Origin of the sequence: Laspinema palackyanum D2c, assembly GCF_025370875.1 — a bacterium.
Classification (GTDB): Bacteria; Cyanobacteriota; Cyanobacteriia; order Cyanobacteriales; family Laspinemataceae; genus Laspinema; species Laspinema palackyanum.
On record NZ_JAMXFD010000013.1, the window covers coordinates 115,343 to 173,013 of the forward strand.

General features: G+C 48.1%; 52 protein-coding genes and 2 tRNA genes (2 of these 54 running past the window's edge). 33 read left to right on the forward strand and 21 right to left on the reverse strand.

What is annotated here, in order from left to right:
- The 4 genes from NG795_RS16270 to fcmC all read left to right on the forward strand — a co-directional run.
- A protein-coding gene (locus NG795_RS16270; protein WP_367289701.1) for an RNA-guided endonuclease InsQ/TnpB family protein crosses the window boundary here: on the forward strand, nt 1–420 show its 3' portion. Its footprint begins 753 nt before the window's first position; the window shows 420 of its 1,173 coding nt (coding positions 754–1,173); its start codon lies off the left edge, out of view; it ends in the stop codon at nt 418–420.
- A 117-nt stretch (nt 421–537) separates the two neighbouring features.
- The gene (locus NG795_RS16275; RefSeq protein WP_367289702.1) at nt 538–942 is read left to right on the forward strand and encodes a RidA family protein; all 405 of its coding nucleotides are present in this window, start codon (nt 538–540) and stop codon (nt 940–942) included.
- Nucleotides 943–1,029: 87 nt separating this feature from the next.
- Nucleotides 1,030–2,166, forward strand: a complete 1,137-nt coding sequence (gene fcmB, locus NG795_RS16280; protein WP_367289703.1) for a filament morphology actin-like protein FcmB — start codon at nt 1,030–1,032, stop codon at nt 2,164–2,166.
- A complete protein-coding gene (gene fcmC / locus NG795_RS16285) occupies nt 2,166–2,663 on the forward strand; it encodes a filament morphology membrane protein FcmC (protein WP_367289704.1) in 498 nt (165 codons plus the stop codon). The genes fcmB and fcmC overlap by 1 nt, the downstream gene beginning before the upstream one ends.
- A gap of 130 nt (nt 2,664–2,793) precedes the next feature.
- Here the strand turns inward: fcmC and NG795_RS16290 are convergent, their stop codons facing one another.
- Both NG795_RS16290 and NG795_RS16295 read right to left on the reverse strand, forming a co-directional pair.
- Nucleotides 2,794–2,970, reverse strand: a complete 177-nt coding sequence (locus NG795_RS16290) for a HepT-like ribonuclease domain-containing protein (RefSeq protein ID WP_367289705.1) — start codon at nt 2,968–2,970, stop codon at nt 2,794–2,796.
- On the reverse strand, nt 2,967–3,122 hold the full coding sequence (locus tag NG795_RS16295; protein WP_367289706.1) for a hypothetical protein: 156 nt from the start codon (nt 3,120–3,122) through the stop codon (nt 2,967–2,969). Before NG795_RS16295 ends, NG795_RS16290 begins: the two co-directional genes overlap by 4 nt.
- Nucleotides 3,123–3,531: 409 nt before the next feature.
- Between NG795_RS16295 and NG795_RS16300 the strand changes: the two genes are divergently transcribed.
- Both NG795_RS16300 and NG795_RS16305 read left to right on the forward strand, forming a co-directional pair.
- On the forward strand, nt 3,532–4,884 hold the full coding sequence (locus tag NG795_RS16300; protein WP_436836058.1) for a DUF3370 domain-containing protein: 1,353 nt from the start codon (nt 3,532–3,534) through the stop codon (nt 4,882–4,884).
- 253 nt (nt 4,885–5,137) lie between these two features.
- Nucleotides 5,138–5,323 carry a hypothetical protein gene (locus NG795_RS16305; protein ID WP_015146670.1) on the forward strand — a complete coding sequence of 62 codons (186 nt, stop codon included), beginning with the start codon at nt 5,138–5,140 and terminating at the stop codon, nt 5,321–5,323.
- A 360-nt stretch (nt 5,324–5,683) separates the two neighbouring features.
- Here NG795_RS16305 and NG795_RS16310 read toward each other — a convergent pair.
- The 3 genes from NG795_RS16310 to NG795_RS16320 all read right to left on the reverse strand — a co-directional run bounded on the left by NG795_RS16310 (nt 5,684) and on the right by NG795_RS16320 (nt 7,398).
- A tRNA-Lys gene (locus NG795_RS16310) sits at nt 5,684–5,755 on the reverse strand.
- A 55-nt stretch (nt 5,756–5,810) separates the two neighbouring features.
- Complete coding sequence (locus tag NG795_RS16315) at nt 5,811–6,623, reverse strand: alpha/beta fold hydrolase (RefSeq protein ID WP_367289708.1); 813 nt, start codon at nt 6,621–6,623, stop codon at nt 5,811–5,813.
- Nucleotides 6,624–6,672: 49 nt separating this feature from the next.
- Nucleotides 6,673–7,398 carry a lysophospholipid acyltransferase family protein gene (locus NG795_RS16320; RefSeq protein ID WP_367289709.1) on the reverse strand — a complete coding sequence of 242 codons (726 nt, stop codon included), beginning with the start codon at nt 7,396–7,398 and terminating at the stop codon, nt 6,673–6,675.
- Nucleotides 7,399–8,062: 664 nt separating this feature from the next.
- Between NG795_RS16320 and metG the strand changes: the two genes are divergently transcribed.
- The 3 genes from metG to lptC all read left to right on the forward strand — a co-directional run bounded on the left by metG (nt 8,063) and on the right by lptC (nt 11,704).
- The gene (metG, locus tag NG795_RS16325; RefSeq protein WP_367289710.1) at nt 8,063–9,670 is read left to right on the forward strand and encodes a methionine--tRNA ligase; all 1,608 of its coding nucleotides are present in this window, start codon (nt 8,063–8,065) and stop codon (nt 9,668–9,670) included.
- 243 nt (nt 9,671–9,913) lie between these two features.
- The gene (locus tag NG795_RS16330) at nt 9,914–10,525 is read left to right on the forward strand and encodes a LabA-like NYN domain-containing protein (protein ID WP_015146666.1); all 612 of its coding nucleotides are present in this window, start codon (nt 9,914–9,916) and stop codon (nt 10,523–10,525) included.
- A 39-nt stretch (nt 10,526–10,564) separates the two neighbouring features.
- On the forward strand, nt 10,565–11,704 hold the full coding sequence (gene lptC, locus NG795_RS16335) for an LPS export ABC transporter periplasmic protein LptC (protein ID WP_367289711.1): 1,140 nt from the start codon (nt 10,565–10,567) through the stop codon (nt 11,702–11,704).
- A gap of 296 nt (nt 11,705–12,000) precedes the next feature.
- On the opposite strand, the gene NG795_RS16340 is transcribed toward lptC, so the two are convergent.
- Nucleotides 12,001–12,201 carry a hypothetical protein gene (locus tag NG795_RS16340; protein ID WP_367289712.1) on the reverse strand — a complete coding sequence of 67 codons (201 nt, stop codon included), beginning with the start codon at nt 12,199–12,201 and terminating at the stop codon, nt 12,001–12,003.
- A gap of 825 nt (nt 12,202–13,026) precedes the next feature.
- Between NG795_RS16340 and NG795_RS16345 the strand changes: the two genes are divergently transcribed.
- From NG795_RS16345 to NG795_RS16360, 4 genes are all read left to right on the forward strand, one after another.
- A complete protein-coding gene (locus NG795_RS16345; protein ID WP_367289713.1) occupies nt 13,027–15,531 on the forward strand; it encodes an MASE1 domain-containing protein in 2,505 nt (834 codons plus the stop codon).
- A 392-nt stretch (nt 15,532–15,923) separates the two neighbouring features.
- Nucleotides 15,924–17,315: a malic enzyme-like NAD(P)-binding protein gene (locus tag NG795_RS16350; RefSeq protein ID WP_367289714.1), complete on the forward strand. Its 1,392-nt coding sequence runs from the start codon at nt 15,924–15,926 to the stop codon at nt 17,313–17,315.
- Nucleotides 17,316–17,622: 307 nt separating this feature from the next.
- Nucleotides 17,623–19,095, forward strand: coding sequence for a 9,9'-di-cis-zeta-carotene desaturase (gene zds, locus NG795_RS16355; RefSeq protein WP_367289715.1), 1,473 nt, complete (start codon nt 17,623–17,625; stop codon nt 19,093–19,095).
- 107 nt (nt 19,096–19,202) lie between these two features.
- The gene (locus NG795_RS16360; RefSeq protein ID WP_367289716.1) at nt 19,203–19,652 is read left to right on the forward strand and encodes an SRPBCC family protein; all 450 of its coding nucleotides are present in this window, start codon (nt 19,203–19,205) and stop codon (nt 19,650–19,652) included.
- A gap of 7 nt (nt 19,653–19,659) precedes the next feature.
- Here the strand turns inward: NG795_RS16360 and NG795_RS16365 are convergent, their stop codons facing one another.
- The 4 genes from NG795_RS16365 to NG795_RS16380 form a co-directional block, all read right to left on the reverse strand.
- Complete coding sequence (locus NG795_RS16365; RefSeq protein ID WP_367289717.1) at nt 19,660–21,492, reverse strand: CBS domain-containing protein; 1,833 nt, start codon at nt 21,490–21,492, stop codon at nt 19,660–19,662.
- 295 nt (nt 21,493–21,787) lie between these two features.
- Nucleotides 21,788–22,027, reverse strand: a complete 240-nt coding sequence (locus tag NG795_RS16370; RefSeq protein ID WP_367289718.1) for a 2Fe-2S iron-sulfur cluster-binding protein — start codon at nt 22,025–22,027, stop codon at nt 21,788–21,790.
- Nucleotides 22,028–22,126: 99 nt separating this feature from the next.
- Nucleotides 22,127–23,608: a cobyric acid synthase CobQ gene (gene cobQ / locus NG795_RS16375; RefSeq protein ID WP_367289719.1), complete on the reverse strand. Its 1,482-nt coding sequence runs from the start codon at nt 23,606–23,608 to the stop codon at nt 22,127–22,129.
- A 27-nt stretch (nt 23,609–23,635) separates the two neighbouring features.
- Nucleotides 23,636–24,049 carry an Npun_F0494 family protein gene (locus NG795_RS16380; RefSeq protein WP_367289720.1) on the reverse strand — a complete coding sequence of 138 codons (414 nt, stop codon included), beginning with the start codon at nt 24,047–24,049 and terminating at the stop codon, nt 23,636–23,638.
- Between the two features lie 498 nt (nt 24,050–24,547).
- Between NG795_RS16380 and NG795_RS16385 the strand changes: the two genes are divergently transcribed.
- The 3 genes from NG795_RS16385 (at nt 24,548) to NG795_RS16395 (ending at nt 28,585) form a co-directional block, all read left to right on the forward strand.
- Nucleotides 24,548–24,988, forward strand: a complete 441-nt coding sequence (locus NG795_RS16385) for a peroxiredoxin (protein WP_367289721.1) — start codon at nt 24,548–24,550, stop codon at nt 24,986–24,988.
- 513 nt (nt 24,989–25,501) lie between these two features.
- Nucleotides 25,502–27,865, forward strand: coding sequence for a C39 family peptidase (locus NG795_RS16390; RefSeq protein ID WP_367289722.1), 2,364 nt, complete (start codon nt 25,502–25,504; stop codon nt 27,863–27,865).
- A 246-nt stretch (nt 27,866–28,111) separates the two neighbouring features.
- Nucleotides 28,112–28,585, forward strand: coding sequence for a Tic20 family protein (locus NG795_RS16395; RefSeq protein WP_367289723.1), 474 nt, complete (start codon nt 28,112–28,114; stop codon nt 28,583–28,585).
- A gap of 55 nt (nt 28,586–28,640) precedes the next feature.
- Here NG795_RS16395 and NG795_RS16400 read toward each other — a convergent pair whose 3' ends face one another.
- Nucleotides 28,641–29,432: a fumarylacetoacetate hydrolase family protein gene (locus tag NG795_RS16400; protein WP_367289724.1), complete on the reverse strand. Its 792-nt coding sequence runs from the start codon at nt 29,430–29,432 to the stop codon at nt 28,641–28,643.
- A gap of 522 nt (nt 29,433–29,954) precedes the next feature.
- On the opposite strand from NG795_RS16400, the gene rpsF reads away from it, so the two are divergent.
- The 5 genes from rpsF to NG795_RS16425 all read left to right on the forward strand — a co-directional run bounded on the left by rpsF (nt 29,955) and on the right by NG795_RS16425 (nt 34,309).
- Complete coding sequence (gene rpsF / locus NG795_RS16405; RefSeq protein ID WP_367289725.1) at nt 29,955–30,284, forward strand: 30S ribosomal protein S6; 330 nt, start codon at nt 29,955–29,957, stop codon at nt 30,282–30,284.
- Between the two features lie 211 nt (nt 30,285–30,495).
- Nucleotides 30,496–30,879, forward strand: a complete 384-nt coding sequence (rplU, locus tag NG795_RS16410) for a 50S ribosomal protein L21 (RefSeq protein WP_254563386.1) — start codon at nt 30,496–30,498, stop codon at nt 30,877–30,879.
- Between the two features lie 142 nt (nt 30,880–31,021).
- Nucleotides 31,022–31,309, forward strand: coding sequence for a 50S ribosomal protein L27 (gene rpmA, locus NG795_RS16415; protein WP_015146648.1), 288 nt, complete (start codon nt 31,022–31,024; stop codon nt 31,307–31,309).
- Between the two features lie 581 nt (nt 31,310–31,890).
- Nucleotides 31,891–32,880, forward strand: coding sequence for a porphobilinogen synthase (hemB, locus tag NG795_RS16420; protein ID WP_367289726.1), 990 nt, complete (start codon nt 31,891–31,893; stop codon nt 32,878–32,880).
- Nucleotides 32,881–33,835: 955 nt separating this feature from the next.
- The gene (locus NG795_RS16425) at nt 33,836–34,309 is read left to right on the forward strand and encodes a GNAT family N-acetyltransferase (RefSeq protein ID WP_367289727.1); all 474 of its coding nucleotides are present in this window, start codon (nt 33,836–33,838) and stop codon (nt 34,307–34,309) included.
- On the opposite strand, the gene NG795_RS16430 is transcribed toward NG795_RS16425, so the two are convergent.
- From NG795_RS16430 to NG795_RS16455, 6 genes are all read right to left on the reverse strand, one after another.
- Nucleotides 34,254–35,318, reverse strand: coding sequence for a sensor histidine kinase (locus NG795_RS16430; protein WP_367289728.1), 1,065 nt, complete (start codon nt 35,316–35,318; stop codon nt 34,254–34,256). The genes NG795_RS16425 and NG795_RS16430 overlap by 56 nt on opposite strands.
- Nucleotides 35,315–35,926: an L-threonylcarbamoyladenylate synthase gene (locus tag NG795_RS16435; protein WP_367289729.1), complete on the reverse strand. Its 612-nt coding sequence runs from the start codon at nt 35,924–35,926 to the stop codon at nt 35,315–35,317. The genes NG795_RS16430 and NG795_RS16435 overlap by 4 nt, the downstream gene beginning before the upstream one ends.
- A gap of 23 nt (nt 35,927–35,949) precedes the next feature.
- The gene (prmC, locus tag NG795_RS16440; RefSeq protein WP_367289730.1) at nt 35,950–36,879 is read right to left on the reverse strand and encodes a peptide chain release factor N(5)-glutamine methyltransferase; all 930 of its coding nucleotides are present in this window, start codon (nt 36,877–36,879) and stop codon (nt 35,950–35,952) included.
- Between the two features lie 84 nt (nt 36,880–36,963).
- Entirely contained in the window at nt 36,964–37,740 is a 777-nt protein-coding gene (locus NG795_RS16445; protein WP_367289731.1) for a Tic22 family protein, read from the reverse strand.
- Nucleotides 37,741–38,439: 699 nt separating this feature from the next.
- A tRNA-Pro gene (locus NG795_RS16450) sits at nt 38,440–38,513 on the reverse strand.
- A 313-nt stretch (nt 38,514–38,826) separates the two neighbouring features.
- Entirely contained in the window at nt 38,827–39,045 is a 219-nt protein-coding gene (locus NG795_RS16455) for a hypothetical protein (RefSeq protein WP_367289732.1), read from the reverse strand.
- Nucleotides 39,046–39,813: 768 nt separating this feature from the next.
- On the opposite strand from NG795_RS16455, the gene NG795_RS16460 reads away from it, so the two are divergent.
- Together NG795_RS16460 and NG795_RS16465 are read left to right on the forward strand one after the other, a co-directional pair.
- Complete coding sequence (locus NG795_RS16460; protein ID WP_367289733.1) at nt 39,814–40,626, forward strand: carbon-nitrogen hydrolase family protein; 813 nt, start codon at nt 39,814–39,816, stop codon at nt 40,624–40,626.
- A gap of 286 nt (nt 40,627–40,912) precedes the next feature.
- Nucleotides 40,913–42,352, forward strand: a complete 1,440-nt coding sequence (locus tag NG795_RS16465; RefSeq protein ID WP_367289734.1) for a cation:proton antiporter — start codon at nt 40,913–40,915, stop codon at nt 42,350–42,352.
- A 296-nt stretch (nt 42,353–42,648) separates the two neighbouring features.
- Here the strand turns inward: NG795_RS16465 and NG795_RS16470 are convergent, their stop codons facing one another.
- On the reverse strand, nt 42,649–43,035 hold the full coding sequence (locus tag NG795_RS16470) for a BON domain-containing protein (protein WP_367289735.1): 387 nt from the start codon (nt 43,033–43,035) through the stop codon (nt 42,649–42,651).
- 560 nt (nt 43,036–43,595) lie between these two features.
- On the opposite strand from NG795_RS16470, the gene ilvN reads away from it, so the two are divergent.
- The 4 genes from ilvN (at nt 43,596) to NG795_RS16490 (ending at nt 48,611) form a co-directional block, all read left to right on the forward strand.
- On the forward strand, nt 43,596–44,126 hold the full coding sequence (ilvN, locus tag NG795_RS16475; RefSeq protein ID WP_015146637.1) for an acetolactate synthase small subunit: 531 nt from the start codon (nt 43,596–43,598) through the stop codon (nt 44,124–44,126).
- An 880-nt stretch (nt 44,127–45,006) separates the two neighbouring features.
- A complete protein-coding gene (locus NG795_RS16480) occupies nt 45,007–45,456 on the forward strand; it encodes a tellurite resistance TerB family protein (RefSeq protein ID WP_367289736.1) in 450 nt (149 codons plus the stop codon).
- Nucleotides 45,457–45,984: 528 nt separating this feature from the next.
- Nucleotides 45,985–47,430 (forward strand): hypothetical protein, encoded by a 1,446-nt coding sequence (locus NG795_RS16485; RefSeq protein WP_367289737.1) that lies wholly within the window; start codon nt 45,985–45,987, stop codon nt 47,428–47,430.
- A complete protein-coding gene (locus NG795_RS16490; RefSeq protein WP_367289738.1) occupies nt 47,427–48,611 on the forward strand; it encodes an ARPP-2 domain-containing protein in 1,185 nt (394 codons plus the stop codon). The genes NG795_RS16485 and NG795_RS16490 overlap by 4 nt, the downstream gene beginning before the upstream one ends.
- A 60-nt stretch (nt 48,612–48,671) precedes the next feature.
- On the opposite strand, the gene NG795_RS16495 is transcribed toward NG795_RS16490, so the two are convergent.
- Nucleotides 48,672–52,115: a pentapeptide repeat-containing protein gene (locus NG795_RS16495; RefSeq protein ID WP_367289739.1), complete on the reverse strand. Its 3,444-nt coding sequence runs from the start codon at nt 52,113–52,115 to the stop codon at nt 48,672–48,674.
- A gap of 288 nt (nt 52,116–52,403) precedes the next feature.
- On the opposite strand from NG795_RS16495, the gene NG795_RS16500 reads away from it, so the two are divergent.
- The 4 genes from NG795_RS16500 (at nt 52,404) to NG795_RS16515 (ending at nt 53,873) form a co-directional block, all read left to right on the forward strand.
- Nucleotides 52,404–52,538: a hypothetical protein gene (locus NG795_RS16500; protein ID WP_367289740.1), complete on the forward strand. Its 135-nt coding sequence runs from the start codon at nt 52,404–52,406 to the stop codon at nt 52,536–52,538.
- Nucleotides 52,535–53,416: a hypothetical protein gene (locus NG795_RS16505; protein ID WP_367289741.1), complete on the forward strand. Its 882-nt coding sequence runs from the start codon at nt 52,535–52,537 to the stop codon at nt 53,414–53,416. The genes NG795_RS16500 and NG795_RS16505 overlap by 4 nt, the downstream gene beginning before the upstream one ends.
- 55 nt (nt 53,417–53,471) lie before the next feature.
- Nucleotides 53,472–53,609, forward strand: coding sequence for a hypothetical protein (locus NG795_RS16510; protein ID WP_367289742.1), 138 nt, complete (start codon nt 53,472–53,474; stop codon nt 53,607–53,609).
- 87 nt (nt 53,610–53,696) lie between these two features.
- A complete protein-coding gene (locus NG795_RS16515; RefSeq protein ID WP_367289743.1) occupies nt 53,697–53,873 on the forward strand; it encodes a hypothetical protein in 177 nt (58 codons plus the stop codon).
- A 537-nt stretch (nt 53,874–54,410) separates the two neighbouring features.
- On the opposite strand, the gene NG795_RS16520 is transcribed toward NG795_RS16515, so the two are convergent.
- A complete protein-coding gene (locus NG795_RS16520) occupies nt 54,411–55,283 on the reverse strand; it encodes a vWA domain-containing protein (RefSeq protein WP_367289744.1) in 873 nt (290 codons plus the stop codon).
- A gap of 60 nt (nt 55,284–55,343) precedes the next feature.
- Nucleotides 55,344–56,972, reverse strand: coding sequence for an ABC transporter substrate-binding protein (locus NG795_RS16525; RefSeq protein WP_367289745.1), 1,629 nt, complete (start codon nt 56,970–56,972; stop codon nt 55,344–55,346).
- Between the two features lie 233 nt (nt 56,973–57,205).
- Here NG795_RS16525 and NG795_RS16530 point away from each other — a divergent pair, with 233 nt between their 5' ends.
- Nucleotides 57,206–57,529, forward strand: coding sequence for a hypothetical protein (locus NG795_RS16530; RefSeq protein WP_367289746.1), 324 nt, complete (start codon nt 57,206–57,208; stop codon nt 57,527–57,529).
- 89 nt (nt 57,530–57,618) lie between these two features.
- Nucleotides 57,619–57,671 carry the beginning of a GIY-YIG nuclease family protein gene (locus NG795_RS16535; RefSeq protein ID WP_367289747.1) on the forward strand. The gene runs 481 nt beyond the window's last position, so only the first 53 of its 534 coding nucleotides appear in the window; its start codon is at nt 57,619–57,621; its stop codon lies beyond the right edge, outside the window.

The following is a 57,671-nucleotide window of genomic DNA, read 5'->3' on the forward strand; positions in this document are numbered from 1 at the left end:
AGGATAGTCAACGAAAACCAAGTCATAGTGGTAGAAAATCTAGCAGTTAGGAACCTGGTCAGAAACCACTGTCTGGCTAAAGCAATCAGCCAAGTGGGATGGGGCCAGTTCTGTACCCTGCTGAAGTACAAAGCAGAGCAAGAAGGGAAAGTTTACCTAGAAGTAGACCGATTCTTTCCTAGCTCCAAAACCTGCAATGTTTGCCTCAATCAAGTCAGAAGCTTGACCCTTGGTGTCAGGACTTGGCAGTGTGAAAAGTGCCAAACGAAGCATGATAGAGATATAAACGCTGCCAAGAATATCCGAGATGAAGGACTGCGGATTTTATCCTCTGGAACGGGGGAGATCGCCTATCGTCCAGGTGTAAGACGAGATAGTAGAGGACGCAAGAAATCTACTGTCTCGCAATCTGCTGGGTAGGAAGCCCGCACTGTACCGTAAGGTCAGCGTCGGGTAGTTCACAAATGTGTTTTCCATTTCAATTCACAAGCCAGCTAAACCGTCCGGGTATCACCCGTTCTTGAAAATCTAATCTCAATGACTAAAACAATCATTCAGACAGACCAAGCACCCGCACCCGTTGGACCTTACAATCAGGCGATCGTCGCCACGGGTCAGTTCGTCTTTGTTGCGGGTCAAATCTGCCTAGACCCCAATACCGGGACCCTAGTCGGGGAAGGTGATGTGGTCAAACAGACTATCCAAGTGATGGCAAATCTAAATGCTATCCTCACCGCTGCCGGTGCCACCTTTGACGATGTGGTAAAAACCACGGTTTTTTTGGCAGATATGAATGATTTTGCTGCGATGAATGCCGTTTATGCTAAATATTTCGATGAAGCCACTGCACCGGCCCGCGCAACAGTCCAAGTATCACGTTTACCTAAAGATGTACTCGTTGAGATTGACTGTATCGCGGTGATTGAAGGAAATCCTAGATAGTCTTAAGATTTTAAAACAGCAAAATCCTGATATCTTAGGGGTTTGGTGGCAAGATACTGGTAAATTTAGGGGAGGTTATAAAATTTAATGACGATCCAACAGCCTACAAATACGGTAGTTACTAGCAAAGCGTCTAGTAATTCCTTTAGAACTTCCATTCTGAGCGTTGATTTGGGCCGCACAGCAACAAAAGCTTGTGTCAGCCGCGATCCCAACCAAGTGGTATTTATTCCGTCTAATGTGGCCCAAGTCCCTGTAGAAAAAGTGCGCGGTGGGGAATTTGAATCTCGGCCTACGGATCCATTATTGGATATGTGGTTGGAGTATCAAGGGCGCGGTTATGCGATCGGTCAGTTGGCGGCTGACTTTGGCGCAAGTCTCGGGGTTGGCGAACGGAAAGTGGAAAATGCCCTGGTGAAAGTCCTCGCCAGCGCCGCTTACTTTGGACTCAAAGATGATTTAGTGGTTGTCCTGGGTCTGCCTTATCATTCTCAAGAAGAGTTTGAGCGGGAAAAAGAGGAAATTACCAGTTTGCTGACTTCGCCTCATGTGATGAGCTATCGCGGTGAGCAAGTGACCCTGAATATCACCAAAGTTTGGGTGATGCCGGAAGGATATGGCAGCTTAATCTGGTGTGAAGCTCAGGAGAAGGTGGATAAAAAAGGGGTGTCCCCGGAATTTGCTAAGACATCGGTGGCGATCGTTGATATCGGACATCAAACTGCTGACTTTTTAATGGTAGATAATTTCCGGTTCGCACGCGGAGCATCCAAGAGCGAACCCTTTGCCATGAGCGAGTTTTACAAGCGCGTTGGCACCGAAGTGGAAAAAGCATATAGCCAATCCCCGATTAGCGTCGATAGTCAATCTTTGTCTTTAATCGATGCCGTGAATAAACCCAGGGGTCAACGGTTCTTCCGTCCTCGTGGCGCATCCAAACCGACGAATTTGGATGATTTTCTGCCCAACTTGCGAGAATTATTTGCCCGCGAACTGTCGGATTTGTTGATTAAGTGGTTACCGGAACGGGTCACTGACGTGATTTTGACCGGCGGTGGCGGGGAATTTTTCTCCGATGCTCTCAAACCGTTAGTTGAACAAGCCGGTTTGAAAGTTCATCTGGCCCAACCGTCCCGTCCGGCGAATGCTGTGGGACAATATTTGTATGGAGAGGCTCAACTTGCCTCCTCTTCGTACACTCGCTCCTCTAAGGCTGGAAGTTAATGGTTTTTTGGTTAAGCAAGACAAAGAAACGGGTCGGATTTACCGATGAGGTAGCCGACCAAACCTTGTTAGCGGTTGTGCAGAAAGAGTTACAAAACCAACCGCACAAGAGTTTCGGCGACTTGTGTAAAGAAGCCCTATGGCATTATTTGTATGTACCCGAATCGGTGAAACCGACGCGGAAATCAAGTGATGCCTCGGACACCATTGCGGAGTTACAAGGGCAATTGAGGTCCTTAGAGGAACGGGTAGCGGCGAGGGAGGCGAGTCGGTTGGATGCAATGGAAAAGCAGTTGCAACAATTGAGCTTGCAGGTGGGACAGTTGGCGATCGCCCTCAATAATCAACGGGGAAATTATCAACCGCCTCAACAACCCTATCTGGAACCCATCCCGGAACCCCAACGGGAACCGGAACCGGAACCGGAACCCGTCGCCCCCCCCAAACCCGTGGACCCCTTACTCCAACGACTCAGTTCCTTCATTGATGATTTCTAAGTCGGAACCAATGGGTTAGAAAAAATCAGGATATTATCTGCAAGCATCAGGAGTCAAAAGTTTTTAAAACCTTTGACTCCTGACTTTTTTTAGGAAGATTATATCAAGAATTTGAAGAGATTCGGTATAGTCAAGGGAACTCAAAAGATAGGCTATTTGCTGCTTCTCCAATAATTTGCAGATGATGAACTATCCAAACTTGAATGAGTTCTTGTTCATCAAATGCTTGCCGTCCTTGATTCGCATAACGTTCAATTGCTGATATCGCCTCCCAAATATCTTGTAGCCGTTCAGTTTCTCGTCTCATAGCTTGATAGCCTCAAGCAAAATGCGATCGCGAATCCGATCTTTCAACATATCCACCGTCACAATATCCACCTGGCGATTTAATAGCTGTTCCAAATCCAGCAATAACCCCCCTGGAAACCAAGGGGTGATTTTTTCTAAATCATAGTCCACTAAAAAATCAATATCGCTACTACTAAAATTTTATGTTCCTGAAGCCAGCAAAAAATCCAAGCAAACTTGGCTTGAACTTTAGGTTATTGTTTCAGCAACCAATCGGATACCGGCGAACTTCAGCCTGACCCCGAATAAAACTCAATTTGTCATTGCACGACTGGCTTAGTTTACTTTTTATAACATAAATGTTCTCATAGCCGAACAAGAGTGTCCAGAGGGTCGGTTCAGAAAAATTAGCCAGACTTTAGAAACCGGGTTTAAATCCCCAATTAGGGACAGTAAGCCTAGTTTTTTTAAACAAACCCGATCGCGAAACCCTAGAACGATGCTCAATGCGCCTGTGTACCACAGTTCTCCCCTACAATAGAAAACCGATCGCATCCCCCTTAATATTCACCCCATGCAGATTCTCGCCCTCTTGTCAAGCATTTTAATTGCTCAAGCTCAACCGGCACCGGAACCCCAGGAAATTGTCCAACCCCAAGAAGTTCGTCCCTTACCCGGTGGACTGGATAATGTGCCGATGTTTAATAGCAATAGTCCCGAAAAAATCGGCAGCGAAGGCATTTTACTCTCCACCTTTCCGCCCGATCGCAAAGCATTTCCCTCCGCCCATCTCAACTTCCCTTTTCAAGGTCGCTTTGATATCTTTGCTCATCATGTGTTTGGGGACCGAGAACTCGATGATTTAACCCCCATGTATGTGGGAATTCTTGTCCATAATCCCACCAATGAACCCGTTACCCTGAATATCCTCCAGGGAGCAAGTTATCTCTCCCAACCCGATGCGCCGTTTGTTCAATTGCCGCCCCTTGTTCCGAATCCTTTGGGGGAAGTTTTCGCGGGACCTGGAGGGCGCGTCACCAGTGAAATTCTGCGGGGACAGCGCCAAGATATCTGGCCCGCGCAACTGGTGATTCCGCCCCAGTCGAGTCAAATGTTGAAGAATCTGCCGATTCCGGTCCGAACTTTAGAACCGCCCCTGAATGGTCGTTCGACCTTACTGCGGTTGTCCAGTAGTGGGCGAGTTTATGTGGCAAGTTTGGCGATGTATGCGCGGCAGGATGCCAGTGGGAATGAGCGCGCACCGACTCTGGAGGAATGGCAACAGCTTTTAGAAACCGCAGATGTGGCAACGCCGCGCGATCGCACTCCCACTCCCCCAGACCAAACCGAGGGCCAAAGAATCTACGGTCGAGTTTCCGGTGTGTCTCAGGGGTCTACCTGGATGGGTCAATTGGTCGATCGCCCCACGATTCAAGGGTTGAGTATTCCAGGGTCAGGAGAAAGCTTTTCCTATGCGATCGGCACCTTACCCGGGGGACGATTGGGCACCGATCAATCCCAAAGTGCACCGATGTTGGTCCGTTACCCAGATACGGCCTATTCTGCTCATGGGAACTATGCCCTAGAATACCGTTTACGTTTACCCCTGATTAATGAAACGAATGCCACAGAAACCGTGACGGTGAGTTTACAGACTGCGTTGAAAGAAGAGACTTTAACGCAACAAGGGTTACGGTTTTTAGAACCCCCAGGACCCCAGGTATTTTTCCGAGGAACAGTGCGAGTTCGCTATACCAATGATGTGGGAGTGCCGACCACGCGCTATTGGCATTTGGTGCAGCGTCGGGGACAAATTGGGGAAGCGTTGGCGACATTGGAAATGCCACCGGGTGATCGCCGTCTGGTGGAGGTGGATTTGATTTATCCCCCGGATGCTACCCCACCCCAAGTCCTCACGATTCAGTCTCGCTGAGTCGGGGATCAACGCTTTGGTCTCTGATTCAGGGTGATTAATCATGCACTAAATTGGTGAATTTTAGAATCAAAAGAGGTGGCGGCGATCGCGCCTCTTTTGCCCTGGACAGGTTGAGTTAACTTGTGATATAAATCACGGTATATCCCGATGGATATCACAGCCTATTTTTCTTTAGATCACTGGATATTCCCTAGTTTTAGTTGATACTTAGAGTATCACTTTTATATTGGTCGTGATACCAGTTCACGCTATGCTTTATCAATCCAGAATTTCAGACGTATTTTTTCAAGCCTGGAAAGCCGGTTACATTACCCGGTATGAACACACTCAACTGATTAATGTGGGATTAGTAACCCGACTGAATGAAGAAGACCGGGCCGCCCTCCATCGCCTATCTCATGCTATTAAGCGGGGATGGCTGGAAGTGATTGATTAAGTCTTAAATGGCTTATTTCAATGGGGTATTTTATAATCCTTTAGGAGTGACCAAGGCCTTTTGGTTTCTCCGGTTTTAGTAAAACCCGTTCTTCCGATTTTTGGTTGATTTATTGAAGGTCAAACTCTGCTGTTTATTGATGCAATTTTTGACCGATTTAGGTCAAGTTGCGGAAATGAACTGGCAAAATGGATTAAAAAACCGGCACCCGTAAGGATGCCGGTTTTTTACAAGCGGTTTCAAGCAATTGTAGGGTGGGCATTGCCCACGGAACAGCTATGTGGGCAATGCCCACCCTACTCCTTGATATCCACCCGTTCCAGGTTTGGAGACCATCCGGGTGAATCGGGCGATTAAAAATGGGTCACCGGGGGCTCGAACCCCGAACCAACGGATTAAGAGTCCGATGCTCTACCATTGAGCTAGTGACCCAGATTAATCACAATAACATAGTTTTAGGGGTGAAGTCAAGAGGCCAATTCCCATCTCAGGCGACTGCACTGATGGGTTTGGGACGGGTTAAAAAATCATGGTCTTTGAGGAGTTTGTAAAGATTGACATCGGTTTCGAGTAAACAAGCATGACCGCTATCGGGTAATAAGACTTGTTTGGCGTTGGGAATTGAATAGGTTAAGCGGGTCGCTTCGGCAGCGGAGGGTAACAGCCGATCGCCGGTACTGGCGATCGCCAAAACAGGGTGACGGATGCGACTTAACTCATGAGAGTCCATTTCAAACTCTCGGAGTAAATTGACTCGCCAAGTGCTAGTCGGTTGAGGGACGGATTGCATCGCCGCTAACAAATCATTGCGTTCGGAACGGGCGATGCGACCGAGGGCGGCTAAAAAGGGTAATAAACCCATGACCGATAAGGCGTAGATGGGGGGGGGTAACCATCCGGTCAGGTGGGAGCCAAAATGTAGCCAAGCTTGGCCCATAAAACAAGAGGCGGGATTGACTAATATGAGGCGATCGAACAGTTCTGGGGCATGGAGGGCAATTTTCAGGGCCAAGCAACCGCCAAAGGACTCGCCACAGAGATAAACCATATCCGGGCGACTGCGACGAAATTGCGATCGCAATAAACCCACGACTTTTTCCGTTAATTGGTCCCAAGAGGATAAATCATGGGCAGGCATGGCTAGACATTGGATATTAAAAGCGTTAGAGAGACCTTTATTAAGTTGCGATCGCAGGAGTTGTCCGGTCCCATCCATGCCCGGTAAATAAACGAACAACGGTAAGTCAGGTTGGAAAGTCGAGGGGTTTGAAAAATGAAACCGCTCGTTAAAATTGTGCATCAGTGAACCCATATCTTTCTTCCGTAAAATTCTGCGTTTTCAACCCCGGTTAGTAACAGCCTTGGCGGAGTAAACCGGCAATTTCTTCCCGGCAGCGATCGGTAATTTCATTCACCAACCGTTTTCCCGATTTACCAGGATAGCCCTGTTTTTGTGCCGGAGTCATCCAATAGGGGCGACCGATGAGGAGATTAACGCGACGATAAATCACCATTGGGTGAAATCCGTCTTGTTGGAAATGAGGTTCAGTGGGGTCAAAGAGACTCAACATCCGAACGGGGAGACCGGAAAGCACTTGTTCTTCCATTGAGGCGATCGCCACCGGCACGATCGCCAATTCCGGCACCTTGGCACTCAGGGCTAAATGGGCGAACCCGCGATGAAACTCCCCAACTTCTGACGGAGGGGTTAACCGGACCATTGGGGTTGCGCCTTCGGGAAAGACTCCGATCGCCGCTTGTTGTTGTAGCAGCTTGCTCCCTTGACGAAAAAAGCGATGCTGTTGGGGCCCGTATGACTCTAAGACCAAGCAGCCCAACTCGGTCACAAATTCTCGTAACAGGGGGACTTGGCCCATATAATGATGGCAGGCAAAGTGGATCGAGCGTCCTGTTCCGGCCATCAATAAGGGGGCATCCATAAAGCTGCGATGATTGCTCACGATCAGCGCTGCACCTTCAGCAGGAATGCGATCCCGGTAGTAGATGAAGGTGCGGGTGCCAAAGGCGGTGAGAAACCCGTGGGAAATTTGCAGTGGCCTATCTTGTAAGGACATTTTTACAGGCGCGATCGATGAACAGCCTTGGGAAATTTCACAACTTCCCAGCAGCTTTACCTTTCGTAAGAGGTTTTGTAAACAATTATAAAGTAAAAATCAGTTTGATTGGTTTCCAGGCCGCCAGTATTCGGAGCCTGAACCACCCATTCTGGGTTCTGAACTAACCCTCGGTGTTAGAGTGGAGAGGAAACAAAACGCTCAGGGTTTGGGGTGAGGACGCCTTGGGAAATGTCTCCGGTGGCTCAACAGGGTGGGACTGGAGAACGAGGTCATTGCCGGGGGTCAAGCTAGTTGGGTCCGGTGTTCTAAAACTTGAGTGAAAGACGTTAGCACCCTAGGGGTTGGCGGGATCAATCTTTCTCCTTTTTTGATAAAAAAAGGAGGAGACGGTGGTAGTTCAAAACCGCCGATCGCCACAGAACCTATTGCCGAATCGTCCTCCGTGGGGGTGTCGTTCCTGGATAATCTATAGAAAATCTTAAAAAATCTCAGCAAGAAAGGGAAACAATTTTTATAAAATCTTTATATCTTAGAGGCATACCTCCCTGGAAAACCCAGGAATCCTAGTAAAAATTTTGTGAAATGTCGAGTAGAATGGAAGTTTGCCGTCCCTCATGTTACCATCGAAATAAAAGAATGGGGGTCGTTTTTAACCGAATCCATGAACTCTACCAAGACCAGTAAAAACACATTTGCTATTACAACACCGCTTTACTATGTGAACGATTTGCCTCACATTGGCAGCGCCTATACCACGATTGCCGCCGATGTTGTGGCGAGGTTTGAGCGACTTCGGGGGAAATCAGTCCTGCTGATTACCGGAACCGATGAACATGGGCAAAAAATAGAGCGGACCGCAGAAGCATTGGGGCGATCGCCCCAAGAACACTGCGATACAATTGCTGCCGGATTTGACCAATTATGGCAAAAACTGAACATTGCCTACGACAGGTTTAGCCGGACCACCAATCCCCGTCATGGAGCGATCGTCAAGGAATTTTTCCAGCGCGTCTGGGACAATGATGACATTTATTTAAGCCAGCAAACGGGTTGGTACTGTGTCGCTTGCGAAGAATTTAAAGACAAACGGGAGTTGCTAGAAGACAATCACTGTCCGATGCATCCCAACCGGCAAGTGGAATGGCGGGATGAGCAGAATTACTTTTTTCGCCTTTCTAAATACCAACCCCAACTAGAGGCCCTTTATCAAGAGCGTCCTGATTTTATTCGGCCCGAAATTCGACGCAACGAAGTTTTGAGTTTTGTCCAACAAGGACTGCAAGATTTCTCCATTTCTCGGGTGAATGTAGCTTGGGGATTTCCTGTGCCGGTGGATCCAAAACAGACCCTCTATGTGTGGTTTGATGCCCTGTTAGGATATGTGACGGCCCTGCTAGACCCGGATCAAGAACCGACCCTGGAGAATGCCTTATCCCAATGGGCACCAATTAATCTGCACTTGATTGGTAAAGATATTTTGCGCTTTCATGCCGTGTATTGGCCTGCCATGCTCATGTCCGCAGGGGTTCCCGTTTCCGGGGGAGTGTTTGGACATGGGTTTTTAACGAAAGACGGTCAGAAAATTAGCAAAACTTTGGGTAATATTATCGACCCAGTGGATTTAGTGGAACGGTATGGATCCGATGCACTGCGTTACTACTTTCTGAAAGAAATTGAATTTGGACGGGACGGGGATTTTAACGAAACTCGATTTATTAATATTCTCAATGCCGATCTGGCCAACGACTTGGGGAATTTATTAAATAGGACCCTGGGCATGGTGAAAAAATATTGTCAAGGTCAGGTGCCGAAGGTGAATCCCGAGGAAATTGGCGATAAGAATGGTTTAAAAGCAGCGGGGGTAACTTTAGGCGATCGCGTTACCCGTGCTTATGAGGGCTTGCAATTTAGCCAAGGGTGTGAAGAGATTCTGTCCTTGGTGCGAGGCTGTAATAAGTACATTGACGAACAGGCACCCTGGAAACTCTATAAGCAGGGGGAACAGGAGGCCGTTGAGCAAGTGCTCTATGCTGTTTTAGAATCAGTCAGACTCTCGGCGTACTTACTCTCTGCGATCATTCCGAATATCAGCACTGCGATTTATCAGCAACTGGGATATTCGATTGATTTTAATGACCAAACCTCGATCATGAGTGCACTGAACTTTCCGACTCATTCGAGTTGGGGGATTCTCAGCAGCGATCGCGTGCTCAAAGAAGCCAAACCCGTCTTTGCTCGCCTGGAGTTGAGCAATCCGGCGTCTTCATAGGTGGGCGATCGGCAATGTTGATCCAAAAACAGCGAGTAGAATTATCGAGTATTGGGGGTGGGGTTACAGAGGGGTCCCCACCCCATTGCCAAAGCAAGGATGATCGGGGCGTTAGGGCACCGTTCCGGTATATCATCAATGGCCTGATGTTCACCTGATTCCGGTGACAACCGGGCGATTCCCTCTATCATAGATAATATGAAAAATCAATTTTCCGATAAAAAAAACTGAGGAATAACAACCATGTTGCATCATCATCCAGAAAACAACAACATATTTACCCCCGAACAGGTTTTAGAAAATCGCGGTCGAGTTGCCATTTTTATTGATGGCTCCAATTTGTTTTATGCCGCTTTGCAGTTGGGAATCGAAATTGACTATACCAAGCTGCTGTGTCGCTTAACAGCCGGTTCCCGACTCCTGCGTTCTTTTTTCTATACCGGCGTCGATCGCACCAATGAAAAACAACAGGGATTTTTATTATGGATGCGTCGCAATGGTTATCGGGTGATCTCGAAAGATTTAGTTCAACTTCCTGATGGCTCTAAAAAAGCCAACTTGGATGTAGAAATCGCCGTAGATATGATGGCATTAGTCGGCTCTTATGACACCGCCGTGTTAGTCAGTGGGGATGGAGACCTGGCTTATTCCGTAGATGCGGTCAGCTATCGCGGGGTGAGAGTGGAAGTCGTGAGCCTCCGTTCCATGACCAGCGATAGTTTAATTAACGTCGCCGATCGCTATATTGACCTAGAATCCATCAAGGAAGATATCCAAAAAACTCCAAGACAACCGAACTATACCTACCGACCCCTTTCCAGTATTGGCATGATGGATGATGTGGAAGACCGCTAAATCCTTGTGGATTCAGACATCAACACTACCTATTTAAAAGTGAAAAATTCGGGTTTTTTCCTTTTGCTTTTATATGCCTTAGTAGGACTGGGTTTACCCAGTTGTGCCTTTTTTAAAAAGGGCAATACTCCAGTTGTCACCGAGCCAGACGAAGGCCAGGAGCAAGCGTTAACATTTAACGATGTCACCCTGGAACAGGCCAATGCTGAGGGGGAAATCGTATGGAAGGTGCGATCGCCCTCGGCTCGGTATAATGATGAACAGAAAATTACCTATTTAGAGACACCAACCGGAGAACTGTTCCAGGAAGGTCAACTGGTTTATAAAATCCAGTCCAAACAAGGCCAGGTGCATGGTGACGGCTCGAAAATTGTGCTCCAGGACGAGATTGTTGCCACCGCACTCCAAAATCAAGCCGTAATCCGTGCTCAGGAATTAGAATGGTTACCCGCAGAAGATTTGCTGCTCGTTCGCAATAACGTCCAAGGCACCCATCCGGATCTGGAAATTACAGCCAATGAAGCAAGGCTAAAAAGCAAAGCCCAGCGCATGGAACTCGTGGGGAGTGTCGTTGCCACAACGCAGAAAAATCCCGCCTTACAGATGCGTTCTGAGTCGGTGGTGTGGCAGATGGAGACGGACCAAATCATCAGCGATCGCCCGGTGCAAATCGACCGTTATTTGTGTGAAAAGCCCCAAGATTGTCCCGCCAGTGATAAAGCCATTGGCGATCGCGGTGAACTGAACCTGGAAACCAATGTGGTGACCCTGGAACAACAAGTCCAGATTACCTTGAGTGAACCCCCACTCACCATCAACAGCGACTTGATGCGCTGGAATATTGACGCTCAAAAGGTCACCAGTGAACGTCGAGTTACTATCGTCCATCCGAAGCAAACCTTGACCTTAATGGGCGATCGCGGCACCCTGGAACTGGCATCTTCCATCATCTCTTTATTCGGGAATGTCTCCGGGGTCCGCCAGGTCCCCTCAACCGAGTTTAAAGCCGATCGCATGACTTGGGTGATTCCCACTGAAGAGTTCCAAGCCGAAGGCAACGTCTTTTATCGCCAAGCGAACCCCCCGTTTACCGTCACTGGACCCAAGGCCGTGGGCAAACTTCAGCAGCAAACTATTGTGGTGACCGGGGGCGATGTGGTCACAGATGTACTTCCTTAACCCATCGATCCCGTACAGGTTATCAACCGGGTTTCTTGAAAAATCTCTGCTTGGGAATAACTTTCTATGGGCCAGAAATCTGGTTTCTGATCCCTGAGATCTAAAACTTTACCCAGTCCGAGGATACATACTCCGAGCCAAATCCCATGAGGGGTGAGGGGTGAGATCCCCAGTAAAACTGATCCCCGGTGACCCAAACGGGTCCTTCTCTATTTAGATTTTATATTTTGTTTTCAACCTGAGCAGATGCCCTGAAAAAAGCAGAAACAGAAAAACCGGAAATGGGTCAAGGCCATTTAGTCCGTTAATTTTAACCATCCTCGGCGGACAGCGTAAATGAGACGATTAATTGAGCTTTGTTCTTCTTCGCTGAGACTCTCTTGTAAGAGGAGCGCTCTAAGATATTGTCGGTGTTCCTGGGTGAGTCGTCCTGACCAATAAATTTGAAAGAAGAGTTCGGAAAGATTACCCGGATGAATTAAGGAGAGAGTATTCATAATTGAAGAGGTTAAATTGGGGAGGGTCTATTCTAAGATGACCCTTTTTTAGGGCTTTGACTGCGATCGCATCCCTGATGATTAAGTGATATCGATCGGTCTATTGGGTGATTTGCATCCGATGCTCCCAGGGAACAGATTCGGAGCAAAACTATCAGCGGGGATTTTCTGCCCCCCTCAAGTCGGCTCAATTTTTTCAGGAGCAGAGATTAGAGGGAGAATTTGAGAGAAGGTAAAATTTTAATAATTAAATTTTAGCGGAGAAATTCAGGCCAAATATTGAGCCATCGCCGGTTAACGATGAACCCGAGAACCCTTAAAAAGTAAAAAGGCACAGTGCCCAAAGTAACGAAGTGATGGAAGATTAGCATCAGGTTGGCCTGGACCAAAAGAGAGCCGCGATCGGGACCCTATTAAAGCCTGGGAGTAAAGGGCAGAATGAGTCAGTCAAATCGAGGATTCACCCGGAGTCGAGAAGAGGGGAAATTTTCTGGGAGGGAGAATTCAAGTTTGTTAACCTGAATATAGCGAGTCTCAATGAATTGAACAATTCCCCAACGGAGTGGGAGCATCTTGCACCGGATCAACAGTAGAGAGCAAGATGCTCCCACGGATCAATTATCGAGTCAGACTGCGGCAAGAAGTGCTATAGAATGATCGGAATTCTATTACCTAAATCGGCTATCATAACCTTGAAGGGGGCGGTTTAAACCCGGCGATGCACTTTACTATCCGCCCACTCCAGTCTGGCGGCTTTCATCGCTAGTTCTCGTCAGTTAGCGTTTGTTTTTTCAACTCCCCACTCACCCCTTGAATCGAAAACTTATGATTCCGACCCAGGGACGGTTCTGGCAATACTTGACCCGCATAGGCATACTGGCTGCAAGTTACTTGATCGCGGCTATGTTAGCGATATGGATTCCAGGATTGGATCAAAATCTATTACCGTTTGGGCCACCTGCGGGAGTTGCCTTGGCTGGACTGGTGTTATATGGGATGAAAATTTGGCCCGGGGTGGCACTGGGGGCGTTTTTATATGCACAATACCAGGGAGTACCCTATTGGGTAGCGGGTGTTGGGGCGATCGCCTGCGTGGTTCAAGCCATAGTAGGGACGCGCCTGCTGCGACAAGTTGAGTTTGATCCGGCCCTGGAACGGCTGCGGGATGTGGGGTCATTCATCGGGATCGGCGCAATCCTCTCGACCCTAATTCACGCCAGTTTGTCTGTCTTGCTCGTTACAATCGCCGGACTGCAAACCTGGCCCGAGGCAGCGGCCAAGTGGGAAATATGGTGGTTAGAAGATGCAATGGGAGTGTTGTTAATTGCCCCAATCCTCTTGACCTGGAGCCGATTCCGCCCGAGCACTATCAAATCTAGGCGGTGGGTATTAGTTGCCAAAATCCTAGAAATCATCCTCCTCTCAATCTTGCTGCTGAGCATCAGTTGGGTGGTGTTTTGTTCGCGAACTCGGGTTTATATCGCAGACTATCCCCTAGAATATTTACCCTTTCCCCTGGTGATGTGGGTGGCCCTGCGCTTTGAATTGCGCGGGACGGTCCTGGCGAACCTGTTAGTGGCGAGTATGGCAATTTGGGGGATAGCCCGAAAAAGTGGACCCTTTCTCAAACACGCCATTAACCCCGAACAAGCCATTTTCTCCCTGCAAATCTTTATGGGAGTGGTGGCTGCCACAGCCCTGATCTTTGCCGCAGTCATGGCTAGAAGGCGACAGGCGGAAGAGTTACTCCGCCAAGGGGAAGAAAGGCTGAATAATGCTCAACGGATTGCCCAGGTGGGCAACTGGGATTTAGACCGCGATCGCAAAGCACTCCATTGGTCCGATGAAATTTATCGGATTCTGGGAGAAGAACCGGAGAGCTTCGAGGCAAGTCACGAACAGTTTCTGAAATATGTGCATCCGAGCGATCGCACCGAAGTCCGCAAAGCCTTTAAAAAAGCCATCACTCAGAATCAACCCTACTCCCTGGAATATCGACTCTTGCGCGGGGATGGGGAAGATCGCATCGTTCATGAACAGTGCGAAATTAGTCCGTTTCGGATTACAGCTACAGTTCAAGATATCACCCCTCGGATTCGGGCCGAAGCCGCCTTACGCGCCAGTGAGGAACGATTCTCGAAAGCCTTTCAAGCCAGCCCCCTGGGAATCAGCATCAGTACCCGGGCTCAAGGGCGGTTTGTGGATGTGAATCACAGTTTTTTGCACCTGCTGGGTTATGCTCCCGCAGAAGTGATCGGCAAAACCTGGGAAGAACTCGATGTCTGGATACATCAAGGAGATTACTTCAATCAAATGCTTAGTAAAATCGAGCAATTTGGCTCAATCCGCGACCTTGAACTCCAGTTTCGCACCAAATCCGGAGAAATTCGCGATGCCCTGCTATCCATTGAACCAATTGATCTAGAAGGAGAACCCTGTCTGCTGACAATGGTCAGTGACAACACCGAACGCAAACGCGCCGACGAATTCCGCAAGGCCAAAGAAGCCGCAGAAGCAGCGAACCTCGCTAAAAGCGCCTTTCTCGCCAATATGAGTCATGAACTGCGAACCCCCCTGAATGCCATCATCGGCTACAGCGAAATTCTCCAGGAAGATGCCGAAGATTTGGGTCAAGCCGATTTCATTCCCGACCTGCAAAAAATTCACGGGGCCGGAAAACAATTACTCTCCTTAATTAGTGATATTCTCGACCTCTCCAAAATTGAAGCCGGTCGCATGAGTTTGGAATTAGAAACCTTTGCCATTGATACGCTCATTTGGGAAGTGGTCACGACCATTCAACCTCTAATTGATAAAAATGGCAATCAGTTGGCGATTCAATGTCCGGAAGATATCGGACACTTTCATGCTGATATCACCAAGGTGCGGCAAATGCTTCTCAATTTAATGAGCAATGCGGCTAAATTTACGAAACAAGGCCAGATTGAACTACGAGTGAGGCGCACCCTAGAAAAACCATTAAAAGGGAAAAATCCCTCTCTAAAATCCCATTCCCCTTATGAAGTGGAAGGTCAAGAGTGGATTTTTTTCCGCGTCAAAGATACCGGAATTGGGATGACTCGGGAACAGTTGGAGCAAGTTTTTAAACCATTTACCCAAGCCGATGCCTCGACGACTCGCAAATATGGAGGGACGGGTTTGGGTTTGACCATTACCCAGAAATTCTGTCAAATGATGGGGGGAGATATTAAGGTCGAAAGTGAGTTAGGTCAGGGTTCCCAATTTACCCTGTGGCTACCGGCGACGGTCGTTGCTCCGGTTGTATCCCAGGAAGATGAAGAAGCGAGGGCTGGGGGGGATGCTCCGTGAGCGGTGTGACGCAGGAGACGGGTTGATTCGGGAAGCGGCGGCCGATAAAATTTGCCGTGAAGAACGCCTGAGCCTGAGAACGTATCAATGACAGGTTCTGACTCATTTTTCCTGGCGGATTTTTTTTAGGGATGGCACCCGCGATTAACCTGAAAAATCCCCTCAAAAATTTAACATTTATTATTGCTCCTTAGAAATAATTAATATTTTATCTTAAAACCTGAAAAAATATGAGATTTGGGAATTATCAAAATTAGCCCATAATTTAGGGTTTTGCTGACGTAATCAAGGAGCAAATCAGGGTAAAATATTAGCCTTGATGGAAAAACCACAGCAGGCGCGACGGAGCGTCTAATAGGTTTGGTGAATTGTTGGAGGACAACAGCAGTAAGATGGTAGCATTAACACCCAATTCTAGCTTTAGTGTAACGATTCGCTTGCAACTTCTCAACCGAGCCGGAACCCTGGCGACTGTGACCCAGGCGATCGCCTCCGTTGGAGGGAATCTCGGCCAAATCGACTTGATCGAACAAACCCGCGCTCATACAACTCGGGATATTACCGTCGATGCTTCTAGTACCGAACACGCCGAAGAGATTGTCCAAAAAATCAAGGGCATCTCCGACATTAAAGTGCTCAACGTTTATGATCGCACCTTTAACCTGCATCGCGGCGGAAAAATTAGTATCGAAAATAAAATTGCCCTCAAAACTCAAGCCGATTTAGCGATGGCATACACCCCCGGCGTGGGGCGAATTTGTATGGAAATCGCCAACAATCCCGAACAACTCTACAATCTGACCATCAAGCAAAATACCGTGGCGATCGTCACTGATGGTTCAGCAGTTTTAGGCTTAGGCAATCTCGGTCCCGGAGGCGCACTCCCGGTCATGGAAGGTAAGGCGATGTTATTTAAAGCCTTTGCGGGAATTGATGCGTTTCCCATCTGTTTGAACACCCAAGATAGTGACGAAATTGTAGAAACCGTCAAACGAATTGCTACGGTATTTGGCGGGGTTAATTTAGAAGATATTAGTTCCCCTCGCTGTTTCGAGATTGAAGCGCGATTGCGCCGGGAATTGGATATTCCGGTGTTTCATGATGACCAACATGGAACGGCGATCGTTACCTTAGCTGCCTCTATCAATGCCTTGAAAGTGGTGGGTAAAGCGATGGAAGATATCCGGATTGTCATGAATGGGGCCGGGGCCGCTGGGGTGGCGATCGCCCGTTTATTACGCCAATCTGGTGCACGCTATATGACCTTATGTGATTCCAAAGGCATCCTCAGTCACGATCGCACCGATTTAAACGATGAAAAACGCGAATTTGCTGTAGAAAAAGGCGGCAGTTTAGCCGATGCGATTAAAGGAACGGATATGTTTATTGGCGTCAGTGCCCCCGGGGTACTAACTCCGGAAATGGTGCGTTCAATGGCACCGGATCCGATTGTCTTTGCAATGGCAAATCCCATCCCGGAAATTCAACCGGAATTAATCATGGATGATGTCGCCGTCATTGCCACGGGGCGCAGCGATTATCCGAACCAAATTAACAACGTTTTGGCATTTCCCGGCATCTTCCGGGGGGCGCTGGATTGTCGGGCCCATACGATTACGGAAACCATGTATTTGGAAGCAGCCAAGGCGATCGCCTCCTTAGTCAAACCCTCGGATCTCAGCCGGGAAAATATCATTCCCTCCGTGTTCGACGATCGCGTCGTTACCGCCGTCTCTGCCGCCGTCCAACAGGCAGCGCGTCAAGAAGGTTCAGCCCGCCATTAAGTCATAGGGAATGTGGTTTTTCAAATAAAAACCCGCAGGCTGAAGCCTGGGGCTATACGGACGAAGCCCGCCTGCGCGGGCTAAGAGACTTTTAAAAACCCGCACCCTTCAGGGTGCGGGTTTTTATGGACCTTGCCATCATACCCAATCCGGTTGGTAAAAGTCGGTTTTCGCTTTTAGCCTGCGTAGGCAGGCTTCGTCTGTATAGCCCCAGGCTTCAGCCTGTGGGTTTTGATAGAGTTTGACTTGAACTCAGATGGTGCGCCTTATATTACAATCTGTAAAGAACCATTACAGGATAGGCAGAATGCGGGTAGCGATCGCAGGGGCGGGACTAGCCGGAATGTCCACCGCCATTGAGTTAGTTGATGCGGGTCACGAAGTGGAAATCTTCGAGTCTCGTCCCTTTGTCGGCGGGAAAGTCGGCAGTTGGGTAGATGCCGAAGGCAACCATGTGGAAATGGGGTTGCACGTCTTTTTCGGCTGCTATTACAACCTTTTCGACTTAATGAAAAAAGTAGGGGCAATCGATAATTTGCGCCTAAAAGACCATACTCATATCTTTGTCAACGAGGGTGGCAAAACCGGGGAACTAGATTTTCGGTTTATTACCGGCGCACCCTTCAACGGTTTAAAAGCCTTTTTCACCACCTCTCAACTCTCCGTACAAGATAAACTCACCAATGCGATCGCCCTGGGGACTAGCCCAATTGTCCGGGGTTTAGTGGACTTCGATGGGGCGATGAACACCATTCGTAAGCTCGATCGCATCAGTTTCGCCGACTGGTTCCGCAAACATGGCGGTTCTAATGGCAGTCTCAAGCGGATGTGGAACCCGATCGCCTACGCCTTGGGTTTTATCGATACGGAAAACATTTCCGCCCGCTGTATGCTGACCATTTTCCAGTTTTTTGCCGCCAAAACGGAAGCGTCAGTCCTGCGGATGTTAGAAGGGTCCCCGGATACCTACCTCCATCAGCCCATCATTCAATATTTAGAAGCTAGAGGAACTAAAATCCATACGCGACGCCGGGTCCGGGAGATTCTCTTTTCTGAAGAGAGTGGAGAAACGGAAGTCACGGGATTGATTGTGGCGCAAGGGGAAACGGAAGAAACCATCACTGCCGATGCTTATGTTTTTGCCTGTGATGTCCCTGGCATTCAGAAAGTCTTACCCCCGGCATGGCGCAAATGGCCGGAGTTCGATAATATCTACAAACTCGACGCGGTGCCCGTTGCCACGGTGCAATTGCGCTTTGATGGCTGGGTGACGGAAATGCATGATGCGAGTAAGCGTCAGCAGTTGGAGGAAGCGGCAGGCATTGACAATCTGCTTTATACCCCAGATGCCGACTTTTCTTGTTTTGCAGATTTAGCCTTGACTTCGCCCTCGGATTATTATCGGAAAGGGGAAGGGTCGTTGATGCAATTGGTATTGACGCCTGGAGATCCGTTTATCAAGCAGAGTAACGAGGCGATCGCCCATCATGTGCTCAATCAAGTGCATGAACTGTTCCCCTCGTCCCGCGAGTTGAATATGACCTGGTACAGTGTGGTCAAGTTGGCGCAATCCCTCTATCGGGAAGCGCCAGGAATGGACCCCTATCGCCCAGCCCAACAGACTCCCGTGGGGAATTTCTTCCTAGCTGGAAGCTATACCCAACAGGATTATATTGACAGTATGGAAGGGGCTACTCTTTCGGGAAGGCAAGCGGCTAAAGCAATTTTAGGGCGGGTGAATGAATTAACGGCGAGTCCTAAACCGTTGGCGATCGGGTAATTGAAGTTAACGCTAAACTGTAGAAGTAGGGTGGGCTTGGGTCCACCCTACTGGTTTTAGAAAACGAGTTCAACCGATAAACTATTAATTTAAACCTTTAAAGTCTTATGACAAATTGGCTAGAACATAGCGTCTTAGTAGAAGTTAATACTCCGATTGATCATGTGTGGAGTCTCTGGTCGGATTTAGAGCAGATGCCGCGCTGGATGAAATGGATTGAATCGGTGCATATTTTAGAAGAAGATCCGGAATTATCGCGGTGGAAATTAGCCTCTGGGGGATTTGAATTTAGTTGGCTCTCTCGAATTTTAAAAATTGTTCCGAATCAGATTATTCAATGGGAATCGGTGGATGGATTGCCGAATCGCGGGGCAATTCGGTTTTACGATCGCCATCAAGAAGGCAGTATGGTTAAGCTCACCGTCGCATATTGCATTCCCGGGATTCTGGGACAAATTATGGATAATTTATTTTTAGGTCGCGTGGTAGAATCCACGATTCAAGCGGATTTAGAACGATTTCGGGAGTATGCGATCGCGGACTATTCTCAACTGTAATCCTACCCTAAATAAAGTGCCGCACTGCGGAATCAACCGGCGCTTCTGGAGTTAAGGGTAAAGTTACCGTAAAAGTCGTCCCCAAATTGACCTCACTTTCCACCGCAATCTGACCGTGATGTGCTTCTACGCAGTTTTTCACGATAGTCAGTCCCAATCCCGTTCCCGGTATTTTACCGACATTTCTGGCCCGGTAAAAGGACTGAAACAATTGTTTGAGGTCCTCTGCCGGAATGCCAATCCCACCATCGCGAATTTTAAAAATGGCTTGATTGTCTTGACAAATTAAATCAAAATAAATGGGGCTATTAGGAGGGGAATATTTGCAAGCATTAGTGAGTAAATTTCCGAGAATGTAGCGCAGGAGCTTCTCATCGAGACAGGCTTGCTCAGTCGGCCCGATCGCCTGGAACCTAATTGAATGATGTTCCGGATCGCTAAATTGCCGTTCTTCAACTAAATCCTGGCATAATTTGACTATATCTAAGGATTCCGGCTCATAGTCTAATTTGCGATTTTCTACCCGACCTAGAACCAGCAAATCATCTATCATTTGGTCCATATATTCAGCGGTATTTTGAATCATTTTGAGATAATTCAATCGCTGTTCTTCTGATATCTTATCCGCAAATCTTTCCAATAACTGGGACGCACATAAAATCGAAGTCAGGGGATTTCTGAATTCGTGAGTCACCATTGAAGAAAAACTAGATTTCAGTGCATTCAGTTCTTTTTCTTTAGCTAAAGCCCGATTTAATTCTTCTTGGGCTTGTTGACGTTCTACAATCTCTTTTTGCAACAGTTCGTTTGTTTCAGTTAGTTCAACCAGCTGTTCTTCAACGGATTGTTGTAAAATCTCAATCACCCGATACATTTCCATTGGATCAAAGGCTTGCAGGAGGGTAGATTGGGTGACAATTCCCAACAGTTCCCCCTGTTCAGAAACCACAACTAAGCGGCGGACAGACCACTGTTTCATGATCTGATGAGCATTCCACAGGGAATCGTGGGGTGTGAGTGAAAATAAGGGCTGACTCATTACCACCTCCGCTGCCGTGGCACTCAAATCCAGATCCAGAGCATGAAATTGCACGAGGTCCCGTTCCGTGACAATTCCGACAGCGATGGATCCGCTCTCCCGATGGCTCTGGGATTGAGGGTGCGATGCTGGGGGAGAAATGGGGACGCCGTGAACGGGACCCTCGGTGAGGTCAGGGTTCAGGGTTTCTGGCATCTGGGTAATCACCACGCAGCTAACCTTGTTCCGAGACATCAATTCCGCCAGGGATAGCAAGGATGCGGTTGGGGGTGCCGTCACCACCCCGCGAATCATCACTTCTAAGACCGATCGCGCCTTGAGGAGATTAACCGGCTGTAGCACTTTTCGGATACTGCCATGACTCAAAAGTCCTAAGACCTGACCCGTGGCATCAACCAGAGGCAAGTGACGAATGCCATGTTTCTGCATCAGGGAGAGGACTTGAAACAGGTCCCGAAACTCCGACTGAACTAGGGTAATTACCGCATTCGTCATGACTTCGGCAATGGTGATATCTACAATTTTGACCCCTGCCGCACACAGATGTACCACATCCCGTTCGCTAAAAATTCCCCGTAATTGCTCACCCTCCATCACCAATACACAGCCGTCTCCCACGTCATCCAGGGGACTGAATGCCATTGATGCGGTCACATCGGTGAGGGCGCAACTCGCTCTGGATTGAGCCATTTGGGTAATGACATCAATTAGGGGGGTATCGGGAGAAACGACCATCGGTGATCGGTTGATCGCTTGTTCTAAGTCTGGGGAATAGAAGGGTAAATAATTAGGTTGCAGCATAATAACTTGACAGAGGGCTGAAGAGGACCCACAGAAGGGCGATCGGAGTGTAACGACCTCCAAGGCATCGGAATCGCCTGGGGTGCTTCTTTATAAGATAAGCTAGAATTTTCAGAAATTTAAAATCTTGAACCCGTTAACCCAAGAGCGGGGATTTTCAGTCAATTTACCACAATTTTGTTCTCATGATACCAACCCTTCTCCCATTGGGTGGGAAGGAGAGCAAAATCAAAGTCCCTCTCCCATTGTGGGAAAGGGATTGAGGATGAGGATTGCACCGGGTGAAATTTACCTTTTACCAGGTCGGATCAATATAGATATTAATAGTAACCCGTTCTTGACCCCCAGGTACACCAGAAATACAGGAACAAACGGTGCGATCGCCATCAATTTCGACTTCGCAAGCATGACAAGACCCCATCAAACATCCGGTAGGAATCGTTATTCCGGCCCGTTTCGCCACCTCTAGTAACGGTTCGCCGACCTCCGCTTTTACCGTAATGCGATCGGGTAAAAAAATAACATCTACACTCATAATTTTAACTTAAGTGAAGGGTAACACTTCATTGTTCCCCCGTTGCTCCGCCCCAAACTCCTACGCTCTTTTTTCGTTAATCACCCAGGGAGCCGGTCCTCATAACAAGGGGGTTAAATCTAAATGGGCTTCGACAATCGTTGCCAACGCATCAATAATTTCTTCTCGTTGGTCTCGGTAGTTAGCAATCCCTGTGGGTAAAGATTTTAACCCTCTTTGATTGCGGAGGCGATTTAACCAAGCCCGCCGCCAAGGTCCATTATCAAACAAACCATGCAAATAGCAACCCCAAACGGATTGTTCTTTATCCACCAGCCCTAAATTCAAATCATCAAATAGGGGTTTAATATCTGGAGATAACGCGCCATTGAACCGTTCGCTCGGTTGCGTCCGACCCTGATGAATTTCATAACCCGTAACGGGTAAACCGGGGGTGGGATAATTAGAATTAACCACCCGTTGTCGCGAAACTTTATGGTTAGTAATTACGGTTTTAATCGGCAAGAGATTCAACCCTTCAAATCGTCCTTCTATGCCTTCAACGCCTTCCGGGTCCGCTACGACTTGGCCTAACATCTGGTATCCGCCACAAATGCCTAAAACCGTTCCACCTCCAGCCACATAGTTTTGCAGCTCTGCCGCCATCCCCGTTTGTTTCAGAACGAGCAAATCCGCGATTGTTGTTTTAGAACCGGGGATAATCACTGCATCGGGATAGCCCAAAGATTGCTTGGGATTGATATATTTGAGGGTGACACTCGGTTCGGCTTCTAAGGGGTCGAAATCTGTAAAGTTAGAAATTCTCGGTAAGCGAATCACCGCAATGGTAATTTCGCTCTCTTCTTTGTGACTGGGAGGATTTAATAAACTGAGGGAGTCTTCTGCGGGAAACATTTCTGAGATCCAAGGAATTACCCCGAGTACGGGAATGCCGGTGTATTCCTCTAACCAGGTAATGCCCGAGTCAAGGAGCGATCGCTGTCCTCTAAACTTATTAATTACCACCCCACGAATTAAGGCGCGTTCTTCTGGGTCTAATAATGCTAAGGTGCCAACCACATGAGCAAAGGCACCGCCTCGGTCAATATCGACCACCAAGACAGTAGGCGCGTTGAGATGTTTGGCAACGCGCATATTGGTTAAATCTCGATGTTTGAGGTTGATTTCTGCTGGACTTCCGGCCCCTTCGCAGACGATGATATCAAATTCTTTGGCAAGGGAATTCAATGACTCAACGATCGCACTCCAACCCCGATCAAAAAACTGTTCATAGTATTCTGCTGCCCCAACTTTGCCCTCGGGTTTTCCTCGAAGGATGACTTGAGAAGTCATATCCCCTTGAGGTTTTAATAAAATTGGGTTCATTTCCACTTCCGGGGCAATTCCGGCAGCCCAGGCTTGGACTGCTTGGGCGTAGCCAATTTCTCCACCTTTGAGGGTAACGTAGGCGTTTAAGGCCATGTTTTGTCCTTTAAAAGGGGCAACGCGCATCCCTCGGCGATAGAGGATTCGGCATAGGGCCGTGGCGATCGCCGATTTCCCGGCGTGGGATGTGGTCCCAACAACCATAATGGCTTTCATAATGGCAGAAGTTTCTCAGTGGTTTTGCTAAAAGATTGGAAATCGCACCCAACGGTTGAGAAAATTATAAAGGCGATCGCCCCAGGATGGGGGTGGAATTTGACCCGGGGACTGTTCCCATAGAGCCACCAGTTGCCGTCCCAAGGGCGTCAGGCGGAAACTATCGGTAATCCCTTGCCCATCGACTTCTCGACGCAATACACCCAGTTGAATCAGCCACAACAGGCTGTTTTCTACGCTGCGTTCGTTGATTGGCGATCGCGTATAGTTGTTTTCGACTCCGGGGGAATCGACGATTGCCAATAACGGCACACTGCGATCGCGCATGGTTACAAATAATTCTAGTTTAAAGGGCAAACACTTCATACCCCTAGCGGCCCGTTTTAAGGTGCCTTCGGGATATGCAATTCTGTTGGTTTTCTGGGGTTGAACGGCAGTCATGGCGATCGGAAGACTAAAGCCTGGATAGTTTTAGATTAACTCAGATCTTACCCTCTCCATCCCTTGAGTTGAGCCTCGTCCGGCATAAAATGTCCACCGGATTCCCCTGATCCGCCTGATCAGACCCTTTAAAACCCACACCCTTAAGGATGGGGAAAAAGCGGACAAAGCCCGCCTCCGCAGCGTCATGGATAAAACAGGTCTTTAGACAGCCGGATTGGGGAGCATTTCGATTGACAAAAGGACCCAAAACTGATATATCAAATTCTGCAAAATTGCCCTGGCAACTTTTGACAGGCTTTTGCCAGGATTCCCTAGGAAGTGGCTTCCCACAGAGGCGATCGCCTCCGCCACCCTTTCCCATCTTGATGATTGATTTCATCTTCTCCACACAATTCAGTACGGAAATCTCCCCATTAATCCAGTCTTTTTCCCTTGTCAAAATCCATCTCGGATGATACAATTACAAGACATCAAATTTAGGAAAAACCTGCATTTATGACCTTACCAGTTGGCACAGCAGCCCCGGAATTTACCGCCAGAGATACCAATGGCAACGTCGTCAAACTCTCTGATTTTGCTGGAAAAACCCTAGTATTGTACTTTTACCCCAAAGATGATACTCCGGGCTGTACCAAAGAAGCCTGTAGTTTTCGCGACTCTTATTCGGAATTTAGAAACAAAGACATCGGCGTATTAGGAGTCAGCCGAGATGATGAAGCTTCCCATCAACAATTTAGTCAAAAATTTAGTCTTCCCTTTCCCCTCTTAGCGGATACGGATGGTGCCATTACCAAAGCTTATGACGTAGAAAAGGGCGACTATTCTAAGCGGGTCACTTACATCATTGATGCGATCGGTAAGATCTCCCAAGTTTACGAAGGGGACAATCTCAATACTGAAACACATGGTCCCGATATTCTTGCCGCCATCCATTAGAATCGACTAAAAAAGGCGATCGCCCTGTGATGGTGTTAACGGTTCTAAGCGGGTCACCTACTGGATCGACAGCGAGGGCACAATCGCTCAAGTTTACGATCCAGTCAACACCCGCAGCCACGCTCAAGATAATCTCGCAGCACTGTCCTAATTTCTAACTCCCTCGGGGGTAAAGTTCAGCTTAGAAACCGGGTTTTTTTACAAAATTTTTGCCGAATTGCAGCCAATTCAGGCAAAAAACCCGGTTTCTAGTCCCTGGGATGACCTTAAAGGTTAGAAACCGGGTTTTTGGCAGAAGTTTTGCCAAATTGCCGCCAATGCAGGCAAAAAACCCAGTTTCGGGTCCCCCAACAACAGAGTTTTTTTATCTATTCTAACAATTAATCCCCTAAATTCATCAGGATAACTGAGCAAAAAAGATTATTCCGGATAGAATCTAGGCTCACAAGTAACAGGGTCTTATGGGGTAGGCAGGAAGTCTTCCTCCTGTTGATATTACTGTGAGCAGAACCGATGAGTTTAGGCAATTCCTTCACTTTTAAGATTCTCCATGACACTTTTTTCAAAGTGTCCACTGCATCATCTTCTACCTTAAGTGCCACTCAAAAAGTAGCGATAAAAGCGGGACAGACCCTTGAGATTAAAAGCTACGAATTGAGCGAAGGTCATTTCCGCGTTCAATTAGCCCAAGGAATCGCCCCAGTGGGTGAATCGGGCTACTTTTATGACAAACATATCGAACTCATTCCAAACCTCGTTAACTCTCCCTTCAACAGCGGTAACTCCGTCGAACCCCCGCCCGGTTTTGGGTTGCTAACCATCCGGGAAACCACCAAAATCAAAGCCAAACCGGAAGACTCCTCGGAACTGAGCGATCGCGAACAAGCCCAACTGCAAGCGGGTCAAACCTTTTTAATCACCGGCCATGCTTGCGTTCCCGGCCATTTTCTAGTTTCCCTTTCCGAAGAAATCCCGGGATTTGGTAACCGAGGTTATCTTTATCATCCCCATGTTAGCCTCAAAAAAGATGGCTTGGCGATCGACTACGATGCCAACGCCATTACCCTGACCATTCTCCAAACCAACCCCTTCAAAAAACAACCCATTGACTCTAGCCAACTCCCCCCGGAACAACTCTATTCCCTCAAATCCGGCGAGATTTATGGCGTAGCCAGCTATGCAATGGAAGCGGGACATTTAAAAATTTCCCTAACCGAAAACCTGCCTCAATTTGGCAATACCGGCTATCTTTTCCCCGATTTTGTTCAATTAAATCGGGACAATACGCCAATTAGTACCGGGTTTGGCCTCAGCTATCAAGGTCCGACGGAAGTTTTAGTCGAAAAGCCTGTAATTCTCAAAGGCACTTATGACCCCCAGAAAATTGCCACCGTCACCTTATCCGCCGAAGATAAATTTTCTCTGCCGGTGCAATTAAATCCGAGTGCAGGCACTTGGCAAGTTAATCTCAACAACGGATTTAGTGGGGCGGGTGCTCGCTGGTTACGCCTCAAAGGAACCGATGCTCGGGGTCAATTGATTGGGTCTGACGTTATTAATATTACGGTCACCACGGATCCGACAACCGTTGGAGAAGCTTTAACCTTAAAAATTCAGGAGGACACCTTTTTTAAGGTTTCCCCAGTGGATTCCGCCAGTCTGAATAATCAGCAAAAAGTTTTAGTTAAAGCAGGGATGACGGTTCAAGTCAGCCGTTATGGATTGTTAGATGGTCATCTCAAGGTTACCCTAGAGAGTCCAATTCAACCCATCGGTGAGTTTGGCTATTTTTATGAAGGCCATGTGCAACTGAGCAAAGGGAGTAAAGTCTTCAACTTTAATATTGAGGATGTCCAGATTGCTGGAACTCCTGCTCAAATGTTGGTCACTAAAACTACCTTAATTAAGGCGCAACCTGTTGATTCAGCGAATCTTTCTGCGGCTCAAAAAGCGGAATTGCTGCTGGGTAAAACCCTGGGAATTACTGGATATGCCTGTACCTCTGGACATTTCCGGGTTACTTTGAGTGAATCGATTCCTGGTTTTGGCAATGTGGGGTATGTGTATTGGCAGCACGTTCAAATTAAGAACCGGAATCAGGTGGTGTCGTATGATTCCGATGCGTTGACGGCAACGATTCGGGAGACGACGGCGTTGAAGAAACAACCCGTGGATGCAGCGCGGTTGAGTGCTACAGATAAGGTGACTTTACCCCTGGGACGGGTGTATGGCGTGGCGAGTTATGCGATCGAATCGGGACATTTGAAAGCGTCGTTAACGGAAGAGTTTCCCGGGTTTGGGAATACGGGTTTTCTGTTTCCGGGACATCTGCGGATGCAGCGTGGGGGTCGCACCTTTGATCCAGTTCCGAATCAAATTGAGTTGAATGTGCCGTATTTTTCCCAACGGGATAATCCTCGCTACTATTGGTCTACCTGCAATGTGACCTCGATCGCGATGGTGTTTCATTACTATGGCATCCGGTCCAAGCGCGGGGGTCAGTTGGAGGATGAACTGCTGCAATGGTGTTTTAACTATGGCGGAGTCGGGTCCCAAACGGATCACAGTGTTTTATCGGCGATGGTCCGCGCTTATGGGTTCAAGCATAGCTTTAGCACCACCAGTACCTGGTCCGATGTGAAGAATGAGCTGATTAATCGCCGTCCGGTGGTGATTGCCGGATACTTTACGGCAACCGGGCATATTATTACGATTATCGGCTATAACCGGCAAGGGTATATTGTGCAAGACCCTTGGGGAGATGCACTGACGGGTTACAGCCATTTGGAAGGACGCCGGTTGATGTATCCCTACAGCTATATGGACCGGGTTTGCGGTCCTGATGGCAATGTTTGGATCCATTCGATTCAGAAGTAGGTGTGAACAACGGCCAATCTAGGATACGGATGCCCTATCAAGGGTAAAATTTAGGAACGGGAGGGTGCGATCGCCCTCCCGTTTCTGTCGTTATCCCACCCCAGATGCGGCGACTGGAGTCGGTATTGTGATTAAGGCACAGCCGATCGCGACTCTAAAATCTAAACCCTCAAATCCTCTCCCTGCGCTATCCTGAGCTTAGAGGCCATTTAAGTATGAATCATTGACACTCAGGAGATTAAAGCGATGAGTTGGAACAGTTCTACCCCAGTAACCGATCGCATTTTTGCCAGTTTGCCCTACCTACTGCCCCTGATTGTGGGGGTAGAATTTGGGATGTTTTTGTTCAAAGAGTTTCCCTTTCTTCAAGTCTTTTTAACCCCCCTACTCCCTTTAAGGGCCCTGTATTATAGCAATCAATGGATGGGACTGATTATCTTTTTCGTCCTGCTGTTTGCTGTGGTTAGAAACGACAATATCAGCCGCTTCATTCGGTTTAATACCATGCAGGCAATTTTGCTAAATATTGTGTTATCCATCACAGGTTTGGTGGTGGAACTGCTCGGGAAGGGCCTCCCGACCTTGGCGGTGCAGACGCTGTTTAATATGCTGTTTTTAGGAACGATCGCAGCGGTGGTTTACTCTGTGGTGCAGTCCTTGTTGGGGCGCTATGCCGAAATTCCGACGATTTCTGAAGCGGTGCATATGCAGGTACGCTAGAACGGACCAGCAGCCAATGGCTGCTGGTGCAGCAATTTAGGCAGATGACGACTAACTATAGATCCGATGGGGTTAGACGTTGCCTGACGGTATTTTCTAAGCTGCCAATGCCTTCAATTTCCACCCGGACGCGATCGCCCACCTGCAATGGCCCTATCCCTTCCGGGGTTCCCGTCAATACCACATCTCCTGGGAGTAGGGTCATCACTTGAGAAATATAGGAAACCAAGACATCCGGGGGAAACACCATATTATCAATGACGCTCGATTGCACAGGTTCGGGGGCATCATTCACAAAAGTCTGTAAACCCGCTCCAGGACTGAGTTCTCGAACAATCCAAGGCCCCAAGGGACAAAAGGTATCAAATCCCTTGCCTCGGGTCCATTGACCATCTTTTTTTTGTAAGTCCCTCGCCGTCACATCATTGGCGATGGTATATCCCCAAATTTTCCCCGTTGCCTCCTCCGGCGTACAATCCACGCACCGTTCTCCAATCACAAGGGCCAATTCTCCCTCATAATCGACCCGCTCAGACTGAGGCGGATAGGCGATCTCGTCTCCATCAGCAATCACCGCAGTTGGGGGTTTCAAAAAGAGTAGGGGTTCTCTAGGAACTGGCGTTCCCATCTCAGCGGCATGATCTGCATAGTTTTTGCCGACGGCGACAATTTTTGACGGAACGCAAGGCGCGAGGATCCTGTACGTTTCGGGTTCGAGGAATCGTTCGGTTGGTTTTCCCTTTAACCAGGGGGGCGCATCAAGCAACTGAACGCCTCTACTCAATTGAAGTAATCCATAGTAAATCCGTCCCTCTGGGGTTTGGATTCGGACGTAGCGCTGTGCCATAACGTTGATTTATGCCCTCTGTCGTAGTGTGATGTTTGGCTCTTCTGACCCTAGTCTTAGGAGTTTTAGAATTAGTCTTTAGCAGTTCTAGGCACCCTCTTCATCGCCCCAAATGGTATCCTGTCCTTGGGTTAAAAAGATCTCCTTTTGCCATCACATCGGAAAAAAATATCTCATCACTTCACTCCGTTTAAATAAAAAAACGATTATTCTCCCTGGGGGGTTGTTGTGACTACAAGAGTAAAGTCGCCAATTCGGGAGAACGGTGATGGTCCTGAACGCTACTGGACTTTTTTGGTCGAGGCTGTAGAAATCGGAACCGGGTATGATACGATAAAAAATTGCGTGTAAAATCAAGGCGAAAGCGGAGAGACTCCCTAACCCTTGCCATGCCTTGCTTCTTCACCAGAATGGCCGAACCCCTGCCCGGTTGACCAGAGCAACCGGCCACAGAGCAGCGTCTTTGCAGGAGAATCGGGCCCTGAGCGAAGAAGCCATTTAGTCCATAAGGAGATTCCCAGAATGCGGTATATTTACGAAACCATGTACATCCTGCGCCCCGACCTCGGAGAGGAACTCACCGATGGGGCGATCGCCAAATATCAAGGCATCTTACAAGAGAATGGGGTCACCACTGTGGAGACTCAACACCGGGGTAAGCGTCGCCTTGCTTATGAAATCGGCAAGCATCGCGATGGCATCTACATTCAAATGAACTATGAATGTGATGGCAGCCAAGTGGCCCCCTTAGAACGAGCCATGCGGTTGAGTGAAGACGTGATCCGCTATCTCACCATCAAGCAAACCGTTCGGGAAGTCGAGGCGGAAGAAGAGGTTGAGGCAACGGCTTAATCCGGACTCAACCCGACCCGCTGAGGCGGTTGCATCCATCCCTTGGGCCAATGGATTGACAGGCGCTCGGCGATCGTGCAACCATAAAAGATTGGCTGTCTATATTAAGCTCGGATCAGGTTCAGCCCTGATAAAAGCAGGGGCGATCGCTCATCTATAGACCGAAGACCGATCAACCCGCTACCTGTACGGCACACTCCACCAGAATTCTATGACTTACGCAATTATCGAAACCGGCGGCAAACAACTGCGAGTAGAACCCGGTCGTTTCTACGACATCGAGTTACTTCCCGTAGATGCCGAAGAAAGCATTACCCTGGAAAATCTCTTACTGATTCAGCATGAGGATCAGGTTCATATCGGTCAACCCTTCGTAGAAGGTGCGACCCTCCAAGCGACCGTCATGCAGCATTACCGGGGTCGCAAGGTGATCGTCTATAAGATGAAACCCAAAAAGAAAACCCGCAAAAAGCGCGGACATCGCCAAGAAATCACTCGGCTGATGATCGACTCCATCAGCTTGAATGGGGCGGTGTTAGCATCGGCTGAAAATAACACTCCAGCCTCATCTACCCCCTCAACTGAGGCAGAATAAGAACAGCGGGAATTGAGGAGTCAGTTGGAGGGGCATTAAGCGATGGCGCAGTCCGGACAACGGACCCTCCCATTGGGCCCTTCCCGGTGCTACCCTTTCCCAAGATTCAATCCTGAAATTACTGAAGTAACACAGAGGAACTATGGCTCATAAGAAAGGTACGGGTAGTACACGCAACGGACGTGACTCTAATGCCCAGCGTCTTGGCGTCAAGCGCTATGGGGGTCAAGTCGTCCGCGCCGGAAATATCCTAGTCCGTCAGCGCGGCACCAAGTTTCACCCTGGACAAAATGTCGGGCGTGGCAGTGACGATACTTTGTTTGCCCTGATTGATGGGGTTGTTACTTTTGAACGCAAGGGCAAGAGTGGCAAAAAAATCAGTGTTTATGCAGTGGCAGCAACGGCAGAACCCGTGGCAGTTGAAGCATAAATGGCGTGAGTCCAGTCCAGAGAATTTAAAAAAGGGCAGATGCGATCGCGTCTGCCCTTTTTTTCCTGATTTTTTCTGACCCACAACCGGAGACCCTCATGGCTAAACCCCACCCCCAACAACCTTACAAAAGTAGGTTTTTTACGTTCAGCGGGATTTACCTAAAATTTAAGTACACTTCCGGTCCCCTCCCCTGTGTCTTGGTCCGGGTTAGGGTGGGGTCCTCCTGACGTGGCGTAAGCCACGTCAGGAAGTAGTAGTGCGTGCAGGGTCCTGGTGACTGGTTAAGCACATCACGAAAAGAATAGGTTGGCACCCGGCTCCATACAGGCCCTTAAACCCAAAAGAGTGCGTTATGTGGCGATCGCCCAAGAAGAACCCCACCCTAACCCTCCCCTTGGCAAGGGGAGGGGACCGGAGGTTCAGTTAAGCGTAAAAAACCTACTCTTGTAAGCCCCCAACAACTCACCCATAGCCCAGGAAACAAGATGTTACAAAACGTAACTAAATGCGCCAGCGATCGCCAGATAACTCTAGACTGAAGTCTTGAAACTGTCGCGTTTTCCTTCCTTAATTCAGATATGTTTCCAACTCATCGCCCTCGCCGTTTGCGTCAGCACCCCCAACTCCGCCGAATGGTGCGAGAAAATCTCCTCACCACCAGCGACTTAATCTATCCCCTGTTTGCCGTCCCGGGGGAATCTGTCGCTAAGGAAGTCTCATCCATGCCAGGAGTCTATCAACTCTCGGTGGATAAAATTGTCGAAGAAGCTAAAGAAGTCTATGATTTGGGCATTCCTGCCATTATCCTCTTTGGCATTCCCGAAAACAAAGATATTGAGGCAACCGGCGCATGGCATGATTGCGGAATTGTCCAGAAAGCAACCGCTGCGGTGAAAGCAGCGGTTCCTGAACTCCTAGTCATCGTGGATACCTGTCTGTGTGAGTACACCAGTCATGGACATTGCGGCTATTTAGAAGTAGGGGACTTAATGGGTCGGGTACTCAACGATCCCACCCTGGAGTTGTTGAAAAAAACGGCGATCGCCCAAGCAAAGGCCGGTGCAGATATCATCGCACCATCAGGGATGATGGATGGATTCGTTCAGGCGATTCGGTCGGGATTAGATGGGGCGGGATTTGAAGATATCCCCATCCTGTCTTATGCGGCGAAATATGCCTCCGCCTATTATGGCCCGTTCCGAGATGCTGCCGATTCCTCTCCACAATTTGGCGATCGGCGCACCTATCAAATGGATCCGGCCAATGGTCGCGAGGCCCTGACTGAAATTGAACTGGACATCCAGGAAGGGGCGGATATGTTGATGGTGAAACCAGCCCTCGCCTATATGGATATTATTTGGCGTGTCAAACAGGCGAGTAACCTGCCCGTTGCCGCTTATAACGTTTCTGGGGAATATGCGATGGTCAAAGCTGCTGCCCTCAATGGCTGGATTGACGAGGAACGAGTGGTCCTAGAAACGTTAACTGGCTTCAAGCGCGCCGGTGCGGACCTGATTCTCACCTACCATGCGAAAGATGCCGCCCGTTGGCTGGCAAACCAGTCCTAGGCGACAACCGGCCGCCAATCGTTTAAACGATTGGCGGCCTAACAGTGGCAACACCCGGCCGCCAATCGTTTAAACGATTGGCGGCCTAATAGCGGAAGTCGGTTAAAACCGACATCTTGCAGCAGTGGCGACAACCGGCGGGGGTTTAAACCCCCGCCTAACAGCTAAAGTCGGTTGAAACCGACTAAAAACACCACGGGATAAGACTTGCAGTCGTCTTTAGACGACTTTAGCTATTAGGCGGGGGTTTAAACCCCCGCCGGTTGTTGAGAATGGTGCAAGATGTCAGTTTCAACCGACTGAAAGTCTTATGCGGTCATATTTTTAGTCGTCTTTAGACGACTTTAGCTATTAGGCGAGGGATTTATCCCCCGCCGCTTGTTGCTTGTTGCCACTTTAGCTATGAGGCCGCCAACGTTTAAACCCCCGCCTGGTGTTGCTGTAGCAGTCCTCTACCCCATCGTCACCCCTGGGCAAGCCCGGATATTTACTGAACAAGACGGGTACAGAACCCCAGAAAACTGTGGGACTATTTGTTACCGCTTTTGGGGCAAAATGTCAAGAAATTATGATATAAAAAATTAGAATTAAGGTAGTCAATTTATCAGTTATGTTATAAGAATAGTTATAGGATTAAAACTTAATCGGATTTTAGGAATAAACAGCAGAACCCTTTGGCTTCGACTTTAGAACGCGACTGCCGGGGGAAACAAAAACCAGCCCGTCCTTGTTGTCGGAGTGGGAAATTTATTCTCAGATTTCCTCAAAACAAGGAAACCTCTGTGGAGTGCAGGAGCGGAACTATACGACCCGCTCATTCCCAAAAGCTTATACCTCCGAATTAATACCCCGAGTTGGGGTCACTTTAAGCAAGAGAGGGTTACAGACTACAAAGCACTCGACTCCAGAGCGATTTGTCAATAAACCTAGACATCAAGTGAGTAGGAAAAGGACGATGGATTGCAGCCACATTCAATTTCGCGATCGCAAAGAAGATGTAGATATCCAACAGCTTAAACGGCTATTTGAACTCACCGCATTTTGGGCGCGAGAGCGAAAAGTTGAGGATTTAGCCATCGCGATCGCCAACAGCGATCCCGTGATTACCGTTTGGGAAGGAGAGCGCCTGATTGGGTTAGCGCGTGCCACCTCCGACGGCATTTATCGAGCTACGATTTGGGATGTGATCATTCACCCGGAATATCAAGGGGTGGGATTGGGACGCAAATTAGTCGAAACCCTCTTAAGTCATCCCCGGATGAATCGAGTCGAGCGAGTTTACCTGATGACCACCCATCAGCAGCGATTCTATGAGCGGATTGGGTTCGAGGAAAACTCCACGACGACAATGGTCCTCTACAATAACCAAAACTTCACGGAAGAACTGAAGACTCGCGAAGTGCTCGTGGAAGCAAGCATTGAAGTCTAGTCATTTTAGAGTTTTCTTCTAAGCGTAGCTCCTCCGACCCTGGACCCGCTTCAACAATTTCTAAATGGCCGCCCATGAGTTCCAAAATGCTCTGATTCATCATCAAAATTGTACCCGGAGACAGATCCACCTCTGTTTCTGGGGTATTTTCTTTGCGGTTTTGTTGGAGTTGCAGGAAATCCAGGGGTTCAGAAAAACAATGAGAAGGCAGGGGGAGGTCAATGGAGATGCTCACATAATCCCCCGGGGTTTTACCTGGGTTTGACTGGGTGAGTGAAGAGGTTGAGCCAGATTCGGGGAAGACTTTGGCCGAAATACCAATGCGACCATTCCCGACGGGATTAATGGCCAGTTCAATAAAGGTGACAAGAACCTGAGTCAGACATCGTTGGTCCGCACGAACCGCAATTTTGGGGTCCGGTTGGGAAATCTGCAAGGTGATATTGCGGTTGGCCGCTTGAAGTTCGGTCAAATAATGAACTTCTTCAAACACATCGGCTAGATGTAAAATTTCCTGTTTTAGGGGGTTACGACCTTCTTCAATCCGAGAGACTTCGATAATGCGATCGAGCATTTGAATCATCTTGTGAACCGAGTTATTGGCCTGAACCAAAAACTCGCGTTCTTCTGCCGGATTATCACACAAATCGCTTAAAATTAATTGATGAACGCCGATTAAACTATTGAGAGGCGATCGCAACTCGTGGGAAATTCGCGACAAGAAACCCGCTTTGAACTGACACATTTGACGAGTCATTAGATAATTGAGCTGGGTTTGTTTGAGGCGAGTTGAGAGGTTAGTGTCCCCGAAGTTTTTCCGAGGATTTAGGGGCAAATGGGGACTCGGTTTGGGAGTCCAGCGCGATCGCCAAAGCCAACCACTGCCAAAACCAATTCCCAAGGCAGTGATTCCATAAATCCAACAGTTCCAGTCCATCGTTTGTGCCCCAATCCAACCTAATTCCTGAACGCTGATGGCAGTGATCACAGACAGGATATCCCCGTTCATTTTCCCCGTTCCTCGCTGTTTGAGTCTAACTGAACCACACCTTGTCGGAGAATTTCCCAACCTTGACTGGTCCATTTGGCTACGGTCGAAGGGACCCCACTGGCCGTTGGGTTCGGTTCCGACTGATCCCATTCCAGAGTCACCACTTGGGGAAACCGCAAATCAATCTCTGCCATTGTTTCCAGCGGGGGTTGCCCACTGAGATTGGCGCTCGTCGTGGCTAAAGGGCCAGTTTGAGCCAAAATCCGGCGGGCGATCGCCTGATTGGGAACTCGAATCCCAATGGTACTCGGGTCAACGGGATTCATCACCGAGGGGACCGCAGCATTCGCGGGTAAAACCAATGTTAACGCACCGGGCCAATGTCGATTCGCCACCCCTTGCCAAATTTGCAACTCCCTCTGGGTACTCCGCACAAAAGGCCAAAGATCCGCTTCCGTGGCTCCCATCAAAATTAGGGGTTTATCCAGACTTCGCTGTTTCACCGCAAAGATGGACTCAGCGAGACTCGGCAGGACCGCTAATGCGGGGACTGTATCTGTGGGAAAACTCACCACCTGGCCCGCCAGGGCCGCCTCAATCAAGACTTGTTCTGAAACTGCTGTCATCGTGGCGTTTGGGACCCTCAACGTTAACTGCGGTAAGCTCGGGCAAATCGTTCAATCCCTGCTAAATCTGAGAATATCTCAATTTGAGTATAACTGCCTTGGTCTTGTAGTAACTCGGTGACGGCAGGGGCCTGTCCCGCCATCATTTCCAAGAGCAAAAGCCCACCGGGACATAAATAAGTCGGTGCAGTGGCAATCAGATGGCGAATGCAGTCTAATCCATCGGGTCCGCCATCGAGGGCGATCGCCGGTTCATGGTTGGCAACTTCCGGTTCTAACTCCCCCAGCATGGCGGTGGGAATATAGGGAGGATTGGAGACAATCCCTCGGAGTGAGTGGAGTCCCGGGAAGGGATGTAAGGGTTCAAACCAGGACCCGCAATAAAACTGAATGCGATCGCCGTATCCCAGATTTAAAGCATTCTCTTGGGCGATCGCGAGAGCCGCTGGAGATCGGTCCACCGCATGAAGGATAACCTGTGGCAAGACTTCCGCTAGACCCAGGGCGATCGCCCCACTGCCGGTCCCCAAATCCGCCCAATCTCCCTCCATTAAAGAGGTTTCCGGGTACGGGCGCGACTCGGATTGGGCCGATCGCAGGGTTAAATCAATCGCCCATTCGGTTTCCGGTCGGGGGATCAGGACCCCCGGACTGACCCCTAAAGAAAAATTTCGCCAGGGGGTAACCCCGGCGAGATATTGGACCGGAACTCGGTCTTGAATCCGTTGTTGCCACTGTTGCGTAAGTTGAGCCAAGGAGCGATCTAGGGGAATTTCCAATCGCCCTTTGTATGAGTCCAGACGCAGGGCTAATTTATCTAAATCGCTCACCGATAGCAGGAGCCAATCTAACTCTTCCACCGGCACATTGGCCGCTACGGCAGCGGCGCGCGCTTCCTGACGCCACTGCCACAGTTCTAACCCAGAAACCGCCGGATCAGATGAACGGGTCATCGATAGTTTGGTCCTTTATCCGCGATCGTTTCCCCTAGCATCAATCGTTCTGGGTGTTTTCGTCAAGGGGGCCACATCCCTGAGTTAAGGTTCTGCCGGTTCGGGTTGAGGGATGGACTGGAGATATTCCAAGGTTTCCGTGGAAGGAACCAGGACAATCTTTGTCACCGCTGGGTCATTATTGTTTTCTAACTCGGCGATGACTTTATCCAGATTACTCACCCGAACATCAATGCTGGGCGCTAAATCTGGCTGTTGTTCCCGCACCCGGGTTAACATGGATTCCAACTGCTGTCGATTGAAAAAGATGGGAATCATTTGCTGACCGTTTTGTTCGATGGTCAAATAGCCTTGTTGTGGGCCAATTGTTGCATAAAAGAGCGGTACGCCATTAAATAAAGGCATCCCATTAGATTGCGGAATTTCCTGACCTTCCTGCTGCAATTCTTCAGCGGCAAATTGCACCTGTTGTTGGACGGGAATGAATGCAAATTCTACGCGATCGGGATTATTGGCATTGGCTTGTTCTAATTCATAAACCTTGGCCAAAGAAACGGGGACAACTTGGGTGTTGCCCGCTAACTCTGGATTTTGTTGTTGTATTTTTTGAATAAACTCCTCAGCATCCCGTTGACTCATAAAGAAGCTGGCGATGGAAGCTTCTTCGTTATTATTGGTGACCGATGCGATTAAGGGAGTGCCTTCTGCGTTCGTAATTGTAAAAACTAGGACGGATTCTAGTTTTTTCATGATTTCTTGGGCAGGCAATGCGATCGCCCGATTCATTCCGGGTAGGAATTGTCCCAGAAGAACGCTTCCCATTAAACCGAGAGTTGCACTCCAGCGTACTAATGATTTCATTTTAACACCTGATAGCGATACCCGTTGATTTACTTGATTCACCACATCAAACCTCAATTGGTTTTAGGTTAATTTTTTGAAGGATTTGGTTTGTTCTTTCGCAGTTTTTGCGAGCGATCGGTAAGCTTTGGATGAAAGATCTTGCGAGAGCGGTTGCTCCTGGCTCAATCTACAACAGATTTTCCCTTAATTACAGAATTGGAAAGGATCCGGTTTATTATCTGTAGCGTTTCTATGGGCAACCCACGGGGTAGTTTCGAGGACTATTGTGAATCTGGAAGAGTTCCGTTATCCGTTAAGATATGCGATCGCCCCCTCTCCTGAGCTCCTTCTCGAATCTGCGTGAAACAGATAGACCTATTCTGAATTTGCCGATCGCCCAATTATCATAAATACCGACTTTAACCCTGTTGCGCTGCTTTCCAGGCTGTTGTAGCCTGAGCGATCTAGCCCTCTATAATAGCAGATTATTGTACCCGCCTCGCCATCTTTTATCATCCTCTTCGGGATACTCATCCTGATGGTTTTATTTCTCTGTAGCGACAAAAGGGGAGCAAAAAAAACCAGGGGTAGTTTTAGATCTCCCCCTCTTTCTGGCCGTTGGAGGGCGAATGTCGCACCACTGGTACGACATTCGCCCTCTCGTGAGGAAGACTCTAAACCCCTGGATCATTTATTTTATTGACGAAGTAGATGCAATCGGGATGACAGGATTTGAACCTGCGACATCCTGCTCCCAAAGCAGGCGCGCTACCAAGCTGCGCTACATCCCGGACAGTTGCTTTTAATTATAGCATCATCCTCGGGGTAAAAGTCAAGACTTTATTTTGGAGAGGGGGAAGGATGCAGTGGATAAACCTCTAATGGGGGCCGCTCTCCCTAAAATCCGGGTTCGAGGGGGCAGGTAGGGGCTAAACTCAAGGGAATGAAACGTTTGAAATTGCCCCTTCCACCGATTGACAAGCCTATCTAACCCGGGGATGGTAGCAACAAATTAAAATCAAGACTAGACTCCCGTTGCTTCTCAAGCCCCATCCCGTGCGAAAAAAATCAATAACCCAGACATCCAGAGGGCTTCGGTTGAGGTTAAACCGCTGCGGTTATGTGCTGATGAGATTGCCATAACTCCCGGGACTCTTGCCTAACTCGACCTTTCCTCGCCTCCTTTTGCAGGGTCATAAACGCCTGAAAATCTTCGAGGTTATATTGCGTCTGTTGTAACAACAAACGAAGGTGTTCTTCTGCTTCAAGGGTCAGATAACCTGTCACTAATGCCTGCCGTGCGATTTGGCTAATTACATTCATGAAAATGTTCTCCTAATTACATCGTTTTATAAAAAATACGCTGCTGAAAATCCCTGACCCCCAGAGTTCCTTTCTTGTTTCATAACGATAAATAAACCCGGAGAAAATCTATCTTGAGAGAGAATGGGGTCGCATTATACTCCTATAGGTAGAGGCGGCTTAGATTAATAGTGCGACTATTGACGCCACAAATTAACTTCAAATTATCTCGGTAACTTCAAGGATTAAAAATATCTTATATTTTTCCAGATTTGGGGATGATAGAATAAGAAAAAATATAAATTATTGGCGGCATCCAGTAAAGGTAGGATGCAAAAAACCTTGCAATTTAATATATTAAATTGACAAGGAATGGGTTAATTTAATGATTTTTTACCCCAGTTCGGTGAGTTCGACGGGTTGAGATTACAGGGGAATTTCGCGGCTTTAACTCATTTGCCCCAGGGGAGAGACAAGGTTATTGACATTCAGACAGTTTTATGATTAAAAGTGGCAAGAAATGGGGAACCGGCGAGAAAAAAGAGGGGTGCTTCTACCGGGTGGGGGAGGTGAGGGTTTAGGGGGTGAGGAGAGCTTGTTTCGGTGGGTTAAATCTCTGATAAAATTGGGGATCAAATAGGAAGTCTATCTAGTCGGCGCGATCGCGCTTTTGGGGATTGTCCGGCGATCGCCAGCCCATCGGTACTTAGGCAGCCCGGCGATCGCACCATCTACCCAACCCACTAGAGCCAGACCCTCCTAGCCTGCTAAAAATTTCGAGTTGCATAGATGAAATCTTACCTAGCTGCCGCGATTCAAATGACCAGCGTGCCGGACCTTGCCAAAAACTTGGCTCAGGCAGAAGAACTGATCGATCTGGCTGTGCGCCGGGGTGTCGAGTTGATTGGGTTACCAGAGAATTTTTCGTTTTTAGGAGAGGAATCCGACAAGGTTCACCAAGCTGAAGCGATCGCCGTTGAAAGCGAAAAATTTATCAAAACAATGGCCCAGCGGTATCAGGTAACCATCCTCGGGGGTGGCTTTCCGGTGCCGGTGAATCATACTCAAGTTTATAACACCGCCATCTTGGTAGAACCCAATGGACAGGAAGTGGCACGGTATCAAAAAGTCCATCTATTTGATGTCAACGTTCCCGATGGGAACACCTACCAAGAATCCAGTACGGTTAAAGCCGGAGAACTCCTCCCCCCGATTTATCAGTCGGAGAAACTCGGCACTCTAGGATTATCCGTCTGCTATGACGTCCGCTTCCCGGAACTGTATCGCCATCTTTCTTATAAAGGGGCAGAAGTTTTATTTATCCCTGCTGCCTTTACTGCTTATACCGGCAAAGATCATTGGCAAATATTGCTGCAAGCGCGGGCAATTGAAAATACCTGTTATGCGATCGCCCCAGCACAAACCGGGCGGCACTATGGCATGAGACATTCCCACGGTCATGCCCTAATTATCGACCCCTGGGGGGCGATTTTAGCCGATGCTGGAGACCAACCCGGAGTGGCGATCGCCGAAATCAGCCCCTCCCGCCTCGAACAAGTCCGTCGGCAAATGCCCTCGTTGCAACACCGAGTATTTATTTAACTGAGCCGTTCGGTTCTTTGGACCTGTAACCCTCGGTGCAGAAGACATCTGACCGATTTTACCCCGCTGCTGGTGGGCTAACAACCCTGAGTGATTATAGTAACCATAAGATATTTTGCGATCGGACTCGCTCCTTATGGGAAGACAATAAAGCAGGACTGACCCATTCGGCTCACCACGGAGATCAAGATTCTGATCATGACTGGGAAACTTGATTTCTAGGGTCAAAGGCGTCAGTCTGGTAAACAAACCAGGTACATTAGACAGGACGAGTTCTGCAAAATAAATGGCAGAGAGCCTTACATGGGTGAATTCCCTCACCACAACACTTTTTAATTCCTTCCTTGACCAAACTCTACCTCTGCTGGCAACAGCAGGAACCGAAGTGGCCCCAGCCGCTCACTCGGTGAAGGTAGACGAAGCGATCGTTGTAGCGGGTGTGCTACTGAGTTTAGTTGTCATTTACCTCGCCAGCAAAATAGGGGGCGAGATCTGTGCGCGGATTAACCTGCCTCCGGTTTTAGGTGACCTTGTGGGCGGTGTCATCATTGGGGTTTCCGTCCTCAAGCTAGTTGTTTTCCCTGAAGGCGGGGAAGATGCCAGCAGTTCGGTGCTCATGAACTTGCTGCAAAGCACCACCAGTTTAGAACCCGAAGCCCTTGCTGCCACCTTTGCCGCCCAGAGTGAAGTCATTGCAATTTTGGCAGAACTTGGGGTGATTATTTTGCTGTTTGAAATTGGTCTGGAATCAGAACTCAAAGAACTGATTAAATACGGACCCCAAGCAGCAGTGGTGGCCGTGGTTGGGGTGGTTTTACCCTTTGGCGCGGGGACTCTAGGCTTAATTAGCCTGTTTCATGTCGCCACCATCCCAGCAATTTTTGCCGGGGCGGCCCTGACTGCAACCAGTATCGGGATTACCGCCAAGGTTCTCGCTGAAATTGGCCGTCTGGGTGACAAAGAAGGCCAGATTATTATTGGCGCAGCAGTGCTCGATGATATCCTCGGGATTATCGTCTTGGCCGTTGTTGCCAGTCTGGTTAAAACGGGTGAAGTTGAAATCACCAATATTGCCTATCTGATTGTCAGTGCAGGCGCGTTCCTAATCGGCGTGATTCTCCTGGGGCGCTTTCTTAGCCCCTATTATGTGGCCTTTGTCAAAGAACTCAAGACCCGTGGACCCTTGCTAATTACGGCTCTAATTATTGCCTTTGTCCTCTCTTATGTGGGTGCAGCGATTCGATTAGAAGCCATTCTCGGTGCATTTGCTGCCGGGTTAGTTCTTGGGGAAACGGAAAAACAACAGGAACTGCAGGAAGATGTGGTTCCCCTGGCGGATTTCTTTGTCCCGATTTTCTTCGTGGTTGTCGGTGCCAAAACGAATCTGGGTGTTCTCAATCCGGCAGTTCCCAGCAATCGGGAAGGGCTGATTATTGCAGCATTTCTGATTGTGGTGGCGATGGTGGGGAAAGTGCTGGCGGGGTTTGCCGTTTTTGGTCAACCGGGCATCAACCGACTGGCGATCGGCATCGGCATGATTCCCCGAGGGGAAGTTGGATTAGTCTTTGCTGGGGTTGGAGTCGCCAGTGGCGCACTCTCTCCATCCCTAGAAGCGGCGATTATTATGATGGTGATTCTAACCACGTTTGTAGCACCCCCGTTGTTGCGCGTGGCGTTTAAAGATCCATTACCCGAAACGGAAAGTGCGGGATCTGCTCCGAAGTGATCTAGCAATTTTCAACCCGAATCGGGATTGTCGGGTGTGTCAGATCGAACGGTTACCCCGGGTAATTGAGAGGTTCTGACGCACCCTATCCACCCCTTTTTAAGGGTCAGAATTAATTTTAGATGCGCTATCTAATTATTTTTTAGAGAAACCTGCTATAGCTAATTATTATTGCACCGATACTGTGGCAACGGAAACAAGATAGGGGTATAGCCAATGCTATACCCCTGGAGTGCGAGCCCGAAAGCTCGCTAGGTTGAAATTCGTTCTATTTTAAAGTTCCCGAAAGGGGAAGATTAGCCAACTTTTACTTCAGTTGTCTTAACATCCTTAGCACCATAAACCCCACGAGCAATTCCCACTACTCGATCCAAATCGGCTTGGGAAGGAATTTCTCCTTTGAATACCACGGTACTGCCAGTTTGGGCAATCCAGAGACGATCAAAATCAGTGGTACTGGGATTTTCATCAATGGCAAGGGCAACACGCTTGGCGAGGCCGCTATCATCATATTCCCCATTTAATCCTAACCGTTCTGGGGGAATGTCCGGCTTTTGGGGTGCGGCAGGCACGGAATAGCTCTGTGCCGGAGCAGAAGGATTTGAGGCTGGGGGTGCTTGAACCGTTGTCTCTTTAGATTTGTCCGGTTTTCCGATATTGAATAATTTTTGTAACAAACCCATTTGTCATTGACTCCTAAATTTTCAAGGGTTTCCAGATTTTATGCGAACTTCAGAGTGGTTCTATTCCATCTCTAGGAGGATTTCTCAGTCAACGGTCAGCGTAAACTGTTAGAAATCCGGGTTCACCTCCATCCTATCGTTTGATAGTCGCTATCATTGTAGCGTCGTTAACTCCCCAGCACCCTAGCATCGATGAAGACAAGGGCGGGAATCAGGTCCCTGGGTGGGGAGACTGAGGCATTTTTCGGGGGAGATGCTGGGGATCCGGAAAAATGAACGCCTTCCCAACTCCACTCCACAAGCGCTTCAAACGAAAACCGCCGAGGCGGACTAATTTTAGAACGGGGTCAGGGTTGGGGATTTATGACTCTGTAACTCTTACGGGGTTTGCTTTTCCCGTTAAGGATGGAGGGTCAGTGGCCCCCGGGATAAATGACCAGAGTTGAGGATTTTGTTAAAAAATTGGGGTTACCCCGCAGGTCAGGATAAAATTAGCTGGCATAGACTAAATGGAATACAAAAAATAGTAGCGATCGCCCTGGTGGGGTCGCTGATGTCCTATGAAACATACTCTGTCTGTTTTGGTGGAAGATGAAGCCGGTGTTTTGAGCCGGATCGCCGGACTGTTTGCGCGTCGAGGTTTCAATATTGAAAGTCTGGCGGTGGGTCCAGCAGAACAATTAGGCATTTCTCGGATCACGATGGTGGTACCCGGGGACGATCGCGTGATTGAACAGCTTACGAAACAACTATATAAGCTGATTAACGTGATCAAGGTGCAGGATATCACCGAGACTCCCTGCGTCGAACGGGAGTTAATGCTGCTGAAGGTGAATGCAAACAGCAATAACCGCCCAGAAATTGTGGAACTGGCGCAAATTTTCCGGGCGCGAGTGGTAGACGTGGCGGAAGATTCCCTGATTATTGAAGTGGTGGGAGATCCGGGTAAAATGGTGGCGATCGTCCAGGTCCTCGCCAAGTTCGGGATCCGGGAAATTTCCCGCACAGGTAAAATTGCCCTCACTCGCGAATCTGGTGTGAATACCGAGTTTCTCAAGTCTTTGGAAGCGAAAATGTTTCCAATTTCTTAAGGCGGGTGCAAACCATTCATCGGCATGAGATGAAAAAAAGGAGTGCGTAGGCAAAACCTGTGGGGGTTACACAGACTTTAATAACGCATTCTAGAAGCGATCGCCTTTTTAGTTGAAGGCGATCGCTAAATTTTTTTTCTGTAAATTAACTCAAAAAATCGGGTAACCCCTCAAGCTTCGACGGTGAATCATGCCGACTCCAGAAACGGTGACAACTGATTGCACCTTATGCTGCCTGTTGTTGTTCTTGCTTCACAACCAACCATTTCCCCGTTTGGGGGTCGCGATAGGTCATAAACGGATTCTGTCGGAGTGGTTTGGTTTGGGTTGCCATTGCAAAAACCTCCCTCAGTTGCTTCTATATTTAGCTTATTCTGGAAATAAGCCGAGGAAGGTGATAAAACCAAGGCCAAGATATGATTGCGATCGCATCTGTCCGTTACTCCAGACACTGACAGTTGTTCCAAAGTTAGTATTTATTCTAAAAAATGGTGAACTTGCGATCACAATCAGACATTTTCAGGATCCCGGATACTGACATTTATACCTAAGTTAGACTGGTCTCTAAACCCGGGTTGCTATGTGATCGCCATCACAGTTGAATGTGTTGTTACAAATTATTAAAAATCCCCCCACCCTAAAAATGTATGTTATAAAAGAATCAATAATTTACCCGATTCGACTGTCTCTAAAGATCATAACCAGCAAGTTCTAGCCAATCGGTAAAACCCAATCATCTGTTCACAGGTATAAATCAATAATCATCTGTGAATAATATTCTCTAATCGAAAGGTTTACCTACCTCAAAAGCTAGAGCCATTGTATCCTCTGGGTTAACGCCTAAACATAACCACATCATTCGTCAGGAGCGAAATATAAAATGGGATTGTTTGATAAAATCCGTCAAACTAAAACTCAGGAAAGCCAAATTACGTTAGGTCCAGCCGAATCATTTGCCGCGATCACCTTAGTGGTGGTTGCTGCGGATGGTTATCTTGCTGATGCAGAAGTCCGATTATTAACCACCGTTTTGAGTCGGATGCAACTCTTTCGCAGCTATCCCGACGATGTGATGCGAAGAATGTTTGATAAACTCGGGAACTTGCTGCAACGACATGGGGCGCAAGCCTTAATCGATGCTGCCATTAAATCATTACCCCAGGATTTATACGATACAACCTTTGCGATCGCCACCGATCTAATTTTAGCAGATGGAGAAGTTACACAAGAAGAAGAAAACTTACTAACCAGCTTGTGTCAAGCCTTAGAAATTCCTGAAGCTACTGCTCAGGAAATTATCCATGTCATGATCATTAAAAATAAGGGATAGAATATTTTGATATTTTATCTGAAATAACCGGATCGGGAAAAGAGTCAAAAGGCACTTAAAGAGTTCCAATACCCTGACTCAGACGCCAAGAAACCGGGTTTTTCGCCAACATCTACGAAACTCATCAAAGATTTTCGCAAAAACCCGGTTTCTGAACCCCGACCCACAAGTTCAGAAACCGTGCAAGCAGCTTGTTCGCTATTAGAAAAATGGAACAATAGCAAGCAAGATGCTCATACTCCGCTGCAATAAATCGGTAAATTTCCTGTTTCTAAATGCGTCCTCAGTACAATTAAGCAACTGGGTGCTTTAGAATTCGATTCTACGCTTAGTCTGTTCAAATTTTTATAATTATAATCAGGAATGCGTCCAAAAATCTATGACAATTCCCCCTCAATTTTGTTATACTCAAACAAGCTAACAGGCGGGACTTTGGTGCGACTTCCGGAAATAACCTGTAAAGTTAGACTCTACAAGTCGTCCCGTGACTCCCCTTGTTAGCACCTTTTAAAACAGGACAGCTTTAACGTGGACGCCCAATGGTCGCAACAGGTTTCCCAAATTGAACGGCAAGATTTAGTCATGTTTATTAATGCCTGTCTCTCTTGTACGGGACAGCGCGAATTTTATAGTGATAACTATGGTAAAGGTGTTTCTATTGATTTTTTGCATGACTATATCTTAGGCAATTATCGGTTATTATATGCCCGCACCTTAGCCGCAGGTATCAATCATTTTAATCGCGCCCAAATCATTTTAAAACTGTTGGCGACGGGACGGAATACCCTACCGCAACATCGCCAGGAGGAAGGGGCGTTAATTGCGGCAGCCTTAAATCAATTGCCCCCCCAACGAGCGTGGAAAGTCTTAGCGGAAATTCGTCGCCGGGGAATCAATAACCGGCGCAGTCGAGCCATTGTGAGAGATTATCTGCGATCGCGCCGGGACCTGAGTTTTCAAGCGGTGAAATATCGCTCAAAATTACGGGCTGTTGCCATTCATAATCATCTCAAATTAGAGACAGAACTGGCCGCATTTTTATTTGAACCGACGAAAATCAAAGCCTATCAAACCGAGATTTTTGAGTATTTTCGCAAAGCAAAGTACGATCGCGAGGCGATTTATGCCTTACCTTTAACCATTGCCGAAGGATTTGCGGCTCAACATGGCATCAAACGTGAGATTTTTCTTGATCGCATTCAGGAACAAATGACTCCTGGGGAAAAATTACGCTTACAAAAAGCAGCAAATCGGGAGAAACAGGAAATTTCTCTCGATTTAGGACAAATGCCCTTGACAAAGTTGGCTCTGTATGTGCTATCGTTATCCCGAGCCGAACGAGGCGATCGCATGACCCTCCTGGATACCGCCCTCGACACTGCCGCCCGTAAGACGTTACAACGCTCTCCCATGCACCTGGGACGAGTCGCCACAGTCCTCGATTGTAGTTATTCCACCTCCGGTTCCTCGGAAAAACGGCGGCGTCCCCTGGGCATTGCCTTAGCTGCCCATTATCTCCTCAAAGCTGCCGCCCAAGAGTATCGGGCATTTTGGACTGTTCCCCAAACCGAGGCACTGTTGGTGACCCCCAGAGGACAAACCGACTTAGCGACGCCGGTATTGGATGCCTTGGAATGGGGGGCGGATTTAATCGTGATTATCTCCGATGGGTGGGAAAATGACCCGCCCAAAGGTGCGGCACAAGTGCTGGAAGTCTATCGCCAGAAATTTGACCCCACTCGTAAGACAGTGATTGTTCATGGGAATCCGGTATTTGATACAGATAACTTTCTCTTACGTGCTCTCACTCCGGAAATTCCCACGGTGGGATTGCGGGATGCAGAGGATTTGCCGACCCTGCTAGGATTTGCCCGATTTGCCGAGGGAAGTGCGGGATTATCTGAGTTAGAAGCATATCTCGCCGCCAGAGTGAGGGAACTGTTAGGAGAGTCGGATCAGGAGACAGGGAGATGAGTCGCAAACAGCCATTATTGGAAAAATTATCCCTCCGGGGAATAGAAATTGCTCCCTCCCAGGTTTACGGAGGGATTCGCCTCGTGCCTTTGTTGCGATCGCATCCGCGCCAGGATTTACGCCTGCAACGCCGCCAGTATCAAGAAGAGTTGGGAATCGTCGCCGTTGAAGGTGAGATGAATCATCCAGAGATGGCCTATTTTTCCTACATTCCCCACGGATTGGTGCTCTCCTGGGGGGAAAGTGCGACAGAAGCGGCATTCGGGACCCAGTTGCAGGGACGGGATGGGAAAGTGTTGGACTATGGATGTGCGAAAGTGCGACTGATGCACCGGATGGCAAAGCGGGAAAGTCGGAATTCCCTGCGATTCTTGCCCTTGCATTTAGCAATGGAGGGATTTTTGGGGATGTTCTTTTCGGGACCGGCGATCGCATGGCAGGAGTATTCTCACCAAGCGCTATCCCAGGGATTGGGGTCGCGGGGGGAACTGTTATACAGTGGCGGGGCAGTCGAGGGATTAGAAGACGCCCTCCGGGTGTTTGAAATCCACGAGAATCAAGTGGGGATGTTAGTCTTTGTCGCCGATGCCCTGGCATCCGCCTTTATCGTTCCCAATCCCCAGGATTATCGCGCCTTACACCGAACCTTACTGGAAGATTTTTATGGGGAATTGATTTATCAATATGGGTTACTTTATGATACACCCTTTCCAATGGATGTTACCCTGGAAGCAGATAAAATCCAGACCTTGCCAGAGTTAAGGAAAGCGGTAGCTGAGTTGCGATCGCAGTGGGGAAAGTTTCCTGGATTTATGGCGACCAATTTATTACAACGGGAGTTAAACAGTCAGCGAGTCTACACCGCTGGACCCTTTGGCCTGCAACGATTTATCACCGAACTCGAACCCAAGGGAGAGAATCATATTGGAGAGGCGATTATTTCCGAAACCGGAGAAATTCAATATTTAAAAACCTATCGGTTATCTGCCGCCCAGACTCGGCGAGTGTATCTGTTAAGTCAGTTAGCGAAATATGACTGGAATTTAGAAATAACCGCCCGGGAATTAGGGCAAACTCGGGATGAATTAGCCCTGCGGTTAGATAAGGCAGGGTTTGGGTATTTGTTGAAGCAAAATGTACTAGAGGTAGCGCGGAAGAATCTGAAGAAAGGGAGGGGGTAGTGATGCTGAGACGGTGAGCGATGCGGCTACAGGAAGGGATTTATACTTTGGCGATCGCTCCTATCTGCGGGTATTCCGCAACGCCTCTAATTTCTCGGCAGTAAAGGGATTTTTACCAGCCTTAAGTGCCTCTACCCATTGCTGTAGTTGTTGTTGGCGATCGTCATCATACACTCGAAATAAAACAGCCTGAAAATCTGCTAAAGCCCCAACTATATCCCTGGTCAATGCTCTAGCAAGTCCTCGACTTTGGTGATATTCAATACTATCAGGCGCTAGACTCACTGCTTTTTCACCTGCATCAAGGACATCAGTAGCATTGCCATATAAACAGCCATACCAGCACAGAACGTACCAAAAGTCAGCAGAAACTTGCAAATTTGGATCAAGCTGTTGAGCCTTCTGGTAAGCTGCAATTGCTTCTTTAACTTTACCTTCCCTCACCCAACTGTAGCCCTCACTCAAGACAAACGCAGCCGAAAATTCGGCGTGTTCTGCTAATTCTGGCGATATACCCACTGCGTCAGCCAATCCGATCGCATTTCCCCATATTGTTTTAGTATCCCAGACAATTTCTGTAAAGTTGGCACTGCTGAGTTTAGCACCGCTAAGTTTAGTACCGCTGAGGTCGGCACGGTAGAAGTTTGCACCGCTGAGTTTGGCATCACTGAGGTTGGTACCAATGAGTTTGGCATCGTTGAGGTTGGTACTGATGAGTTTGGCAGCGGTAAGGTCGGCATCCCTAAAGTTGGTACCGCACAGGTAGGCACCACTGAGGTTAGTACCACTGAGGTTGGCATCATTGAGGTTAGCATTACTGAGGCTAGTACCGATGAGTTTAGCACCACTGAGGTTAGCATTGCCCAGGTAAGCACCCCTGAGGTTGGCATTGCTGAGGTTGGCATTGCTAAGGTTGGCATTGCTGAGGTCGGCATTGCTGAGGTTGGCACTATAAAAGTTGACACCGCTGAGGTCGGCATTGCTGAGATCGGCACTATAAAAGTTGACACGGCTGAGGTTGACACCGCTGAGGTAGAATCCTAGTATTTTGGTAAAAACGGACACACCGAGACAATAACTGTAACCCATAATCTCAAGCAAGCGCTTTGATACAAACTGGTCTGTATTTGGTTTACCACAAGGATAGAAATAGAGTTTATCTTTCAGTTCCTCCTGAGTTTGTCCGTAACGGTGCAACTCTAGCAGGAGAATTATCACATTTAGTCCCGTATAAAGATCCACCTGTCGCTGTCCCAATTGAGTCTCTTGCTCTCCCAACTGCTCCTTGAGCAGACGCATCTTAAATTGAGGCAAGGTTTCCGGTCGTGCATCAATAAACTCGCCCTCACACCAGCGCAGGTAAAACTCCTGCAATCGTTCAAACAAGCGAATTAGCTTTACCTCTGGGTGCTTCGCCCATAATCCAGGCAGATACTGCACAATTTCTGGGGTTAACGGTCCATACCCGAGGAAATCGTAAATCTGCTTATCCATTGTGTCTGTATCTACGTCGTCTTCCTCTCCGCAACGTCGGGTTACGGTACGAGTCCAATCGATACAGCTTTCGATGAGTCGTTCTGCAAATAAAAATTCCCCAAAAATCTTGTGAGTAAACTCTAGCGATCGGTCTTGGTCCCTGGAGGCCAGGTTGATGTAGAATACTACCAATAAATTATTCAGCGCTTTCTGTTTTTTTACCTCGGTTTCTTGTGTGATGTTCTCAAGTAACTCAGCTACGGGGTTATGACTCTCCTTGAGTCGGGCTTCCAACATAGCAACTTTGGCATATTCATTCCCCGACTGCACCACACATAACGCCGCCTCTAGCAGAAACTGTCGCGAATCTTCCGGTTCCAGCCCAATTAAACGCAGGTTTTCATCCTGGCACTGTTTCTTGATGACCCAGTTTATGGCGTCATCATAGATGCGGATTTTTGCGGTAATTTGGTCCGAGGTTCCAACAAACATCGCGGCATTAAGTGCCTGTTCCCGGTGCATTCGCACCAGGAGATACAGAAGTAACGGTTCTCGGGCGAGATTATCATTAATTTCTGAGGGACAAGCCTGTAAAAACTGATGGAATTTATCTGCTTCTTGAGTGCCGAATTTATTCCCCCAGTTCTCTAACCAAGTGTGACGAATTTCATCATCCATCGGCAAAACCGCCGCTCGTTCTAACTGTAGGTGTTGGGAAAGTTCGGGATCAATTCCTTGCAATGCCAGAGGACGCCCAGTGATTAAAAATCGATGGTAGCTACCCACTTGAAAGTTCTGGACTTGCCACAAAAAATCCTCAACTCGACTGCTGCTGATAGCTCTTGGGAGGAACAATTCATCCAACCCATCCAGCAAAAACAAAAATTGCCTATTTTTATCCGTTAGCCAACCAGAGTCACTGGTTATAAAATCTTCATTTTTCAGGTAATTGTTTAAACGCTGAGTCAGATCTCCGGCTAAAGCGCGCCACTCCCGTAACGGAATCAAAATCGGAGTAAAGCTGGTATGCCAGTTCTGCTGTACCCCGTTAGCAAACATCTGACAAAAAACGCTTTTCCCGGCTCCCGCTTCACCCTGGATAAACAATACTTTCTGATCTTTATTGGAGTCCTGGAGCATTTCTTTCACCCAGTCTTCCAGTTGCATGGGGTCTTTGTCCTTAATCGGGTTACCGTCACTATCCAACAGTTGGACATTCAACGAGACATACAAATCCCGAAAGGTAATTTCAGTTTCATCAAAAATTAATTGATCGGGATTAGGTTTAATCTCCTGGTCTAAATACTCCTCAATACTGAGGTATTTTTCCAGTTTTTCCGCACCTCCCATTTGATACCATTTCACCAAGCGGTCTACAGCCTCCCCTCCCGCTTCCACTAAGGCAGGAACCAGCAATTCCTGGGTCTGTCGCGCCACTTGTTCCGTGAGGGTTTTGGCTCGGTACTCGGCTAATCCCGCTTCCTGTAATCGCTGTGCTAAAACTTCATTAAATGCCTGGGCAAGTTTCGATTCAGGGAAACACAGAACGGCGACTCTGGCATCCCGTTCATCCAATTCTAGGTCACCCAATTTCTGAACTTTACTGGCGATGGATTGGGAAACGGGAGACTCACCGATTTGTTGCAGCAGTGCCTCATCTTGCTGGAGAATGTCCTGCAAACTTTGGAGATAGACTGCTTGACTAACCAAGGCAACCACTTGCACTAGATTCGGCTCTTTTTTTGTCGCTTTGGCGATGATTTTGAGCAGGGCGATGGGGATAGGTGCTAAAGGAATCGCGGCCCCAGCCAGTTCACCCAAGGGCGAATTCAGGGCATCTAGCAGTGAAGAGAGTGGGTCGAGGTAAGGTTTCAAGTTTTCCAGGTTGCTACCTTGTTCCTGAATCGCTTTTGCTAACTCAAAAACTGCCTTACCTGCTTCTGATCCGGTTTTCACATCTTCGAGAGTTTCGCCCCAGTTCAACTCTCGAATATCGGTCTTGAGAAATTTCCAGAGTTTTATCGCCATTGATCGCCGCTTGGGTTACAGTACCACTTGCAATTATGGCACAGGTCTTGAGCAGGTCTCGCGATGGGGTTGAGGGAAAGTCAAAATTGTTATCTATAACACAGAATTAATAGAAGCAATCTCTCTTATGCTGCCTGCTGTTGTGACTTGATTACCACCCATTGTCCCGTGATGGGGTTGCGATAGGTAACGTAGGGATTTTGCCGCAGTTGTTTCGGTTGAGTTGCCATTTCTATAACCTCCTGATTTCGTTTGTATTTATCCTATCGGTGGGATTTGGGGGAGGGGGTGATACTGATAAATGGCAGAGGCGATCGCGATCGCCTCCCCAGCGTTTCCCCATCACCGACAGTTGTCTCTAACTTAGAACATCGCCGGACAATTTGTGATAGAATTAAATCAGTAAAATTGTCTGAAAAATGACCCGTTTTGTTTACGACCAATTCGCGAAACAATATCTAACTGAACTGTTAAGTCCATTTGGAGAAGTCGAACCGAGTCGGGCGATCGCAGCCGAAGTGCGGGAAGTCGATGTCATTTTTTCTCCGGCATCGGACCATCCCCCGGAAGTCGCTATCCTAGGACTATTGGGAAGACTTGCCACCACAGCGGCTATCTTTGAACCCTTTCGCAATGCCATCCAACCGGGAGATATTCGCAGTTGTCTGAGCAAACTCTTTGAACTGTACAACGAATTTGAGCGACAAGCCAACCGGGAAAATACCCGACTCAATGAAACTCAACTCCCCCACCTCTGGATCCTGTCTCCCACGGTTTCCCAGGCGGTGTTAAGCGGATTTAAAGCTGAACTGGATCTGGAAAACTGGGGGGAAGGCATCTATCTTCTAGGGAGGTCCTTCAAAACCGGCATTGTGGTGATTCACCAATTACCCAAGACCCCCGAAACCCTGTGGTTGAGGATGTTAGGGAAAGGAAATGTTCAAAAACAAGCCATTACTGAACTGCGGCAACTCCCAGAAGACAATCCCTTTCGAGTGCAGACGCTAGAATTACTCTATAATCTGCTCACGATTTTAGAAGTTCGTCAAGATTTAGAGACGGAGGACCAATCGTTAATTATGGAACTCTCACCACTGTATTTAGAACGGTTAGAAAATGCCATCCAACAGGGTCAACGCCTGATGGTTGAAGGGATGCTCCAAGCCAAGTTTGGGGAGGTTGATGCGGAATTATCCGCAATCATTGACCCCTTGCTGCTGATTCCACCTGTGGAAATAAGTCTGTTAATTGCCCAACTTTCTCGGGAGGAACTGTTAGCGCGAGTACGGAATCCAAATTAATAATTTGGGTTGATTCATGACTCTCGGTGGGTGACTCTACCGAGAGTTTTTAAAGATGAATAAGGAGCTTAAATCTCCGATTTTGTATTTGCAAAACGAACCTAACAACAAGTTTAATTTAGAAGCTCATCAAAATTTAGATACGGAGGACGAATCCTTAATTATGGAATTATCACCCATGTATTTAGAATAGTTAGAAAATGCCAGTCAACAGGCTTTTGAACGGGCTTTTCAACAGGGTTTTCAACAAAGCTTTCAACAGGGCTTTCAACAGGGGATAGTGCTGGGTCAACGCCGGATGGTTGAAGGGATGCTCCAAGCCAAGTTTGGGGAGGTTGATGCGGAATTATCGGCAATCATTGAACCCTTGCTGCTGATTCCTCCTTTGGAAATGGGTTTGTTAATTTACCAACTTTCTCGGGAGGAACTGTTGGCGCGAGTGCGGAATTCAAATTAATCGTTTGGGTTGATTCATGACTCTCGGAGGGGTGACTATTCCGAGAGTTTTTTATGGATGAAGAAGGAGGCAGAGCCTCCCATAGAGAATTCCTAGGCAGAGCCTAGGAACGAGTTTTTAATGAGGTTTAACGCGGTTTAAAAAGGTGGTGTAGCCTCGAATAGAGAATTCTTAGGCAGAGCCTAGAAAAGAGTTTTAAAAGATGTTATTAAACAGGATTGATGGAGTTGCTTGTGTCTATAGTGGGGGTTTTATTGGAGGAAATAAATGGAATGAATCGCCGATGATGCTGTTATGCGGCTTGTTGTTGTTCTTTTACAACTAACCATTTGCCGGTGATGGGATCGCGATAGGTGGTGTAGGTGTTTTGGCGGAGTTGTTTGGTTTGGGTTGCCATGATGAATTACCTCTGGGTTGCTTCTGTATTTATAGTATTCAAGCAATGGAGGGGGTGGGGTGATGGGAACAACCGGGAGAGGCGATCGCGATCGCACCTCTGGGTTATCTCCCTCACCGACATGATTGCGATCGCGGCGATTAGCAAGGGTTTCCAAAGGGGATGCCAAATCCTTTCCAGATGGCAATTAGGGTGACTATGGTCCAAAATAAGGCGTTACCGAGGGCCATTTGACCGGCTAGGGTCATGTCTAGTCCCATGATTCCTTGGAACAGCCAGCGATCTAAGGGGAGGGTGAGGGTCCACATTAAAAAGATGAAGGCCCCGGATAACCAAAACATTACCCAGCGCAAGTTACTGTTAAAATCTCGGAAAAAGGTTTCAGTGAATAATAGGTCGAGGTTACTGGCTTCTGCTGATAGATAGAGTCCGTCGGTTAATCGGGTGGCTTGTTGCAGTTCCTCGGAGTTGGAACCGCCCACAATGACGACATTGATTTTAACGTTTTCTGATTGAGCCGTCTGGATGACGGTATCATTAATTGGGGCAATTCCATCGGTGACGAGGAGGAGTTCTCGGCAGCGATTTTCAATGGTACTCAGGGCATTTGTTGTCTGTTGAATGGCTAGGTTTAAGTTAGTTCCGCCGCCGAGTTCTTGTTCTAGGGTGGGTTGGTAGATGGCACTGTTGAATTGAGTTTCGAGTTGGTCGTTATCGGGGGTAAAGTCGGTGGTGAGGGCGCGAATGTCGCTGGCAAAGCCGAAGACTTGGATGGCGTTGGGTTTTTTAAGGCTTTGGTTTTGATTGATATAAGATTCGACGGCTTGAATTTCTTGTTGGCGAACGATGCCGGAGGTACTGTCGCTAAAGTCGATCGCGATCGCCACGGCAACGGGAGGTCTTCCAAATCCTAATAACCAGGATAAAGCAGCAACAATGGCGCAGCCTATCATGAAGATTAAGGGAATTTGAAATAAGGGGTACTGCCAGATTTGACGACGGGAACGAATCATGGTATTCTTAGCGGGTAATTGAGTGATGGGTTTAGTCCCAAATTAGCAAAAATTGCTGGTTTAAATGGGTTCAAATTGATAGCGAAATCCGGCGCTGGTTCCGGGAACAGCTTGGACTAGGGGAATGCGGTCAAATAGGCTGAAATCTGTGGCAGTTCCGGCGATCGCAATGCCGTTTTGTAGCAATTGTGAGGTTTCTGCCCTCGTGGGTTTTTGGGTGATGGCGTTGGCTAGGGCTTGGGTTGTATCATAAGCGGTGGCAGTCCGCCAACTAACTCGCCCTTGCCAAATATTGGTGGCTTGTGAGGCGAAGGCGTCCCCTTCTTGCCAGCGCCAGGGGACAGCTAGGACTAAGCCATTGATGGCGCTATCTCCATCTTTGAGGATATTCGGATTATACAGTTCGTCTCCCCCGAGGAGGGTGAGAGGGTTTCCGGCGTTGGCGTTGGCTTGGGCGATCGCCACAGCAGTTTGCACTTTGTTCTTACTGACGGCCAAAACCCCCACATTGGCCCCGAGTTGGCTGGAATCACTCACTTCGGTTGCTGGATTAAATCCCCCTTGGGTAATATCAACCTCTTTCACAACGGTTCCCGGAGTTTGCACCAAGGCAGCTTTGAAGGCATCTTTTAATTGCTGACTGTAAGGACTATCCGAGTTATAAAAAACGACGACAGCAGGGGAAGAAACAGTTTGTTCTGCGTAGGTTGCCAGAGTTTTGCCCACCCCTTCTAAATAGTTGGCAAACAACTCATTGGCTTTTTGCGCGAGGGAGATGGTTTGGAGAATGGATTGCCCGGGGGCGGTACTGGAAATACTGGTACTAATGGGGGATAAAACGGCTAATTGGGCGCGTTCATAGCGGGCGATCGCCTCCCGAGATGCTGCATCCACGCCATGTCCCATCACCCCCAAAACATTGGGTGATTGAATCAAATCTTCGGCGAGAGAAGGTGCTTTTCCGGGTTCCGATTCATTGACAATCACCACCTCTAACAATCGTCCCGGCAATTGCGGAGAATTGTTATATCGTTCTTGTTGTAATGCCACGCCCCGCAATACTTCTTTCGCAGAATTTTCACTGGCAGAAATCGGAACAACCACCGCAATAGTCAGGGGATTTCCGGCTTGTTTAGCCTTAGAATTATTAAAATAAATTTTGGCTTCGGGGTCGTTGGGGTCAGTTTGTGCCGCTTCCTGATATTGAACGATCGCTTCGGTCCAATTATCCTGACTAAATGCAGTCGCCCCGGCTGCTTTTTGGTTAAAATTAATCCCGGGATTAAAAAGAATCTTTTCTCCTTGACTGATCAGTTCAGCATTGACAGCGGTTTGACTCACGTTTGCTAACGGATCGGCGGCCCCGGGTGAGAGGGCAACTGTCTCGGAAGTGCTCTCCACCACTTCGGGATCACGATTTCGTCCGAACAGATACCAGGCACTTGCGCCGAGTAACAACACCACCAGGGCGATCGCCACCAATCCCGGTAGATTCGACCCCCTGCCGCCAGATAGGACTGTTTTACTGCCCTGGGGAGACTTTTTCCCCGTCATCGCCTCCCGAGGTAACCCACAGATCATACAGTCTGGGGTGTAGTTTTCCTGGGGAGGGTGGGGGCCAGAACAATTCGGATAATGCTGGCCATTTTTCGGGACTCCATCGCAGATCCAACTTTGTGGTGCACTCACCTTAGACAACCTCTCTACTCTCAATCTCTGTTCTTATTCTAAAAGTTAGAATCACCAAAATCCCCCACTACTCCGCAATCAATCTCCCCCAACCCTCCAAAACTTCCGCCCAAAGGGGAACTCTTGCCATAAGATAGGTTAAAGGTTAAGGGCATCGCAGCCCTTTCAAGGGTCCCGGACTACCCCGGTGTTTCCCTCAACCGATTCAGTTGTCGTCATTATCAGCAGTTCTTATGGGTCTTAAAATTGTTCAAAACTTTGGGGGTAGCTTCACCCTCAACCCAGAAACCCAATCGGTTCTCTTTGAGTTATTAAATAGCCCAGAATTTGTTCATCAGGTTGCTACAGCCGCCCAGTGTCATCAAGTTGAATTTACTGAGTTAATGTTCCAACCTGTTCCCTATAGTGAACAGACTCCCAAGGGAATGCCTCGGGAATTTGAACCCTATCATGAATCTGAGGATTACCTGATTATTAATGTCCCTCCGAACTTTATGTTTAAAGCCAAAATTTTCAACCCCAGCCGGATCTGTGTGGTCTATCGTAAACTCAGTTAAAATTATCCATTAGGGGAACGCCACTGGACCGATTTCCGGTGTTCCCTTTCATTCAAATCCGAGACTATTTTTCTGGACATTAATCACTCATGACCGATATTTCATCCCTATCTACTCTCGACTTTTTACCCTATCTTGATGA

Bases quoted from the DNA above. Each gene is read 5' to 3' on its own strand.
- NG795_RS16305 (WP_015146670.1), top strand. From the start codon at position 5,138: ATGCTTTATCAATCCAGAATTTCAGACGTATTTTTTCAAGCCTGGAAA.
- NG795_RS16470 (WP_367289735.1), bottom strand. From the start codon at position 43,035: ATGGGTTTGTTACAAAAATTATTCAATATCGGAAAACCGGACAAATCT.
- NG795_RS16395 (WP_367289723.1), top strand. From the start codon at position 28,112: ATGAGTTGGAACAGTTCTACCCCAGTAACCGATCGCATTTTTGCCAGT.
- NG795_RS16510 (WP_367289742.1), top strand. From the start codon at position 53,472: ATGAATAAGGAGCTTAAATCTCCGATTTTGTATTTGCAAAACGAACCT.
- NG795_RS16350 (WP_367289714.1), top strand. From the start codon at position 15,924: ATGGTAGCATTAACACCCAATTCTAGCTTTAGTGTAACGATTCGCTTG.
- NG795_RS16370 (WP_367289718.1), bottom strand. From the start codon at position 22,027: ATGAGTGTAGATGTTATTTTTTTACCCGATCGCATTACGGTAAAAGCG.
- NG795_RS16290 (WP_367289705.1), bottom strand. From the start codon at position 2,970: ATGAGACGAGAAACTGAACGGCTACAAGATATTTGGGAGGCGATATCA.
- NG795_RS16505 (WP_367289741.1), top strand. From the start codon at position 52,535: ATGACCCGTTTTGTTTACGACCAATTCGCGAAACAATATCTAACTGAA.
- rpmA (WP_015146648.1), top strand. From the start codon at position 31,022: ATGGCTCATAAGAAAGGTACGGGTAGTACACGCAACGGACGTGACTCT.
- NG795_RS16320 (WP_367289709.1), bottom strand. From the start codon at position 7,398: ATGTCCTTACAAGATAGGCCACTGCAAATTTCCCACGGGTTTCTCACC.
- NG795_RS16445 (WP_367289731.1), bottom strand. From the start codon at position 37,740: ATGAAATCATTAGTACGCTGGAGTGCAACTCTCGGTTTAATGGGAAGC.
- NG795_RS16480 (WP_367289736.1), top strand. From the start codon at position 45,007: ATGGGATTGTTTGATAAAATCCGTCAAACTAAAACTCAGGAAAGCCAA.
- fcmC (WP_367289704.1), top strand. From the start codon at position 2,166: ATGGTTTTTTGGTTAAGCAAGACAAAGAAACGGGTCGGATTTACCGAT.
- NG795_RS16400 (WP_367289724.1), bottom strand. From the start codon at position 29,432: ATGGCACAGCGCTACGTCCGAATCCAAACCCCAGAGGGACGGATTTAC.
- rplU (WP_254563386.1), top strand. From the start codon at position 30,496: ATGACTTACGCAATTATCGAAACCGGCGGCAAACAACTGCGAGTAGAA.
- fcmB (WP_367289703.1), top strand. From the start codon at position 1,030: ATGACGATCCAACAGCCTACAAATACGGTAGTTACTAGCAAAGCGTCT.
- NG795_RS16390 (WP_367289722.1), top strand. From the start codon at position 25,502: ATGAGTTTAGGCAATTCCTTCACTTTTAAGATTCTCCATGACACTTTT.
- ilvN (WP_015146637.1), top strand. From the start codon at position 43,596: ATGAAACATACTCTGTCTGTTTTGGTGGAAGATGAAGCCGGTGTTTTG.
- NG795_RS16530 (WP_367289746.1), top strand. From the start codon at position 57,206: ATGGGTCTTAAAATTGTTCAAAACTTTGGGGGTAGCTTCACCCTCAAC.
- rpsF (WP_367289725.1), top strand. From the start codon at position 29,955: ATGCGGTATATTTACGAAACCATGTACATCCTGCGCCCCGACCTCGGA.
- NG795_RS16380 (WP_367289720.1), bottom strand. From the start codon at position 24,049: ATGACTGCCGTTCAACCCCAGAAAACCAACAGAATTGCATATCCCGAA.
- NG795_RS16460 (WP_367289733.1), top strand. From the start codon at position 39,814: ATGAAATCTTACCTAGCTGCCGCGATTCAAATGACCAGCGTGCCGGAC.
- hemB (WP_367289726.1), top strand. From the start codon at position 31,891: ATGTTTCCAACTCATCGCCCTCGCCGTTTGCGTCAGCACCCCCAACTC.
- NG795_RS16520 (WP_367289744.1), bottom strand. From the start codon at position 55,283: ATGATTCGTTCCCGTCGTCAAATCTGGCAGTACCCCTTATTTCAAATT.
- NG795_RS16275 (WP_367289702.1), top strand. From the start codon at position 538: ATGACTAAAACAATCATTCAGACAGACCAAGCACCCGCACCCGTTGGA.
- zds (WP_367289715.1), top strand. From the start codon at position 17,623: ATGCGGGTAGCGATCGCAGGGGCGGGACTAGCCGGAATGTCCACCGCC.
- NG795_RS16345 (WP_367289713.1), top strand. From the start codon at position 13,027: ATGATTCCGACCCAGGGACGGTTCTGGCAATACTTGACCCGCATAGGC.
- NG795_RS16315 (WP_367289708.1), bottom strand. From the start codon at position 6,623: ATGCACAATTTTAACGAGCGGTTTCATTTTTCAAACCCCTCGACTTTC.
- NG795_RS16455 (WP_367289732.1), bottom strand. From the start codon at position 39,045: ATGAATGTAATTAGCCAAATCGCACGGCAGGCATTAGTGACAGGTTAT.
- NG795_RS16495 (WP_367289739.1), bottom strand. From the start codon at position 52,115: ATGGCGATAAAACTCTGGAAATTTCTCAAGACCGATATTCGAGAGTTG.
- prmC (WP_367289730.1), bottom strand. From the start codon at position 36,879: ATGACCCGTTCATCTGATCCGGCGGTTTCTGGGTTAGAACTGTGGCAG.
- NG795_RS16465 (WP_367289734.1), top strand. From the start codon at position 40,913: ATGGCAGAGAGCCTTACATGGGTGAATTCCCTCACCACAACACTTTTT.
- NG795_RS16490 (WP_367289738.1), top strand. From the start codon at position 47,427: ATGAGTCGCAAACAGCCATTATTGGAAAAATTATCCCTCCGGGGAATA.
- NG795_RS16430 (WP_367289728.1), bottom strand. From the start codon at position 35,318: ATGAACGGGGATATCCTGTCTGTGATCACTGCCATCAGCGTTCAGGAA.
- NG795_RS16435 (WP_367289729.1), bottom strand. From the start codon at position 35,926: ATGACAGCAGTTTCAGAACAAGTCTTGATTGAGGCGGCCCTGGCGGGC.
- cobQ (WP_367289719.1), bottom strand. From the start codon at position 23,608: ATGAAAGCCATTATGGTTGTTGGGACCACATCCCACGCCGGGAAATCG.
- NG795_RS16365 (WP_367289717.1), bottom strand. From the start codon at position 21,492: ATGCTGCAACCTAATTATTTACCCTTCTATTCCCCAGACTTAGAACAA.
- NG795_RS16330 (WP_015146666.1), top strand. From the start codon at position 9,914: ATGTTGCATCATCATCCAGAAAACAACAACATATTTACCCCCGAACAG.
- metG (WP_367289710.1), top strand. From the start codon at position 8,063: ATGAACTCTACCAAGACCAGTAAAAACACATTTGCTATTACAACACCG.
- NG795_RS16425 (WP_367289727.1), top strand. From the start codon at position 33,836: ATGGATTGCAGCCACATTCAATTTCGCGATCGCAAAGAAGATGTAGAT.
- NG795_RS16340 (WP_367289712.1), bottom strand. From the start codon at position 12,201: ATGAATACTCTCTCCTTAATTCATCCGGGTAATCTTTCCGAACTCTTC.
- NG795_RS16360 (WP_367289716.1), top strand. From the start codon at position 19,203: ATGACAAATTGGCTAGAACATAGCGTCTTAGTAGAAGTTAATACTCCG.
- NG795_RS16385 (WP_367289721.1), top strand. From the start codon at position 24,548: ATGACCTTACCAGTTGGCACAGCAGCCCCGGAATTTACCGCCAGAGAT.